This is a genomic window from Photorhabdus heterorhabditis (genome assembly GCF_018448905.1).
Classification (GTDB): Bacteria; Pseudomonadota; Gammaproteobacteria; order Enterobacterales; family Enterobacteriaceae; genus Photorhabdus; species Photorhabdus heterorhabditis.
The window spans coordinates 173,015-230,685 of record NZ_RCWA01000002.1 but is presented as its reverse complement, the minus strand read 5'-3'; the positions used below and the strand labels follow the sequence as shown (position 1 = coordinate 230,685).

The 57,671-nt window shown below is 40.1% G+C and carries 49 protein-coding genes, 1 pseudogene and 1 other annotated feature (2 of these 51 running past the window's edge); of the genes and pseudogenes, 32 read left to right on the top strand and 18 right to left on the bottom strand.

Translation table 11 applies throughout. From position 1 onward, the window contains the following. Together EAE89_RS02220 and EAE89_RS23430 are read right to left on the bottom strand one after the other, a co-directional pair. Nucleotides 1-216 carry the 5' portion of a type III secretion system chaperone family protein gene (locus tag EAE89_RS02220; RefSeq protein ID WP_054480139.1) on the bottom strand. 297 nt of this gene lie to the left of the window's left edge, so only the first 216 of its 513 coding nucleotides appear in the window; its start codon is at nt 214-216; the stop codon falls past the left edge of the window. A gap of 125 nt (nt 217-341) precedes the next feature. Beyond that, nucleotides 342-540: pseudogene (locus tag EAE89_RS23430) on the bottom strand (DUF1418 family protein). A 263-nt stretch (nt 541-803) separates the two neighbouring features. Here EAE89_RS23430 and EAE89_RS02210 point away from each other — a divergent pair. The 5 genes from EAE89_RS02210 (at nt 804) to EAE89_RS02190 (ending at nt 7,279) form a co-directional block, all read left to right on the top strand. Continuing rightward, nucleotides 804-1,061 carry a GrxA family glutaredoxin gene (locus EAE89_RS02210; RefSeq protein ID WP_054480140.1) on the top strand — a complete coding sequence of 86 codons (258 nt, stop codon included), beginning with the start codon at nt 804-806 and terminating at the stop codon, nt 1,059-1,061. A gap of 539 nt (nt 1,062-1,600) precedes the next feature. Beyond that, nucleotides 1,601-2,209 (top strand): undecaprenyl-diphosphate phosphatase, encoded by a 609-nt coding sequence (ybjG, locus tag EAE89_RS02205; protein ID WP_054480141.1) that lies wholly within the window; start codon nt 1,601-1,603, stop codon nt 2,207-2,209. A 938-nt stretch (nt 2,210-3,147) separates the two neighbouring features. Next, entirely contained in the window at nt 3,148-4,446 is a 1,299-nt protein-coding gene (locus tag EAE89_RS02200) for an HAAAP family serine/threonine permease (RefSeq protein ID WP_054480142.1), read from the top strand. Nucleotides 4,447-5,268: 822 nt separating this feature from the next. Beyond that, nucleotides 5,269-5,586, top strand: coding sequence for a Cro/Cl family transcriptional regulator (locus tag EAE89_RS02195; protein WP_235525489.1), 318 nt, complete (start codon nt 5,269-5,271; stop codon nt 5,584-5,586). Between the two features lie 1,354 nt (nt 5,587-6,940). Beyond that, nucleotides 6,941-7,279, top strand: coding sequence for a hypothetical protein (locus EAE89_RS02190; RefSeq protein WP_054480144.1), 339 nt, complete (start codon nt 6,941-6,943; stop codon nt 7,277-7,279). A 712-nt stretch (nt 7,280-7,991) separates the two neighbouring features. Here the strand turns inward: EAE89_RS02190 and EAE89_RS02185 are convergent. After that, entirely contained in the window at nt 7,992-9,194 is a 1,203-nt protein-coding gene (locus tag EAE89_RS02185; RefSeq protein ID WP_054474978.1) for a serine hydrolase, read from the bottom strand. A 190-nt stretch (nt 9,195-9,384) separates the two neighbouring features. On the opposite strand from EAE89_RS02185, the gene EAE89_RS02180 reads away from it, so the two are divergent. After that, on the top strand, nt 9,385-10,005 hold the full coding sequence (locus EAE89_RS02180; RefSeq protein WP_054474980.1) for a glutathione S-transferase family protein: 621 nt from the start codon (nt 9,385-9,387) through the stop codon (nt 10,003-10,005). A 6-nt stretch (nt 10,006-10,011) separates the two neighbouring features. On the opposite strand, the gene EAE89_RS02175 is transcribed toward EAE89_RS02180, so the two are convergent. Continuing rightward, complete coding sequence (locus EAE89_RS02175; protein ID WP_214085300.1) at nt 10,012-10,839, bottom strand: SDR family oxidoreductase; 828 nt, start codon at nt 10,837-10,839, stop codon at nt 10,012-10,014. 426 nt (nt 10,840-11,265) lie between these two features. Beyond that, nucleotides 11,266-11,390, top strand: a sequence feature (His leader region). A 26-nt stretch (nt 11,391-11,416) separates the two neighbouring features. Here EAE89_RS02175 and hisG point away from each other — a divergent pair. Genes hisG through hisIE form a run of 8 tightly spaced genes read left to right on the top strand, consistent with a single transcriptional unit; the run spans nt 11,417 to nt 18,502 of the window. Next, nucleotides 11,417-12,316 carry an ATP phosphoribosyltransferase gene (hisG, locus tag EAE89_RS02170; RefSeq protein WP_054474984.1) on the top strand — a complete coding sequence of 300 codons (900 nt, stop codon included), beginning with the start codon at nt 11,417-11,419 and terminating at the stop codon, nt 12,314-12,316. 6 nt (nt 12,317-12,322) lie between these two features. Then, nucleotides 12,323-13,639, top strand: a complete 1,317-nt coding sequence (hisD, locus tag EAE89_RS02165; protein ID WP_214085299.1) for a histidinol dehydrogenase — start codon at nt 12,323-12,325, stop codon at nt 13,637-13,639. Nucleotides 13,640-13,641: 2 nt separating this feature from the next. Then, nucleotides 13,642-14,745, top strand: coding sequence for a histidinol-phosphate transaminase (hisC, locus tag EAE89_RS02160; RefSeq protein WP_149616521.1), 1,104 nt, complete (start codon nt 13,642-13,644; stop codon nt 14,743-14,745). Next, complete coding sequence (gene hisB / locus EAE89_RS02155; protein ID WP_054474990.1) at nt 14,745-15,812, top strand: bifunctional histidinol-phosphatase/imidazoleglycerol-phosphate dehydratase HisB; 1,068 nt, start codon at nt 14,745-14,747, stop codon at nt 15,810-15,812. The genes hisC and hisB overlap by 1 nt, the downstream gene beginning before the upstream one ends. Beyond that, nucleotides 15,812-16,402, top strand: coding sequence for an imidazole glycerol phosphate synthase subunit HisH (hisH, locus tag EAE89_RS02150; RefSeq protein ID WP_054474992.1), 591 nt, complete (start codon nt 15,812-15,814; stop codon nt 16,400-16,402). Before hisB ends, hisH begins: the two co-directional genes overlap by 1 nt. 5 nt (nt 16,403-16,407) lie before the next feature. Then, entirely contained in the window at nt 16,408-17,145 is a 738-nt protein-coding gene (gene hisA, locus EAE89_RS02145; RefSeq protein ID WP_054474994.1) for a 1-(5-phosphoribosyl)-5-[(5-phosphoribosylamino)methylideneamino]imidazole-4-carboxamide isomerase, read from the top strand. After that, the gene (gene hisF / locus EAE89_RS02140; RefSeq protein ID WP_054474995.1) at nt 17,127-17,903 is read left to right on the top strand and encodes an imidazole glycerol phosphate synthase subunit HisF; all 777 of its coding nucleotides are present in this window, start codon (nt 17,127-17,129) and stop codon (nt 17,901-17,903) included. Before hisA ends, hisF begins: the two co-directional genes overlap by 19 nt. Then, entirely contained in the window at nt 17,897-18,502 is a 606-nt protein-coding gene (hisIE, locus tag EAE89_RS02135; protein ID WP_054474997.1) for a bifunctional phosphoribosyl-AMP cyclohydrolase/phosphoribosyl-ATP diphosphatase HisIE, read from the top strand. Before hisF ends, hisIE begins: the two co-directional genes overlap by 7 nt. A 324-nt stretch (nt 18,503-18,826) precedes the next feature. On the opposite strand, the gene yiaY is transcribed toward hisIE, so the two are convergent. Next, the gene (yiaY, locus tag EAE89_RS02130; protein WP_214085298.1) at nt 18,827-19,978 is read right to left on the bottom strand and encodes an L-threonine dehydrogenase; all 1,152 of its coding nucleotides are present in this window, start codon (nt 19,976-19,978) and stop codon (nt 18,827-18,829) included. 286 nt (nt 19,979-20,264) lie between these two features. Between yiaY and EAE89_RS02125 the strand changes: the two genes are divergently transcribed. The 3 genes from EAE89_RS02125 (at nt 20,265) to EAE89_RS02115 (ending at nt 23,667) form a co-directional block, all read left to right on the top strand. After that, a complete protein-coding gene (locus tag EAE89_RS02125) occupies nt 20,265-20,756 on the top strand; it encodes a YbaK/prolyl-tRNA synthetase associated domain-containing protein (RefSeq protein ID WP_214085297.1) in 492 nt (163 codons plus the stop codon). Between the two features lie 586 nt (nt 20,757-21,342). Next, entirely contained in the window at nt 21,343-21,963 is a 621-nt protein-coding gene (locus EAE89_RS02120) for a beta/gamma crystallin domain-containing protein (protein WP_054475003.1), read from the top strand. A gap of 1,074 nt (nt 21,964-23,037) precedes the next feature. Next, nucleotides 23,038-23,667: a beta/gamma crystallin domain-containing protein gene (locus tag EAE89_RS02115; protein WP_149616519.1), complete on the top strand. Its 630-nt coding sequence runs from the start codon at nt 23,038-23,040 to the stop codon at nt 23,665-23,667. Between the two features lie 193 nt (nt 23,668-23,860). Here the strand turns inward: EAE89_RS02115 and gndA are convergent, their stop codons facing one another. Further along, nucleotides 23,861-25,267: an NADP-dependent phosphogluconate dehydrogenase gene (gene gndA, locus EAE89_RS02110; RefSeq protein WP_054475007.1), complete on the bottom strand. Its 1,407-nt coding sequence runs from the start codon at nt 25,265-25,267 to the stop codon at nt 23,861-23,863. Between the two features lie 249 nt (nt 25,268-25,516). Between gndA and EAE89_RS02105 the strand changes: the two genes are divergently transcribed. Together EAE89_RS02105 and EAE89_RS02100 are read left to right on the top strand one after the other, a co-directional pair. Beyond that, nucleotides 25,517-27,088, top strand: coding sequence for a TerC family protein (locus EAE89_RS02105; RefSeq protein ID WP_054475010.1), 1,572 nt, complete (start codon nt 25,517-25,519; stop codon nt 27,086-27,088). A 327-nt stretch (nt 27,089-27,415) separates the two neighbouring features. Beyond that, nucleotides 27,416-27,853 carry a GNAT family N-acetyltransferase gene (locus tag EAE89_RS02100; RefSeq protein ID WP_149616517.1) on the top strand — a complete coding sequence of 146 codons (438 nt, stop codon included), beginning with the start codon at nt 27,416-27,418 and terminating at the stop codon, nt 27,851-27,853. A gap of 273 nt (nt 27,854-28,126) precedes the next feature. On the opposite strand, the gene asmA is transcribed toward EAE89_RS02100, so the two are convergent. The 4 genes from asmA to apbC form a co-directional block, all read right to left on the bottom strand. Continuing rightward, nucleotides 28,127-29,959, bottom strand: coding sequence for an outer membrane assembly protein AsmA (gene asmA, locus EAE89_RS02095; protein ID WP_214085296.1), 1,833 nt, complete (start codon nt 29,957-29,959; stop codon nt 28,127-28,129). 54 nt (nt 29,960-30,013) lie between these two features. Next, the gene (dcd, locus tag EAE89_RS02090) at nt 30,014-30,595 is read right to left on the bottom strand and encodes a dCTP deaminase (RefSeq protein ID WP_054475017.1); all 582 of its coding nucleotides are present in this window, start codon (nt 30,593-30,595) and stop codon (nt 30,014-30,016) included. A 55-nt stretch (nt 30,596-30,650) separates the two neighbouring features. Further along, on the bottom strand, nt 30,651-31,292 hold the full coding sequence (gene udk / locus EAE89_RS02085) for a uridine kinase (RefSeq protein ID WP_054475018.1): 642 nt from the start codon (nt 31,290-31,292) through the stop codon (nt 30,651-30,653). 243 nt (nt 31,293-31,535) lie between these two features. Continuing rightward, nucleotides 31,536-32,648: an iron-sulfur cluster carrier protein ApbC gene (apbC, locus tag EAE89_RS02080; RefSeq protein ID WP_054475019.1), complete on the bottom strand. Its 1,113-nt coding sequence runs from the start codon at nt 32,646-32,648 to the stop codon at nt 31,536-31,538. Nucleotides 32,649-32,868: 220 nt separating this feature from the next. On the opposite strand from apbC, the gene metG reads away from it, so the two are divergent. The 6 genes from metG (at nt 32,869) to sanA (ending at nt 40,108) form a co-directional block, all read left to right on the top strand. Beyond that, nucleotides 32,869-34,896 (top strand): methionine--tRNA ligase, encoded by a 2,028-nt coding sequence (gene metG / locus EAE89_RS02075; RefSeq protein ID WP_214085295.1) that lies wholly within the window; start codon nt 32,869-32,871, stop codon nt 34,894-34,896. A 130-nt stretch (nt 34,897-35,026) separates the two neighbouring features. Further along, entirely contained in the window at nt 35,027-35,455 is a 429-nt protein-coding gene (locus EAE89_RS02070) for a CidA/LrgA family protein (protein WP_149616514.1), read from the top strand. A 2-nt stretch (nt 35,456-35,457) separates the two neighbouring features. Beyond that, nucleotides 35,458-36,153, top strand: coding sequence for a CidB/LrgB family autolysis modulator (locus tag EAE89_RS02065; protein ID WP_054475024.1), 696 nt, complete (start codon nt 35,458-35,460; stop codon nt 36,151-36,153). Nucleotides 36,154-36,432: 279 nt separating this feature from the next. Continuing rightward, complete coding sequence (gene cdd / locus EAE89_RS02060; RefSeq protein ID WP_214085294.1) at nt 36,433-37,317, top strand: cytidine deaminase; 885 nt, start codon at nt 36,433-36,435, stop codon at nt 37,315-37,317. A gap of 214 nt (nt 37,318-37,531) precedes the next feature. Then, nucleotides 37,532-39,229, top strand: coding sequence for an NAD-dependent malic enzyme (locus tag EAE89_RS02055; RefSeq protein WP_054475028.1), 1,698 nt, complete (start codon nt 37,532-37,534; stop codon nt 39,227-39,229). 138 nt (nt 39,230-39,367) lie between these two features. Continuing rightward, nucleotides 39,368-40,108, top strand: a complete 741-nt coding sequence (gene sanA / locus EAE89_RS02050; RefSeq protein WP_054475029.1) for an outer membrane permeability protein SanA — start codon at nt 39,368-39,370, stop codon at nt 40,106-40,108. On the opposite strand, the gene yeiB is transcribed toward sanA, so the two are convergent. The 3 genes from yeiB to EAE89_RS02035 form a co-directional block, all read right to left on the bottom strand. Beyond that, a complete protein-coding gene (gene yeiB / locus EAE89_RS02045) occupies nt 40,080-41,225 on the bottom strand; it encodes a DUF418 domain-containing protein YeiB (protein ID WP_188093336.1) in 1,146 nt (381 codons plus the stop codon). The two genes, sanA and yeiB, sit on opposite strands and share 29 nt — an antisense overlap. 27 nt (nt 41,226-41,252) lie before the next feature. Then, on the bottom strand, nt 41,253-41,909 hold the full coding sequence (gene folE, locus EAE89_RS02040; protein WP_054475031.1) for a GTP cyclohydrolase I FolE: 657 nt from the start codon (nt 41,907-41,909) through the stop codon (nt 41,253-41,255). A gap of 169 nt (nt 41,910-42,078) precedes the next feature. Continuing rightward, on the bottom strand, nt 42,079-43,266 hold the full coding sequence (locus tag EAE89_RS02035) for a YbfB/YjiJ family MFS transporter (RefSeq protein WP_054475033.1): 1,188 nt from the start codon (nt 43,264-43,266) through the stop codon (nt 42,079-42,081). 478 nt (nt 43,267-43,744) lie between these two features. Between EAE89_RS02035 and EAE89_RS02030 the strand changes: the two genes are divergently transcribed. The 3 genes from EAE89_RS02030 to moeB all read left to right on the top strand — a co-directional run bounded on the left by EAE89_RS02030 (nt 43,745) and on the right by moeB (nt 46,716). Next, entirely contained in the window at nt 43,745-44,491 is a 747-nt protein-coding gene (locus EAE89_RS02030; RefSeq protein WP_054475035.1) for an SDR family NAD(P)-dependent oxidoreductase, read from the top strand. A 231-nt stretch (nt 44,492-44,722) separates the two neighbouring features. Further along, a complete protein-coding gene (moeA, locus tag EAE89_RS02025; protein WP_214085293.1) occupies nt 44,723-45,964 on the top strand; it encodes a molybdopterin molybdotransferase MoeA in 1,242 nt (413 codons plus the stop codon). Beyond that, on the top strand, nt 45,964-46,716 hold the full coding sequence (moeB, locus tag EAE89_RS02020) for a molybdopterin-synthase adenylyltransferase MoeB (RefSeq protein ID WP_054475039.1): 753 nt from the start codon (nt 45,964-45,966) through the stop codon (nt 46,714-46,716). Before moeA ends, moeB begins: the two co-directional genes overlap by 1 nt. 66 nt (nt 46,717-46,782) lie before the next feature. On the opposite strand, the gene EAE89_RS02015 is transcribed toward moeB, so the two are convergent. The 3 genes from EAE89_RS02015 to EAE89_RS02005 form a co-directional block, all read right to left on the bottom strand. Beyond that, nucleotides 46,783-48,378 (bottom strand): ABC-F family ATPase, encoded by a 1,596-nt coding sequence (locus EAE89_RS02015; protein ID WP_054475041.1) that lies wholly within the window; start codon nt 48,376-48,378, stop codon nt 46,783-46,785. 223 nt (nt 48,379-48,601) lie between these two features. Continuing rightward, complete coding sequence (aac(6'), locus tag EAE89_RS02010) at nt 48,602-49,096, bottom strand: aminoglycoside 6'-N-acetyltransferase (RefSeq protein WP_054475284.1); 495 nt, start codon at nt 49,094-49,096, stop codon at nt 48,602-48,604. A 406-nt stretch (nt 49,097-49,502) separates the two neighbouring features. Next, nucleotides 49,503-50,540, bottom strand: coding sequence for an NADP-dependent oxidoreductase (locus EAE89_RS02005; RefSeq protein ID WP_054475044.1), 1,038 nt, complete (start codon nt 50,538-50,540; stop codon nt 49,503-49,505). A 1,884-nt stretch (nt 50,541-52,424) separates the two neighbouring features. Here EAE89_RS02005 and EAE89_RS02000 point away from each other — a divergent pair. Further along, nucleotides 52,425-52,835 carry a hypothetical protein gene (locus EAE89_RS02000; RefSeq protein WP_054475048.1) on the top strand — a complete coding sequence of 137 codons (411 nt, stop codon included), beginning with the start codon at nt 52,425-52,427 and terminating at the stop codon, nt 52,833-52,835. Between the two features lie 296 nt (nt 52,836-53,131). Here the strand turns inward: EAE89_RS02000 and EAE89_RS01995 are convergent, their stop codons facing one another. Continuing rightward, nucleotides 53,132-53,695: an LOG family protein gene (locus EAE89_RS01995; protein ID WP_054475049.1), complete on the bottom strand. Its 564-nt coding sequence runs from the start codon at nt 53,693-53,695 to the stop codon at nt 53,132-53,134. A gap of 368 nt (nt 53,696-54,063) precedes the next feature. Here EAE89_RS01995 and rhtA point away from each other — a divergent pair, with 368 nt between their 5' ends. From rhtA to EAE89_RS01980, 3 genes are all read left to right on the top strand, one after another. Next, on the top strand, nt 54,064-54,954 hold the full coding sequence (rhtA, locus tag EAE89_RS01990) for a threonine/homoserine exporter RhtA (RefSeq protein ID WP_054475051.1): 891 nt from the start codon (nt 54,064-54,066) through the stop codon (nt 54,952-54,954). Nucleotides 54,955-55,538: 584 nt separating this feature from the next. Beyond that, entirely contained in the window at nt 55,539-56,045 is a 507-nt protein-coding gene (gene dps / locus EAE89_RS01985; protein WP_214085292.1) for a DNA starvation/stationary phase protection protein Dps, read from the top strand. Between the two features lie 207 nt (nt 56,046-56,252). Next, a complete protein-coding gene (locus EAE89_RS01980) occupies nt 56,253-56,474 on the top strand; it encodes an alkylphosphonate utilization protein (protein WP_054475056.1) in 222 nt (73 codons plus the stop codon). Nucleotides 56,475-56,534: 60 nt separating this feature from the next. Here EAE89_RS01980 and dinG read toward each other — a convergent pair whose 3' ends face one another. Beyond that, nucleotides 56,535-57,671, bottom strand: the 3' portion of a protein-coding gene (dinG, locus tag EAE89_RS01975) for an ATP-dependent DNA helicase DinG (RefSeq protein ID WP_214085291.1). It continues 984 nt past the right edge of the window; only the last 1,137 of its 2,121 coding nucleotides appear in the window; its start codon lies off the right edge, out of view — the gene reads right to left on this strand; it ends in the stop codon at nt 56,535-56,537.

Sequence of the window (57,671 nt, the reverse complement as noted above, 5' to 3'; positions counted from 1 at the left end):
CATCAGAGGAATAATTGCTGTTGGCTTAACCTCAGCCAAAGCAGAGAACAAGATGACGTTATCGAGCAAATCAATTTTAGCATCGAATAAACCATCAATATTCTGCATATGAGGTAGATGCAATGCCTGGCACGAATCACACTCAAAGTAGGAAATTTTGAGCTGATCCAACCACTCACGTAACACTGGTAAGTCAGGAATGACAAGTGAACCCATCTAACAACCCCATACAACGGAAAATGAAAAAGCGCTATAGCTTACGAAATAATTCTTTATCGCGCTATCACCAATAACTGATAAATTATTTTTCTTTACCGTTATCGATACCTTTCGACTTATTTTTACCCTCTTTTTTTAAGATCGACTCCCAGAAAAAAGAGGCCATACACTGCGCACCAGATGATATTGACCGCAGCAGGAATCAGACAACCAATACCTGCAAAAATCATAACAATATGCGCTTCTGGAGTCATTAGTAGATCTGTTAAGGACAATATCATTAATAGTCAAATATGCCAGGAGCAACCCGCCAATGCCCATGATTTCCAGCAGGATAACCTGTTTTGACATATCTGCCAACGAACTCATACTACCCTGTCGCTCACTCTTCATTGCATCCTCACTGACAATTTTAGTGCGGTATTATACTACCGTAAATCTATTGCTAAAATCGGTATGATTAATTAAAACAAAAGGCAATTCCTGCTTTTTTTTACAGATCTATGCAGGCATAGTAGCTATCAATGAACATGAGCAACACACCAATTTAAGATTATTTTTATATAACCACTAGAGGAGTTTATATGTTTACTGTGATTTTTGGCCGTCCTGGTTGCCCGTATTGTGTCCGCGCGCAAGAGCTAGCTGAAAGACTGAAAGAACAACGTGATGATTTTGATTTCAATTATGTTGACATTCACGCAGAAGGTATCACTAAAGCTGATCTAGAAAAAACTGTTGGTAAACCGGTCGAAACTGTTCCACAAATTTTCGTTGATGAGAAACACATTGGTGGCTGCACAGATTTCGAAGCATACGTAAAAGAGCACCATTTGTTATAACAATCGACCTTCACACTTTACTTTTTCGCTGTAAAAGTAACCATTGATTAACGACAGCTTACTCCGTTGATTTGTGCAAAAAATGTTATTTTCATCAAACCGAAAAAAATCTGTATTTTTTTCTTATCACGAAGAACTTTCTTGCCAAATCGTAGTCTGAGTTAATGCCACTGCTTTTCTTTGATATCCCCATATTGAGGAACCCGATAGTTGATCCATTTTGGTTTAAGGCTATCGGGTTTTTTTATTGCCTGAAGAATCTGACTTTCGCAAACGCATAACCCATTTCTCAGATGATCTAAACTCTTAAGTATCGGTAATATTATGCAGTCTAATTATAGATATATTATATATATCAATATATTGGCCGATTTTTTTACTATCACCACCCAACTTTTTTCTGGTGTAAATATAAACAAAAAATAAATAACACCAAATAATTATGACAATTATTCTTTACTCATACTTCTTCCAACTTTAACCTTCTACGCCCAATTGTCGTTATGTACACAAGTGACTGACTGTATGTGAGGCCCGATTTGTTAGAGCAAACAAACCATAATCTATTTACTTTTTTCAATGCCACGCCTGAATCATCACCTTTGATGATTGCAATGGCGATTTTCATTGCGAAATATCTGGTTCTAATTTTTCCTCTGATATTGGCAGGTTTTTGGTTTTGGGGTTCAGAACGTGCCCTTCCCCATCACCGGGTTATCGTCAGTAAAACCACCATTGCTTTTTGTTTTGCTATGCTAACCTCATTCTGCATTGGTTTACTTTGCCCTCACGACCGCCCTTTCGCAGAAGGCTTTGGTTATAACTTTCTTCTTCACGCGCCAACAACCTCATTCCCAAGTAATCACGGCACAGCTGTCTTCACGTTCGCTCTATCTTTTCTACTCTGGTATAGGGTTTGGCCCGGCTTGTGTATGATGGCAATCGCGTTGGTTGTCGCATGGTCCAGAGTCTATTTAGGTGTCCACTGGCCGATGGATATGGTTGGAGCATTTCTCGTCAGTCTGATGGCATGCGCTTTCACACAAATGATATGGTTCTTATTTGGTGAAAATTTACAAAAAATACTGAATAATCTGTATCAACGCTGCTGCGCTTTTCCTATCCGTAAAGGCTGGATAAAAAATTAATGCATACTACCAACTTGAGTTCACTGACATGCTAATATTGTACTTTTAATCAGCAATATAGATGCAAACTCATTATTCCAGACAAGTAAACGCGACTTCAATCAAGATCTTTTTATCAGAAGTCATTGGTTAATTTCACCCCCAAAAATGAACATTAGTTAAACAACAGAATAATATTTTGGACCATATTTAACATTTATCTATTCTTTAAATTCAATTCAAAACTTTTCATCAATCAAGAAACCTACACTAAACCACTATGTAAATAGATATACAACGGCAGGAATTATTAATATTTGATCGAAGAATACATAGCTCATATTTCACTCATATCATTGACGCTACCAATCTGTTATTCTGGCTTTATATATATTTTTCACAAAGATACAAATACAACATAAGATGTAAATATTTTTAAATCCAGTAACAAATTGATATTTGTCAACTTATTTATTCTTACTTCTCTTTTTCATTTCCATTCATTAATATGTAAACAAAAGACAATGAAATAGCAAAAACATAAGATAATAATGAGAGTTGAGTAATGATTCGATTCAGGTTATAATTTGACCTTATTAAAATTGCAATATTTAGACAACAATTACACTAAATTTCGTAACATGATGACTTTACGGGATTTATTTGGCATTTGAGACTATGATCACTGTACTATTCACTAAAAATCGCTATCTTGCCGCTATCAAAAGTCTGAAATTAAAATTTTCTGATTTTCTTTCAAAAAAGAAAGTAAAGCGAAATTTTTGGCTTGCTAATTTAAAGTCTAATTTTCGACCATATGTTAATGTGGTAATAAAAACCAGAGATATTTAAAGAATTTGTTATTTATAAAGAAAGAGTTAAACCACATGCATTTACTGAATGCTTGCGGTACTGTAATTTTATTTTTTTAATTTACCGCGTTATTCTCGGAGATAATTATGGATATGACTCAAACAGGTACGATCGCATCCAAGGGCGCCAACCCAAGCGATTATAAAACCTGGCGTAAATCAGATACAGTATGGATGCTTGGTTTATATGGTACTGCGATTGGTGCCGGTGTACTGTTCTTACCAATCAACGCAGGTATTGGTGGCTTGCTACCTCTGCTGGTGATGGCACTACTGGCTTTCCCAATGACATTCTTTGCTCACCGCGGGATGTGCCGTTTCGTTCTGTCTGGTAAAAATCCTGGTGAAGATATTACTGAAGTCGTGGAAGAGCATTTTGGCAGCCTGGCAGGTAAACTCATCACCTTGCTCTACTTCTTTGCTATCTACCCGATATTACTGGTTTACAGTGTTGCCATTACCAACACCGTAGATAGCTTCATTGTTCACCAATTACATTTGCCATCTCCGCCTCGTGCCCTATTGGCTCTGATCCTAATTGTTGGTGTAATGGCCATCGTTCGTTTCGGCGAACAAGCTATCGTTAAAGCAATGAGCGTACTGGTATTCCCATTTGTTGCAGTTCTGATGTTACTGGCGTTTTATCTGATCCCTAACTGGAACACCTCAATCTTCGAAAACATCACTATTTCTGCAACAGGTGCAGGCCATGGGCTATTGATTACTCTGTGGCTGGCGATCCCAGTAATGGTATTCTCCTTTAACCACTCACCAATCATCTCTGCATTTGCTGTAGCAAAACGTGAAGAGTACGGCGAAAATGCGGAGAAAAAATGTTCCCGCATTCTATCGTATGCTCACATCATGATGGTTGTGACCGTCATGTTCTTCGTATTCAGTTGCGTACTGAGTCTGTCTCCAGAAAACCTGGCAGAAGCTAAAGCACAAAACATCTCTATTCTGTCTTATTTGGCTAATCACTTTAATACACCAGTGGTTGCCTACATTGCTCCGTTCATTGCATTCATAGCGATTACCAAATCTTTCCTTGGGCATTATCTGGGTGCTCGTGAAGGCTTTAACGGTATGGTGGTTAAGACACTACGTGACCAAGGTAAAACCATTGAACCGAATAAACTGAATCGCATCACATCCATTTTCATGTTAGTCACTACTTGGATAGTTGCTACTCTGAACCCAAGTATCTTGGAAATGATCGAAAGATTGGGCGGTCCAATTATCGCAATGCTGCTGTTCATCATGCCAATGTATGCGATCCGCAAAGTTCCTGCTATGCGCAAATATAGCGGCAAACTAAGCAATACTTTTGTTGCCTTCATGGGCTTAGTGGCTATCTCTGCTGTTCTGTATTCACTATTTGCATAATCAATTCCTGGTTGCTGCTCTCTTCAGCGGGCAGCAACCGCATACTTACACGGAACTGCTTCACAACTTCCAACAGTGTACCCCCGCATGATCCCACAAAGTATTTACACTTCCTGATTAATATTATTCTTAGATATATATTCCTGATGTGTTAAATGAACATTTCTATTATTAACAGCATTAATTAATATGCATATTTCTCCGACATAGTTGATGCTTATATTGAAATAACCACTAACAATTCTATTTATATTCTAATAAGTTATTTAAAGAATATAAGAATATAAGAATAATTATCATAGAAAAGTATTTCTTGTAAGAAAAGACACATAACAACTCTTTCATATTGATATTTATAGAAATTTCAAGAAAATAAAAAACAATATTATTTTCCATGATTAAAAATGCAATTATATTTTAATTATCACACTAATCATCCCAATATAAATATATTATCAACAATATCTTAATTCCATCCAATTATACAAAATGTAAGAAATTACAACTATTTCATATTTACCATTTATTTTCTTCCTTTGGCAATATAATTATATTTATCAATCAATTAAATTATTTTCTTAAATTTAATTGACAACCTCCAAATGGCACCTATAGTTATATGTGTCAGACAAAATGTTATATGCCAATTAAAAACGTTAACTGTCCTATATTTTTAGTGCAAAAATATTTCTTATGTAGATTGCTTTTTTATAGTAGAAGTACCAACCAACTTATATTTCTCAATCTAGCGGTTTTCCGTTCTTTTCTTGAGAGAATATAAGTTTATTTATCAAAAAATTACAATATATTATGGAGTTTATTATGATGATTAACGATATGCACCCTTCTTTAGTAAAAGATAAAGATATGATGAATGATATGATCTTACGTAGCTGTAAAGTCATTAGCATGAAAGTTATGCCTGATAATGTCATGCAAGTCATGGTGACCATATTACTACTTGATGGCGGCTCTGAAGAGATGCTTTTAAAATGGAATCTTATGGACAATAGAGGCATGGCTATTTATAAGGTTCTGATGGAAGCTCTTTGTGCTAAGAAAGATATAAAAATAGGAACCGTAGGAAAAATAGGACCTCTCGATCGTGATTATATCAATCACGTAGAATTATCTATGTAAAATAATCATCCGTTGTTAAATGTCTGTGCTAACTAATAGATTCCTAATAAAAACTTAATCTGATTTTAAGCGATTTGATTGGTCGTAAAATACAGTACAGTTGTAAACAGGAATTAGGCGCAACATTTTTCTGGTAGAATAACGCTGATTTTCATAAAGATGTATCCTACCAGATTTAGGGCAGAACATAATCTCAACGTTCTGCCCGTCAATATTCTACTCAATGTTATTTAAAAATAGGAACCTATAAAATAACAAAAATAAATTTATAAATTAATTCACCTAACTATATAAATAGCTTTCTAAAATAGTGCTACACCTTACACACGCTACATAAAATATAACTCTATACCCGTCATCTTTCAAGTTGCTTCTTTGTTGGCTGCACTCACTCACCCCGGTCACATAGTTATCTATGCTCCCGGGGATTCGCTCCCTTGCCGCCGCGATGCATCTTGAAATCTATTGGGTATATGTATAACAATTGGTTGAAGAAAGCCACGTGTAGCAGAATTATGAAACCTTATTTATTTCGTCAATATCAACCCTAATATATCACCTGCGAATTAATTTTTACCAAAAAGTAATTATTTATTCAGAATTGTCTATGAAATAACACATACTATCAATTCAACTTCTAAAAACAAGATGGAATAATATTCCTCTTTTATACATCGTTAATATTTCATAATGAAAGAATAACTTTAGTAACTTATTAACAAATCAAGTTATTTTATTTGATATTATTAACCATGCAAGGTAAATAGCTTTCCAAAATAGTGCTACACCTTACACACGCTACATAACATATAACTCTATGTATAACAATTGGTTGAAGAAAGCTACGTGTAGCAGAATTATGAAACCTTATTTACCACAACTATTAATCCCCAAATTTATAATTATATAATTACCTAAATTCATAATATTTGAAAAAAATATCCTCTAAGAAATAGAAATGAAGAAAAAAAAAGAAAATAATTTCTCACGTACCACGAGTGCACTCCAACTCCTATACGATATTCAAATCTCCAATTTATTAACAATAATACCTTGAAATAATAACACCCATGGAGGTAAATCATTAACCCCCCATTCAGATAATCAGCAAAAAATATCAATATTATTTTTAATAATCGCTATGCATTTTATTATCATACATCTAACTATTTAGAGGAAAAATATCACCGTCAACATTTTAACAGCATCAATAATTATATAACACAGATAAACTTTTAATATAGATTACAATTACCAATTATCTTATATTTCTTCGGCGGGTAACTTATTGCTTCGCATCTTTAAGTAATAAAAATTTATTTTTTCAACTACATTAAATTATAGGATTAATACAATGAACCATGCACATCCTTCTTCAAACAGTGAAGTGGCAACAGAAAATAAAACTGAGACTACTCAGGCTCCTAATTACTATTTCGCAGTCGGTACAGTAAGTTCAATTCAAGCTGCACCTGATCAAAATCAATTGCAGATTACTGTTACTATGCAACTCCCTAACGGCAGATTTAACTACCTCTTATGGTGGAATGCTCAGGACTACAGAGGCGCAGCGCTGTATCATCTTCTTCTGAACGCTTGTGGTAATAACAAACGTGTAAATATCACTTCTTCATCAGTTGTTTCTCCTGGTGGATACAATTATATCTACAACGCAACACTGTTAGCTTCTTAAGATAAATCTATAAACTGCTAAATATCTACACCGAATACAGTATTGCCACAATGTAAATTTGGCGTAGTATTTCCTTGGCAGAATGAGGCTGACGTTTTTTCAAAGCTAAAAAACAACCTCTATCAGACATCACTCTTTCCAGGCAGAGCTGCAATATCAGGGTTCTGCCTGTTTCAACAGAATTTTTTCGAATTCAATATCATAAATAAAAAAACAAAAATCAATCCAAACATATTCATTTATTACACATTTAATAACTTAACAACAATATACCCGTCATCTTTCAAGTTGCTTCTTTGTTGGCTGCACTCACTCACCCCGGTCACAGAGTTATCTATGCTCCCGGGGATTCGCTCCCTTGCCGCCGCGATGCATCTTGAAATCCATAGGGTATATATTGTAATAATTAAATCAATTCCATTTGCAACTATAGAATTCTAATTTATCAAAAATAAATTCCTAATTAAACATTACCTATAAAATATTAAATTAAACTCATTTCTTTGACAGATATCAATAACGTTTACTACTATTTTTAATGTTCAAAAAAATATCTACTTTCTCCCACTCATCACTCTTTATACCCTTCATCCTTCAAGTTGCTGCTTGTTGGCTGTGTTCACTTACCCCAGTCACAGAGTTATCTATGCTCCTGGGGATGCGTTCTCTTGCCACCGCGCTGCAAATTGAAATCTATTGGGTATACATTAAATCAACCAAAAATTGCATTAAACCAGCTGCCAACTTTCATGACGATAAAATCCCAGATACGACTGAAAAAACCGCCTTCTTCAACCGTTTCTTTAACAACCAATGGGCGCTGTTCAATAACTTTATCCCCTAATTGAAAATTAATCACACCCACAACCTGATTTTTAGCCAAAGGTGCTTCTAATAGCGTCTGATTCAACGTGTAACTGGCCTTCAAGTTTTTCAGTTGACCGCGGGGAATAGTGATTGCCGCATCTTTTTCCACCCCAAGAGCAACATCTGAACGATCACCATACCAGACCTTTTCTGAAACAAATGGCTCACTGACTTTAATTGGTGTCACTGTTTCATAAAAACGGAATCCCCATGAAAGTAACTTTTCGCTCTCTGCAAAACGAACCCGATCACTTGGTGCCCCCAGTACAACAGAAATCAGCCTCATTGGTCCCTCCGTCGCTGAAGCAACCAGATTATGACCCGCACCACGGGTATATCCTGTTTTCACACCATCCACATTCATATTTTTATTCCATAGCAATCGATTACGATTAGGCTGTTGGATGTTATTAAAAGTGAACGCTTTCTCTTTATGAAGGACATACTCGTCAGGAACATCACGGATCATTGCCTGGCTTAATACCGCCATATCACGAGCAGTACTGAATTGCCCTTCAGCATCCAATCCATGAACGGTTTGAAAATGGGTATTAGTCAATCCAAGTGCTTTTGCATAATTATTCATCAGACTGACAAACACATCCTGACTACCTGCCACATAATCAGCTAAAGCAATACTGGCGTCATTACCCGACTGAATAACAATGCCACGATTCAGGTCAATCACTTTTACCCGATCACCAGGCTTGAGAAACATCAGAGAAGAACCTTTCAATACCGGATTACCCGTTGCCCAAGCATCCTTTCCCACAATAACCACGTCTTCTAGCGTGATTTTTCCTGCTTTTATCGCCTGACCAACCACATAACTGGTCATAATTTTTGTCAGACTCGCTGGATCAAGCCGTTCATCAGGATGATGAGAAGCCAGGATTTTACCGCTGTCATAATCCATCAGCACATAAGCTTTAGCATCCACCGAAGGAACAACCGGTTCATCCGACGCATAAGCGTGAGTATTTGTTACTAATATTACTGTCAGCACAGCAGTAACACATTTCATCGTCATAGCCAGATTTCTCTTCATTAAATGTTCCCCCTCTTACTTGCAAGAAAAATATCAAATTTCTACTAATATATGATGTTGTACGATAAGAAACCAATGTAACGATGTAAAGATTGTGCTAATCATTAGTTTTAATTTAAGCTGATTGATAAGAAAGGAATGACAGATAGCAATAAATGATTTCCTAATATTCCAATTCAAGGAGAAACCAATGCTAACCGTTTGGGGCCGTAAAAACTCTTCTAATGTAAAAAAAGTACTTTGGTGCCTGAAAGAACTTAATGTGCCGTATAACCAGATAGATATTGGCGGTAAATTTGGCAAACTGGATGATCCGCAATATCTGAAAATGAACCCGAATAAACAGATTCCCTGTTTACAAGAAGGTGATTTTATCTTGTGGGAATCTAACGCGATTGTCCGTTATCTTGCAGCAAAATTCGGTGAAAATGTTCTCTATCCGCAAAACTTACAAGAGAGAGCAAATGCGGAAAAATGGATGGATTGGTGCGGTTCACATTTATTTCCTCACATCAGACAGCTAATGATAGGTATTATTCGCACACCTGAAGCAGAACGGGATCAAAAGCAAATAGAACAAACAATGACTGAAATTGAAAAACTGATGGAAATAGCAGATAACGCCTTAACAGAACAAGAATACTTTTCCGGCGATAAATTTGGTATGGCAGATATTGCATTAGGACCCATGATCTACCCTTGGCTTAATGTCCATATCAAACGTCCATCTTTGCCAAATATTGAACGCTGGTATCATCTGATGACAGAAAGACCAGCGTTCAGAGAAATTGTCATGATTGAATTAACTTAATAAAAATCAACTCATTGGCATCCATCCAGGGTCTGGATATTGATATTTAAATCCTAACTCCTTACAAATACGACTACCATCAACAATCTTACTCTCCACCTGAGTTTTTTCTCTGACAAATTCAGGTGGAATTAAATCAAGCTGACCACTGACTTTAGGATAAAATTCCGCTTTGGTTGGATGAACAGGCGCACATAAATTATAAATATGACCACCTTTGGACCTTTGAAGTAACAAATTAATGGCTGAAATAACATCATCCTGATGAACCAGATTTACCAGCTGAGCACCACCTTTTACTTCTTTCTTCCCCGCCAAAAAACGCCCGGCATGACGGCCACTGCCCACCAGCCCCGCCAAACGCAGAATATCAACGGAAATATTTGGTAATTTATGCAACCAGTTTTCCAATTCAACCAATGCCTGAGCTGATGGTGTTTCAGGGCGAAAAGGAGCATCTTCATTGAGTTTACCGGCCATAACCCCATAAACAGAAGTGGAACTGGTGAAAATAATCCTCGGCACCGAGTATGACAGGGCAGTATCAACCACTAACTGAACCGCCTTGACATAGTTATAACTGCCACCTGCGGTACGACTTGCCGGTAAAGTAATAATCAACACATCGGCTGTCATCAGTTGTTCCAAGTCATCAGAAGCACAGTTAATCTGAGGTTCCAGTTGTAACAGATAACATTCAATGCCGCACATACGTGCTGCTTCTACGCCATCTGGCGTTGTTTTACTACCAACAACCTGCATACCGCTATAGCTCAATGATTTGGCTAATGGCATCCCCAACCAACCCAGACCGATAATGGAAACTTTTTTCATCACCACGCCTTCTATGTCTGATATTGCGTTGATTATGCAAACAATCTGAACATTAAGCTACTGTTATTATTGACCCTGTATTTTTCCTATGGAAAACGATATCTCAAGTAAAAACAAGATATTATTAAAATATAAATTTCTTTTTAAAAATAGGTTGCTTTTAACCTGCCAAATCGTATAGGTTGAATAGCAAGCAAAAAATTGAACCACTGCTGGTCAACCACAAAACAATCGGCAGCAAGCAGTCACTAATAGAAATATACCCAATAGATTTCAATTTGCAGCGCGGCGGCAAGAGAACGCATCCCCAAGAGCATAGATAACGATGTGACTGGGGTAAGTGAACGCAGCCAACAAAGCAACAGCTTGAAAGATGAAGGGTATATATAGAAAAAGAGAAGCCATTATGATCCGTATTCAGTTCAACCATCATCACCATCATCCTGATTAGTCTTTCAGGCTGTTGTGTACTGGAAGACGTTTAGCGGGTCTTCCGGTGGCATGAATGCGATACAAAACCCTCGGAAGAATTCTTCCGAGGTTTTTTTTATGTTTCCAATTTTCAATGGGGATAAAAATGTTAGATAAATCACGTTTACGTATAGCAATGCAAAAATCTGGCCGGTTGAGTGAAGATTCCCGCGAGTTGTTATCTCGCTGTGGTATTAAAATCAATCTGCAACAACAACGCCTGATTGCATTCTCAGAAAATATGCCTATCGATATCCTACGGGTACGTGATGACGACATTCCGGGGCTGGTTATGGATGGCGTCGTTGATCTGGGCATTATTGGTGAAAACGTACTGGAAGAAGAGTTATTAAATCGTCGTGCCCAGGGAGAAGATCCACAATATTTCACTTTACGCCGTCTCGATTTCGGCACTTGTCGTCTTTCACTGGCGACTCCACTGGGTTACAACTATACCGATGTCGAATGCCTACAAGACACCCGTATCGCCACCTCTTATCCTCACCTGCTAAAACGTTACCTCGACCAGAAAAAAATCCGCTTTAAATCCTGTCTGCTAAATGGCTCAGTCGAAGTTGCACCTCGTGCCGGATTAGCAGATGCCATCTGTGATCTCGTTTCAACGGGTGCAACACTGGAAGCAAATGGTCTGAGGGAAGTGGAAGTTATCTACCGTTCAAAAGCCTGTCTTATTCAACGTGACGGTGAAATGCCAGCCGAGAAACAGCAATTGATCGATAAACTGATGACTCGCATTCAAGGGGTAATTCAGGCCCGTGAATCTAAATACATTATGTTGCACGCCCCCAGTGAGAAACTCGAAGAAATCATTTCTCTGCTACCCGGGGCAGAGCATCCAACTATTCTTCCTCTGGCTGGTGATCAAAACCGTATTGCCATGCACATGGTGAGCAGTGAAACGCTATTTTGGGAAACCATGGAGAAACTTAAATCTCTTGGCGCAAGTTCTATTTTGGTTTTGCCAATTGAAAAAATGATGGAGTAAACAAAGATGATGACATGCTTCAAGCCCCTAGTTCGTTGGCAAGAATATAATGGTAAACAGCAACAAGCTTTACTGACACGTCCTGCTGTTGGCGCTTGCGAAGAAATTTCCCACACAGTGGAACAGATTCTGGATGCGGTCAAAGAACGGGGCGATCACACCCTGCGCGAACTTAGTCTACGTTTCGACAAAACCGTCATTGAAAATATCCGTATTTCGCCGGAAGAAATAACTGCCGCAGATAACCGCCTCAATAAAAATATTAAACAGGCAATGCAGCAAGCAATGAATAATATCCGCATCTTCCACGAAGCTCAAAAACCTGTAAAGATTGAAGTAGAAACTCAACCAGGGGTCCGTTGCCAGCAAGTAACACGGCCTATCGATTCTGTCGGGTTGTATATCCCTGGCGGTTCAGCGCCATTACCCTCTACAGTTTTGATGCTTGGAACACCTGCCAAAATAGCAGGCTGCCGTAAAGTTGTGCTTTGTTCTCCACCTCCTATTGCAGATGAAATTCTCTATGCTGCCAAATTATGTGGGATTACAGAAATATTCCAGATTGGCGGTGCTCAAGCCATTGCAGCTATGGCGTTCGGAACAGAATCCGTCCCTAAAATAGACAAAATTTTTGGCCCAGGTAATGCTTATGTCACTGAAGCTAAGAGGCAAATTAGCCAACGAATAGATGGCGCCGCCATTGATATGCCCGCAGGCCCGTCGGAAGTGCTTATTATTGCTGATAAGGATGCAAACCCAGTATTTACTGCCGCCGATTTACTTTCACAAGCAGAACATGGCCCAGATTCACAAGTCATATTGGTAACTCCTGACGAAAAGCTAGCCAAAGAAGTTGTAAAGGAAATCGAGAAACAACTGTCCCAACTTTCCCGCAATCTGATAGCGACTAAGGCGCTAGAACATAGCCGCATTATCGTGACAGAAAGCCTGCAACAGTGTGTAGAAATCAGCAACTGCTATGGCCCTGAGCACCTGATTATCCAAACTCGTCAGCCAGAACAATGGGTTGAAAAAATCACCAATGCGGGGTCTATTTTCCTCGGTGACTGGTCGCCGGAATCTGCGGGAGATTACGCTTCAGGAACCAACCACGTCCTGCCAACCTATGGCTACACCGCAACTTATTCCAGCCTTGGTCTGGCTGATTTCCTGAAACGTATGACTATTCAGCAACTGACTCCGCAAGGATTATTAAACCTATCTCAGACCATTGAAACACTGGCGCAGGCAGAACAACTAACCGCTCACAAAAACGCAGTAACTTTACGCGTAGCAGCACTAAATATTGCAGATAAGGAGTAAACATGGATAACATTTTTGATGTCAATCTGTTAGCACGGGAAAATGTGCGCAAATTAATACCTTATATGTCCGCCCGTCGCCTCGGAGGCAACGGGGATGTCTGGTTGAATGCCAATGAATACCCACTGGCACCTGATTTCCAGTTCACTGAGCAGACACTAAACCGCTATCCTGACTGTCAGCCGGTATCCGTCATTCGCCGTTATGCTGCCTATGCTGGTTTACAACCTGAGCAAGTACTTGCCTGTCGTGGTGCCGATGAATCCATTGAACTCCTGATCCGCGTATTTTGTGAACCTGGGCAAGATGCTGTTCTGTTCTGCCCTCCGACTTATGGCATGTACAGTGTCAGCGCTGAAGCTTTTGGTGTCGAACAAAAGAAAATTGCCACTCAGGAAAATTGGCAACTGGATATCAAAGAAATTGAAAATAACCTCGACCAAGTAAAACTGCTCTACATTTGTAGCCCTAATAACCCAACAGGGAATCCCATTAATCCTACTTCACTGCGCAAAATTCTGGAACTGACCACCAACCGCGCAATCGTCGCGATTGATGAAGCATATATTGAATTCTGCCCGGAAAATAGTATCGCAGGCTGGCTAAAAAACTATCCGAATTTAGTTATTTTGCGAACCCTCTCGAAAGCTTTTGCTTTAGCTGGTTTGCGCTGTGGATTTACTCTCGCCTCTGTGGATATTATCGCCCTGTTATTGAAAGTCATTGCGCCTTACCCGCTTTCTACTCCCGTTGCGAATATTGCAGCACAAGCACTGACAGCAGAAGGTATCGCCGTTATGCAAAAACGGGTTGTTGAAATAAAGGAGAACCGCGACTATTTGCAGTATGCCCTGAATAAATTAGCAATCGTTGAAAAGGTATTTTCCAGTGAAACCAACTACATACTAGTGAAATTCTATGATGCTGAAATAGTTTTCAGAACCTTATGGCATCAGGGGATTATCCTGCGCGACCAGCGCAAACAGTCCGGTTTGGATGGTTGCCTGCGGATCACTATAGGCACTCGTGAAGAGTGTGAACAGGTGGTTGAAGCCATTAGCGCCCTTTCCACTAAAAACAAACAACCAAAGGAAATAGAAAGCTGATGAACCAGAAACTACTTTTTATTGACCGAGATGGCACGCTGATTACTGAACCACCAGCAGACTTTCAAGTTGATCGCTTGGACAAACTAGCACTGGAAACTAACGTTATTCCCGCATTGCTTGCCCTGCAAAAATCAGGTTTCAAACTGATTATGATCACCAATCAGGATGGGCTGGGTACAGAAAATTTTCCATTAGCGGAGTTTGAACCGCCACACAACCTGATGATGCAAATTTTTCACTCTCAGGGGATCAATTTCGATGAAGTTTTAATCTGTCCTCACAAACCCGCAGACAACTGCAATTGTCGTAAGCCAAAAACAAAACTGGTGGAAAAATATCTGGCAGAGGGTTTAATGGATACAGCTAACAGTTATGTTATTGGTGATCGGGAAACCGATCTGCAACTGGCTAAAAATATGGGTATTCAGGGATTGCGCTATCATCCTGAAAGTCTTAGCTGGTCAACCATAAGTGAACAATTGACTCGTCAAAATCGTTACGCTTACATTCAACGTGTCACTAAAGAAACATCCATCGACATTGAAGTTTGGCTCGATCGTGAAGGTGGCAGCAAAATCAATACTGGCGTCGGATTTTTTGATCATATGCTGGATCAAATTGCAACCCATGGTGGTTTCCGCATGAATATTCAGGTTAAAGGCGATCTCTGTATTGATGATCACCACACCGTTGAGGACACCGGACTAGCACTCGGAGAAGCATTAAAACTGGCTCTGGGCGATAAACGAGGCATCTCTCGTTTTGGTTTTGTATTACCCATGGATGAATGCCTTGCTCGCTGTGCTCTCGATATCTCCGGTCGCCCGCATCTTGGATATAACGCTGAATTCAAATATCAGCGAGTAGGTGATCTGAGCACCGAAATGATCGAGCACTTCTTCCGCTCACTCTCTTATACAATGGCCTGCACACTGCACCTGAAGACAAAAGGCAATAATGATCACCACAGAGCGGAAAGCCTATTTAAAGTCTTTGGCCGGACACTACGTCAGGCGATTCGGATAGAAGGCGATACACTGCCAAGTTCCAAAGGGGTTTTGTGATGAAAGTCGTCATTCTTGATACTGGCTGCGCCAACTTATCATCTGTGGCTTATGCCATCCGCAGATTAGGTTATGAACCAGAAATCAGCCGAGAAACAGCAACGATCCTGGCAGCAGATAAATTACTTTTACCCGGCGTTGGTACTGCCAGTGCAGCAATGGATCAATTGAAACAACGGGAACTTATACCGTTGATTAAAGTACTGAACCAGCCTGTATTAGGTATTTGCCTTGGAATGCAGTTATTCGCGACTACTAGCGAAGAAAGCAATAATGTAACGATGCTTGGACTTATTGATTCACCCGTCAAAAAAATGGCTACCAATCAGCTTCCGTTACCACATATGGGCTGGAATCAGGTACTGCCAAAAGCGGGACATCCGCTATTTCGGGGCATTGGAGACTATGCCTACTTTTACTTTGTCCATAGTTACGCAATGCCAATCAATGCACACACAATTGCTCAAACTAAATATGGCAATACTTTCAGCGGCGCAATCGCTAAAGACAACTTCTTTGGGGTGCAATTCCACCCTGAACGTTCCGGCGCTGCTGGAGCCAAGCTACTAAAAAACTTTTTGGAGATGTAAGTGCAATGATTATACCGGCATTAGATTTGATTGATGGTAAAGTAGTACGGTTACATCAGGGAAATTATTGTCAACAGCGAGACTATGGACATGATCCTCTGTCCTATTTTCAACAATATGAACAACAGGGAGCAAAATTGCTCCATCTGGTCGATCTGACAGGTGCTAAAGAACCGTCAGCTCGTCAAATCCCTTTACTCAGTAAGTTACTTTCAGCTGTTTCCATCCCTGTTCAGGTCGGTGGCGGCATCCGCACAGAAGAAGATATAAAAGTACTACTTGATGCCGGAGCTAAACGAGTTGTTATCGGTTCTACCGCCATAAAACAATCCACATTAGTTACTCAATGGTTTAAACATTATGGTCCAGAAGCTATTGTACTGGCGCTGGATGTTCGCATCGATGATGCAGGTGTAAAGCAAATCGCTATCAATGGCTGGCAAGAGAATTCAGCAGCCACTCTGGAACAAGTTATTGAACAATATCTACCGTTTGGATTGAAACATGTACTCTGTACCGATATTTCCCGTGATGGCACGCTGAACGGCTCAAACATTGAATTATATCGGGAAATTTGCCAATGCTATCCACAAATTGCACTTCAGGCTTCCGGGGGCATTGGAGCATTAAATGATATCGCATCCCTACCTGCCAGCGGTGTAGCTGGGGTTATTATTGGCCGTGCATTACTTGATGGGAAATTTACCCTGACGGAGGCAATTCAATGTTGGCAAAACGCATAATCCCTTGTCTTGACATCCATGATGGACAAGTAGTTAAAGGTGTTCAATTTCGTCATCACGAAATCATCGGCGATATTGTTCCACTCGCTCAGCGCTATGCGAAAGAAGGCGCAGATGAATTAGTTTTCTACGATATCACCGCTTCATCTGATGGACGAGTAGTAGATAAAAGTTGGGTATCCAGAGTCGCAGAAGTGATTGACATTCCTTTCTGCGTTGCTGGTGGTATTAAGACTGTCGAAGATGCAGGACAAATCCTCTCATTTGGTGCAGATAAAATCTCCATTAACTCCCCTGCACTTACTGACCCAACCTTGATTACCCGCCTGGCAGATCGCTACGGCGTTCAGTGCGTAGTCGTCGGGGTTGATACCTGGTTTGATGAAATTACTGGTGGCTATCGGGTTTATCAATTCACTGGTGATGAGAAACGTACAACAGCCACTCAATGGCAAACTCTTGATTGGGTAACAGAAGCACAACGCCGTGGCGCAGGTGAAATCGTGTTAAATATGATGAATCAAGATGGTGTACGCAATGGCTACGATCTGGTTCAGCTGAAACAGGTACGCGACATCTGTCATGTTCCTCTCATTGCCTCTGGCGGAGCAGGAGCACCAGAACACTTCCTTGACGCCTTTAAACAAGCAAATGTCGATGGTGCACTAGCCGCATCTGTATTCCATAAACACATTATTAATATTGGTGAATTAAAACAGTACCTTTCACAACAAGGCGTGGAGATAAGAACTTGCTGACCATACAACAAATCGAAAAATTGGATTGGGAAAAAGTCTCCTACATGATGCCAGTTATCGTGCAACATGCGGTATCCGGGGATGTCCTAATGATGGGATATATGAATAAAGAGGCGCTTAATATCACTATTAGCTCGGGCAAAATCACTTTCTTTTCCCGTCGCAAACAACGTTTGTGGACCAAAGGTGAAAGCTCTGGACATTTTCTTAACTTAGTTAAGATTTATCCAGATTGTGACAATGATACTCTACTGGCACTCGCTGATCCGATCGGCCCTACCTGCCATTCTGGTACAAACAGTTGCTTCGCTCCGGCACAAACTGAATCGGGCTTTCTCTTTCAACTTGAAAAATTGCTGGCTAGCCGTAAAACAGCCGACCCAAACAGCTCATACACAGCAAAGTTATATGCCAGCGGCACTAAACGAATCGCTCAAAAAGTCGGTGAAGAAGGCGTAGAAACTGCTCTGGCAGCTACAGTTAATAACAGAGAAGAACTTACAAATGAAGCGGCTGACCTGATGTATCACTTAATGGTTCTGCTGCAAGATCAAAATCTGGATCTCAGTTGTATTATTCGCCGGTTAAGGGAAAGATGAGCGAGAAATCAGGTAACTTGCTCCCACTACTAAATCACAAGTGATTAAATTCCCAGAAAGTTGCAGGGTACTAGTAATAATGCCCGCTTATCTCCATATGGTAATCAGCATGTACCTTGACTTTTTTTACCCATGTGTAGCTGCAATTATTGTTAAGAAAATATGCCACCAAGAATATGTTCTTACGGGAAGCAAGAGCAATTGTATAGCTCATTGATGAGCACAGTTGTAGGACAGCCGAGAAACTGACCCAATTAGCCACAAATATTTTGGGTCAGTTTAACAATGTGTAGATAATTATGCCCTATGAAATGAGGATTTACATCACATGGCAGCTTTGAAAATTGCAACGATTTCTTCGTGGGTAGCCTGAACTGGGGTAGTCAAACAACATATATCTTTCAAAGCATTAGTTGCCAACATTGGCAGATCTTCCAGTTTGACATTCAGTTCAGCCAAACCAGCTGGAATGCCAATATCTTTTGACAGTTTACGAATTTCATCAATACACGCTGCCGCCCCTTGCTGATCATCCATGGTTCTTACATCTACCCCCATTGCCGCAGCAATATCCTTCAAACGACCAGCAGATACTTTGGCATTAAATTCCTGAACATGCGGTAATAAAACCGCATTACATACACCATGTGGTAAATCATAGGAACCACCCAATTGGTGAGACATGGCATGAACATATCCCAGTAACGCACTATTAAATGCCATACCCGCCAGAAATTGTGCATAGGCCATGTTTTCACGGGCTTCTATGTTACTCCCATCTTCTACTGCTTGGCGTAAGGACTGACTAATCATAGTGATCGCTTTTAGTGCACAAGCATCCGTTATTGGATTGGATTCTTTAGAGAGATAAGCTTCAACCGCATGGGTCATTGCATCCATTCCCGTCGCCGCAGTTAAACTTTTCGGCATTCCTACCATCAATTCTGGATCATTCACCGACAAAATAGGGGTTATATTTTTATCAGCGATAACCATTTTAATATGGTGCTCAACATCAGTAATGACAGAGAAACGTGTCATTTCTGACGCAGTACCCGCAGTAGTATTAATGGCAATTAACGGCAAATGTGGTTTAGATGATCGATCAATACCTACATAATCCCGGATATCTCCGCCATTGGCTGCTAGTAACACAATAGCTTTTGCACAATCATGCGGTGAACCACCACCTAATGAAATAATGCAATCGCTATTATTCTGACGCAATATAGTCAGACCTTCAGAAACGTTAACCGTCGTCGGATTCGGGTTTGTACCATCGTAAATCGTACTTTCAATACCCACATCAGCCAGCAAAGATTGAACTTTTGCTACTATTCCAAGTTCATTTAAAATATGGTCAGTCACAATTAATGCTCGCTTGTAACCATAATCTTTCATCGAATTTACCGCTTCAACCAGACAGCCAACTCCAATCATATTGACTAATGGCATAAAAAATTTAGTCGTCATCATTGACAATACCTTAATATTAAATAGTTATAATATGGAAATATATAAAAAAACCCCAAGACTTAAAAATCACCTCATAGAACTATAAATAATAGCTCCATTTAAACCATACATCTCAAAAAACCATATACCCAATGAATTTCAGTAAGATCAGATGATATCCATTCGGATACATATCTTATAATGTTTTTATTTGGTAATATGTTTTGGTGAAAATATAATTAATAAAATAATTATGAAAACTCATAGATCAATTCATTACATTATTACTATTACTTAGGAGTTTATTTTGTCCTCTAACGAAATATTTAGCAATCTAACTACATTACTGGATGAAAATCATGCCTGTTATCGAGTCATTGAACATCCAACCGCAGAGCGCTCTGAAGAAGTTGCAAAAATCCGTGGCACACAGCTTGGACAAGGAGCAAAAGGACTGGTTTGTCATGTCAAAGGAGAAGGATTTCGTCAATATGTGCTTGCTGCTCTTCCTGCGGATCAACAAGCTGACCTCTCTTTACTAGCAAAACAGATTGGGGGTTCTCGCGCATCACTGGCAAGCCCTAAAGAAGTTTCTAAACTGACACAATGTGTATTCGGTGCTATTCCACCGTTTAGTTTCCATCCAGATCTGAAACTGGTTGCTGACCCTTTACTGTTTGAACGTTTTGATGAACTGGCATTCAATGCTGGAAGCCTTGAATGCTCAGTAATTCTCAACACCAAAGATTATCTCCGGATCGCACAACCTGAACTGGTTAATTTTCGTCGGGTAGAATAAACATCATTAAAGAAAATTAAAGTAGCCATAGACAGGGAGCAGAAACATCATAAGTTAATTCCACTTCTAACTTGAAGTAAATAGATGATCATCTAATTCAATTAATCAAAAACTAATTAAACAGCCTATAAAAATAGGCTATTTAAGATATTATCTTAAATATATTCATTCAAAATGTTAACTATCCTACTTCCCTGTAAATTTATATCATTAGGTAAAGACACCATTACAAACATGTTATATAAACGTAAAGTTCATAGATATAGTTATCAAATGCTACAAACATCTAATTATTCAATGTTTAGCCATATATTCAAAAGCATAAATTACATTTCGTAATAATTTTCCCATCCACAGAAAAGTGTTTTTTGATAATAATTCTCAATTACGTCAATCTCAGAGATTTTATTTTAAATATCGACCAGAAATGATTTATCAATTATATTAATGCTATATTGCCAATAATTTAATACATCTTCTCGTTATATTTTATTAATACAAAATTTCCATAATCATTGTATTCTAAAACCGCTTTAGGAAAGAAAGATTATACTCTTTTAAAATACATCTTAAGGAACAGACAAATATGACAAATAAGCTAATTACAGGTGCAACCTTTTTCGATAGAAAATACTTTCTGGGCGAATCACACCATTACCCAGAAAACGATAGTATTATTCCTCTTCCTTACGATCTTAATGATAGATTTCGTTCAGTAAGAATCGGAACGCTATCAAAAGTTTATGCATGGCGTCACCTTAGTGATTGTGAGCCAGGTCAGCGCTACCGTGAATGGGAATTTGATCACCCAGATATTGATAGAGAAATTAGAGGATTATCTAAGTTTAAAGTGACATCAAAAGATACATGCTTGGTTGCATTAAGAGTCATTGATGATACTAATTCAGGCATAAAATTTTCCATGTACACGAATACCCATTGCGTAGGTCCGGTTGAAACGACAACTGATGATGATTATGCGCTTGTTGGCATACTCCCATTTAATACAGAATTAGTCACCGCTATTGCAATAAGAAATACCCATACTGGAGAATATATTAATAACGGATCATTCTATTTTTATCGTGATTCAAATGGTGTTGTTACTATTGATGAGAAGGCTAATTTCCCTAAAAATCTTAGCATAGTCAATGCAGGTAATAATCGCTTTGACATTCATATCATTAGTACCGAGTTTTCTCACTAATCCTGGCGTAATATAACGATAATTAATTATCGTTTTCAGACAAGCTACGTTCTGAAAATTTAAGCTACACCGTTGCGGCATAGCATCAAGAACCGCAACGGTGTATTCTATTATTCTTGAAATTTTTCGTTGCTAAAAATAATTTTTTATTTATCTCAACGTAATGAAATAAGGGATTATGAATAATTTATATACCTGTTATCTTTCAAGTTGCCTCTGTTCACTTACCCCAGTCACAGAGTTATCTATGCTCCTGGGGATGTGTTCTCTTGCCGCCGCACTGCAACTTGAAATCTATTGGGTATAGGCTCCCAGGGATTCGCTCCCTTGCCGTCGCGATCCATCTTGAAATCTATTGGGTATAAAAGTGATGTTCTTTTACGGAAGACTAAGTTTTTAATAATAAGTCATTCTTTGCTATAAATGGCTTTCTTCATAAATTATCATATAAATTTTTAACACCTTAAAATAAGACATCAAATTAAGCCATACTAAAATAATTATCATGACCTGTATTTATTCAGATAGATATTTCTCTAATGATTAATTTCATAAATTATATATAAATCCAATTATTAAATTACTAAACATTTTTCAAATGGAATTTTCCCAACATTATCAACAAGTAATAATTTTATAATTCATTCTAAAAACACCAAACATGAAAAACATTCATAATAAAATGATAACACGAAAGATAAATTAAAAAAATCATCAAACATTCACATTCCAAACAGTGTATTACATTATATTAACATGATTAAAAAGACATTATTCATGTGTTTTTCTGACTGACTTTACTTTATACATTTTTGTGCTATTTTTAATATTACTTAGTCTAATATTATTATTTTTTAAATGGGAGTTTAACATCTAAAGATAAGGAATAAATGCATTACCAGTGACAAATATTACATCAAAAAGCACTCGCTAATTCGCATGAAAATTATAACCAAGTAAATACTATAACTCTAATATGATCAGGTATGCTTTCAAGAAAGTGTCACAAAGTAACTTAATAATTATTATATTGTTTTTTTGATAAATTAAATCAACTTTAAGGAGTAGAGAATAATGGTAAAAAAATCAATTACAGGTGTAACCTTCTTCGAAGGAAGAAACTATCAAGGTAAATCACACGATTACCAAGAGCTAGATAAAATTATATCGCTTCCTTCTCATCTTAACGATAAATTCCTTTCAGTAAAAATTGGAAAATTATCAAAAGTTCAGGCATGGCGTCACTATAACGATCCAGAGAATAGATATTATGAATGGGTAGTCGACAATCCAGATATTGATAAAGAAATTAGAGGGTTATCTAAATTTAGAGTCACTCAGAAAGATACCAGACTGATTGCTCTAAGAGTCATTGATGATACTCATTCAGATATAAAATTCTCCCTAACCACTAAAATATATAATGGAGAAGGACAAGATAAAATTGAAGTTAATACTGCGACAGGTGAAGATTATGTTGTCGTAGATGAACTCCTTATACAGGAAAAGTTAGTAACTTCAATTTACGTAAGAAATGTCAACACCGGAGAATATATTGGGAACGGATCATTCTATTTTTCTTATGATGTACATGGTATCGCAACTATTGATGAAGGTCTCAATTTCCCAAGAAATCTGAAATTGGTCCACGTAGGAAAGAATCGCTTTGATTTTCATATCATCAATACCAATCCCATTGCTTAATGTGATAAGACAATGATCTACTGTCTCTTTTAGGTTGGTCATATTCAAATTTAGGCCACACCGTTGCGGTAAATATTGATTATAACCGCAACAGTGTGTTTCTGGATTATCACAGAGGGCAATGCTATATCATCCCTGACGAACGCTTCACTCTCCTTGCTCATTACCTCACTTTAAATTGTGATAACCGAATTCACTCCATCCATTCAGTATGAAAGACACCTTCTTTATCAGTACGCTTGTAAGTATGAGCACCAAAGTAGTCACGCTGTGCCTGAATCAAGTTTGCGGGTAATACCGCTGAACGGTAGCTATCGTAGTAAGAAATAGCTGCGGAAAAAGTAGGAGTCGGGATACCATTCTGCACACCATAAGACACAACATCACGCAGTGCCTGCTGATACTCATCAGCAATTTTCTTGAAATAGGGTGCCAACAACAGGTTAGCAATATCAGCATTTTCAGTATATGCATCAGTAATTTTTTGCAAGAACTGAGCACGAATAATACAACCTGCCCGGAAAATCCCAGCGATCTCGCCATAGTTCAATGCCCACTGATATTCATCGGATGCAGTTTTCAACTGCTGGAAGCCTTGAGCATAAGAAACTATTTTACCCAGATAAAGCGCACGGCGTACTTTCTCAATAAATTCAGCTTTATCCCCCTTGAATGGTTGTATTACCGGCCCACTCAGAACTTTAGCAGCCGCGATACGCTGATCTTTCAGAGAAGAAATATAACGTGCAAATACAGATTCCGTGATCAAAGTAACTGGAATGCCTAGGTCAAGGGAACTCTGGCTGGTCCATTTACCCGTACCTTTATTTGCCGCTTCATCCAAGATCACATCAACCAGATATTGACCGTTTTCATCCTTCTTACGGAAAATGTCAGCTGTGATTTCAATCAAATAGCTACTCAATTCACCGTTATTCCAATCGGTGAAAATCTCAGATAGCTCTTCATTGCTCAAGTTCAGAGAATATTTCAATAAAGAATAGGCTTCAGCAATAAGCTGCATATCACCATATTCAATCCCATTGTGGACCATTTTCACATAATGACCGGCGCCATCCTGACCAATATACGCGACACAAGGCTCCCCTTCAGCCTTAGCCGCAATCTCTTGCAAAATTGGAGCAACTAACTCATACGCTGCTTTCTGACCACCAGGCATGATAGAAGGGCCTTTCAATGCCCCCTCTTCTCCCCCGGAAACCCCAGTACCGATAAAATTAAAGCCTTGAGCAGAAAGTTCCCGATTACGGCGGATAGTATCCTGAAAATAAGTATTACCACCATCAATCAAAATGTCACCTTTATCCAGATGTGGTGTCAGTGAGGCAATAGTTTTATCAGTTGCTTCACCAGCCTTAACCATTAGCAGAATACGACGCGGTTTTTCCAGTGAATCGACAAATTCTTCGATAGTGTAATTTGGAACTAATTTTTTCCCTGGATTCTCGGCAATGACTTCGTCAGTTTTATCACTGGAACGGTTAAATATAGATACGGAATAACCACGGCTCTCAATATTCAGTGCCAGGTTACGCCCCATCACTGCCATACCAACAACACCAATCTGCTGCTTGGACATGAATAACTCCTGTCTGATGATAATACTGCCCACCAATAATGATTATTGCTGGACAATTTGTTAATGTGATCACATGTTAACTCAGGATTAGGCTTAGTGGATAGTTCATTGGTGCAATCGATACTGCCATCCCTCATTTTTTTAAAAAAACTTCCTCATATGAAAAATCAACTATTGAAATTTTATGAGTCAATGCCCATTATTCATAGCTCGGCATAAGCCGTCATATTAAAAGGTAAAACAAACTGTATGGAATGGATCGCAGATCCAACGATATGGGCCGGACTGGCTACTCTTATCGTTCTAGAAATTGTCCTCGGAATCGACAACTTGGTTTTTATTGCCATTCTGGCAGATAAACTTCCTGAAAAACAAAGAGATAAAGCACGTATTACAGGGCTAACCTGTGCACTACTGATGCGTGTCGTACTACTTTTTAGTCTCTCTTGGCTGATAACGCTAACTAATCCATTAATTACGCTTTGGGAACATCCATTCAGTGCCCGTGACCTGATTATGTTAGTGGGCGGCCTCTTCCTGCTATTCAAAGCAACTATGGAGTTGAATGAACGGCTGGAAGGGAAAGATGCGCACTCAGGACAACAACACAAAACTTCTAAATTTTGGACGGTTGTCGTTCAAATAATTGTCCTTGATGCCGTATTTTCATTAGATTCAGTGATTACCGCTGTCGGTATGGTGGATAATATCGGTGTCATGATCGCGGCAGTAACCATTGCGATGTTCCTGATGATACTGGCAAGTAAGCCGCTAACAACCTTCGTCAATGCCCACCCGACAATCGTGATTCTCTGTCTAAGTTTCTTACTGATGATTGGCTTCAGTCTGGTAGCAGAAGGCTTTGGTTATCACATACCAAAAGGTTACTTGTATGCCGCTATCGGCTTCTCAATTATGATTGAATCCCTAAACCAATTCGCTCAGTTTAACCGCCGCAGATTTCTTACTGCTTCCCGCTCACTACGTGAAAGAACCGCAGAAGCCGTTTTACGTATCCTTAGCGGTAAACATGAAAATGCAGAATTGGATAATCACACATCCAATCTGATTTCTGACAATCAAGAAGTGTTTGATCCACAAGAGCGCCAGATGATTGCCCGAGTGCTGGGTATGGCTCAACGTAACGTCAACAGTATCATGACCTCCCGCCACGATGTGGAGTATCTTGATATTAATGCCCCAGCAGAAAACCTGACGCAAATACTGAGTAAAAGTCCTCATACACGCATTGTTGTAACAGATGAAAATACCAGTGATGAACCATTAGGTGTTGTCCATGTTATTGATCTGCTCAACCAACAACTTAATCAACAGCCTTTTGATTTACAGTCGCTGATAAAACAACCTCTGATTTTCCCAGAGCATCTTTCACTCCTTCAAGCGTTAGAACAGTTCCGTCGGGCACAAACTCATTTTGCGTTTGTGGTTGACGAATTTGGTTCCGTGGAAGGTGTGGTTACTCTGACAGATGTCATGGAAACTATCGCAGGTAATTTGCCAGTAGATGGTGAAGAAACTGATGCCCGACATGACATACAAGCAACTGAAAATGGTTGCTGGATTGCCAATGGTTATATGCCACTGGATGATTTGATCCTTTATGTTCCTTTGCAACTGGATGAAAAGCGTGAATATCAAACCTTGGCAGGTTTATTAATGGAACATTCACAACATATTCCACAACAAGGTGAACAATTTCAGATTGGTAATTACTTGTTTGAACCACTGGAAGTTACCAGTCACCGGATCAATAAGGTAAAAATTACACCGCTCGTTTCAGAGGAAGAAAATAAAGAATAATTCAGTGCTATTGTTCACTAAGAGTATTTCCCATCACTGAGTTTTTCCTCTGGGACAAAATAAAACCCGGTCAGTTTAAACTGTACCGGGTTATTTTTAGCTTTTGTTATCAATACCATATACAGATACGGTTAATAGTTCATCTCATAAAAACTTGCTCAAATACTCAATGTTAAGTGACCTAAAATTATAGGAATGGAAAACACAGTCCCATAGCTTTGCAATTCAATAAACTTCATATAAACTGCCAATCGGTAATACTATTAATCTATACCCAATAGATTTCAAGAGGCAACTTGAAAGATAACAGATATAAAAGGATATTACGTGAATATAGCCCTTACAGATGTGAATAAAGACAATTATGAAGATGTCTGTGACTTAACGGTAACCAAAGACCAATATGAATATGTTGCAGATAATACATGGTCACTGGTTGAATCAAAATTCAACCCATCATATCAAACACGCGCAATTTGCTTAGACGGCAAACCTGTTGGATTTTTTATGTGGGTACCAGAAACAAACAGAAGAATATCGATTTGGCGTTTTATGGTAGATAAACACCATCAAAACAAAGGTATTGGACGCAAAGCAATGCAGCTAGCCCTTCACGAAATTAAACAGACAGGTGGATTGGAAGAAATCGAAATCTGTTACAAGCCAAATAATCTTGTAGCGAAAGACTTTTATGCCAGTTTTGGTTTCGTTGAAGTCGGCATGGATGAAAACAATGAAGAAATGCTAGCAATTATTAAAATGTAAACTGGCAACTCCTCTTGATGTTCAAATTGGCTCTTCAGGTAACCATAAGAATATTATTTATGCATCCAACTAAGCTGAGTAGTTAATTGTCATATATGAATACCACTCAATGCTCAGCTTCTTAACGATACACTATACCCTTCATCTTTCAAGCTGCTGCTTTGTTGGCTGCGTTCACTTACCCCAGTCACATAGTTATCTATGCTCCTGGGGATGCGCTCCCTTGCCGCCGCGCTGCAATTTGAAATCTATTGGGTATAGATCAAACACGGGCTAACTGTTATTACGTTCAACCCAATCGGAAATTGCCTGTTTTGCTTTATTTTCCAACTCATTACGTAGTAATTGTTCTATATCAAGATGGTATTGCAGATTATCCCAATTACCGTAAATCCGTAATGGTACTTTCAGCTTTCTCAAACGGCGAACCAGCTCATTATCCGCACCCCACTCTTGAGTTATCTGTACTTTTAAGGCGACATCAACATTTTGTTTAAGTAAATTAGCTTTACCCTGACCGTTAATATTCAACAAATCAGATACAGCATAAAGCTGATTGATTTTTATATCACCCTGGTTAAGCACAGCTTTAACATTAAGCTTTTTAGCGCCAGTAAAGTTACCCACATTATCTGGAATATTCACTTTATTCGTTATACGGGCAACAGATTGCTGGATTAATTGTGGAATATTCAACCCATGCATTTTGGCATCAACTAAACTGAAATTAAGATCACCCTGCCAAGCATGCGAAATAGCATAATCGTCGTATCCTTTACCAGAAAGATCCCCGTTCAGATTGAATTTACCACTAAATACCAGTGGTAAAGAAAATGCTTTTAGTACGGGTTCCAATTCTATATTTTGCAGTAAAGGCTTTGTATGTAATCTAAGCTGATCACCTGTTGCATCCAGAATAGCTGGAATAGAGAAGTGACCACCAAACAATTCTCCACTCAGGGAAGAAATTTCAGCAAGCCCCCTATGACTGACCGCCTTAAATATCAGGTTATCGATCTCCATTCCCCGATAAATAAATTTGTCCGCATTAATGGTAACATTAGCATTAAAATCATTCAGAAATTTAGCACTATAATCAGGCTGCGCAGAGCTTGAAACTGCGATCACAGGTTTGGCTAAGCTATTTTCTACTCGATAATAGCGTTTAATTTCCGAATCATCTTTAGGAGGCAGATCCCATCCCACCAAATTATCTAAGTTCAGCTTTTTGGAAGATAAATTTATCTGATAATCAGGATATGCTGCTAATATTGCCTTTATACTGCCAGACAACTCACTCTCATTGGCAGTGAAATTAAGCGCCTGTAAAGAGATTGTTTGTGGCTCCCCAGTGGTTTCTTCCTGGTAAACTGCATTAACTTTCCCTGAACCACTGATGCCCCCCGTGGGGATACCAACCCCTTGAAGCTGATAATCAAAAGAATCAATATTACCGGCAACACGATAAGGATAATCAGCAATATCTACGTCTGCATTAAGATTAAAAGCAAGTTCTTGCTGATTTTTACTGACCTTACTGCTCAACTCCACGCTGATATGGTTTTGGTCGTCCCGCTCCATCAGCAGATTAATATCACGGATATTTAATTGAGAATGATCACTATCCTGCCAGATAAGCAAACTATCCGCGATCTTAATTTTGTCAATATCAAGCTTCCAGCGTTCACCTTTGCCTACAGGATTTACTATATTTCCTTTCGGTGCAACGGGTTCATTCTCTTTTTGCTGAGACTTGCTCTCAGGAGTGAATTGCAACACCGCCCCTTTCAGCATGACCTCTTTAACCGCAAGCCGATGCGAAAAAAGTGGCCACAACTCAACATCCAAACGCATATTTTCTGCCGTAACCGTTGGCTGTATCGCATTTGGTGCAGTCAATGACATACGTCCGGTAATGATGCTAAGTTTTGGCCAGACATGCCAGCGCATACTATCTTGCATGACGAGATGATAGCCACTCTTCTTTTGCACCTGTTTAATCATATAAGCACGAAAGTCATTCGGATTTACTAACATGACTAATGCTACCAAACCGGCAATAATCACGACCAGCAAAATAACCAGTGTCGTTAGTAATCTCTTCATGACTTCCTCAGCTAATGTCAAAGCGGTAAATGTAACTCAGTAACCATTGCCGTATTAATCTTCATCAATACGGCTACCTACCGCGCCTTGCTGGTTTTTATATTTCGCATCCTGACGACGGTTATATGGACGATCAGCCGAACCAGACAACGGTTCAAAACTCAAAGCCCCAATCACCATACCCGGACGTAATGCCAGAGGCAACTTACCAGAATTATAGAATTCGAGAACAATCTGACCATGCCAGCCCGGATCAATCCGATGTGCTGTCACATGTACCATTAATCCAAGACGGGCAAGAGAAGAACGCCCATCAAGCCACCCCACCAAATCATCAGGCAGCGTAACGGATTCCAAAGTGACAGCCAGTGCCAACTCTCCAGGATGAAGGAAAAAAACTTCATTATCAGACAGAATAATTTCATCACTCATCACGCGATCAAGAGCAGCACTAACTTCATCTTTTGGGCCACTCAAATCAATATATGCGGCAGTATGACCACGGAAAACACGAAACTGATTTCCAAGGCGAACATCAGCAGTTGCCCCATTAATTCGTTCAATCGGCGGACGTGGAGAAATGACCAGTTTACCTTCATCAAGCCATTTAATAATGTCGCGATCACAGAGTCGCATTATTTTCCCTCTCAAATACGATGATGCTCATCAACGCCTGATAAGCAAAGCTTTATTATTCGCAGAACTGACCAATTTTGGCTTTCAATACATCAATCGCTACCCGGTTTTTACCTCCGCGCGGCACAATAATATCTGCATATTGTTTTGATGGTTCAATAAATTGCAGAAACATTGGACGCACGGTTTTATGATATTGCTCAATAACAGAATCTAAAGAACGTCCCCGTTCATGAACATCCCGTTTAATCCGGCGCATAAGACAAATATCCAATGGCGTATCAATGAAAATAGAGAAGTCCATCTCCTGACGCAAGCGTTTATCTGTCAGTAACAAAATACCTTCCAGAATGATAACTCTTTTTGGTGCAAAATGAATCGCTTCTGGTTTGCGGGTATGAGCAACATAGTCGTACTGTGGTAATTCAATTGATTTACCGGCTTTCAAAGCTTGCAGGTGAGCAAAGAGCAGATTGTGATCCATTGAACTTGGATGGTCATAATTGGTCTTATAACGCTCCTCCATTGATAGATCGCTTTGGTCTTTATAGTAGCAATCTTCTGGTATAATACCGATATTGTGATCACCAACCTGAGCGCGTAATTCACGGTAAAGTGTATTAGCAATGAGACTTTTACCTGAGGCAGATGCACCGGAAATTCCTACAATTGTGCACTGGTGTGCTTCGTCAGCCATAATAGAGATAACCTGATTCTAGAAAAAATGGGGAACAAAGCACCGATGAGTGCTGAGTCGGGCGAGATTATAGGGAGTTAATTGTATCTGTTCCAGTGTAAACAAGATTAAGTCTCATTTTTTCGAAGCGTTTCGCATAAAAAGCATGCAACAAGTAAAATCTGAAAAGAATTTTTTCTTCATATACACAAAAAACGGGCAATGAAAAGCTCAATTACCCGTTCCATCAGTCAAATTAGATTCTTAAACCGCGCGGAATGAAATCTCCGTCGGAATCTTCTCACCCTGCCAGTACATTTGTGCAGAAATATTCGCTGCAATTTCACGGTAAATATCCGTGAATTCACTATCAGGATTACTGATAACGGTTGGTTCACCACGGTCTAGATCTTCACGTAAGGAAATATGCAGGGGGATTTGTCCCAGTAATTTGCAGTTATATTTAGCTGCCAATTTTTCCGCCCCTCCAGTACCGAAGATAGGCTCCAGATGACCGCAGTTGCTGCAAATATGCGCACTCATGTTTTCAATAATACCCAGTACAGGAACCTTAACTTTTTGGAACATCACGATGCCTTTCATCGCATCAATCAATGCAATATCCTGTGGCGTTGTTACCACCAGAGCGCCAGTTACCGGAATATTTTGTGACAAAGTAAGCTGAATATCACCGGTTCCTGGTGGCATATCAATAACCAGATAATCAAGATCCGGCCACAATGTATCTTGTAGCATCTGCATCAATGCTTTACTGGCCATCGGGCCGCGCCATACCATTGCATTGTCATCGGTCACCAGATAACCAATTGAGTTAGTGGCAAGGCCGTGAGTCATGATAGGCGCCATATGCTGCCCATCTGGAGAAGTTGGGCGCTCTTTAGTTGTTCCCAGCATATTCGGGACAGAAGGACCGTAGATATCTGCATCCAAAATACCCACTTTTGCACCTTCCTGAGCCAGCGCCAGTGCCAGATTTACGGCTGTACTGGATTTACCTACACCGCCTTTGCCTGAACTGACCGCTAAAATATTACGGACACCATTAATTCCCGGCAGATCGTTAGCACGACGTAATGTGCTGATATCATGGTTCAGTTTCCACGCAACAGATTTTGCACCCGTTATCGCCTGCAATTTTTGGGTTGTTGCCTGTTTCAACGCTTCAAAGCCACGCTGCCACACGAACGGCATTATCAATTCAATATGTAGAACACCATCAAGCATCGTGCAGTGATGCAGTGCTTTTAGAGTTGTCAGATCGTGTTCCAATGTCAGATGTGTAAAGGTAGCAAGTATTTTTGTTACCTGAGATTTCAGCAGGTCAGGATTGGTCTGCTCGGGGGATTGTGAGTTCATCCCGGCTCCTTTGATTATCGCTATTACCTAAAAACCATCTTTTCATCATAACAGAACCAAACGAGTTCGGATAAGATCAGGTATAAAAACTCATTTCCAGCTCACTGATTCGATTTTTATTCAATAAAACTCGCTAAGATTAAGTGTTACCCTAGCGACAATTTTTCTGATCAGGTAACATCGAATTCCCTTTTTCACTTATGGAAGTCAGATCCTTATTATGTCTCAAGTCGCAAAAAAATTATTGGTGACGTGTGCGTTACCATATGCTAACGGTCCAATCCATCTCGGTCACATGCTGGAACATATCCAGGCAGATATTTGGGTCCGTTTTCAGCGAATGCGCGGCAAAGAGGTTCACTTTATCTGCGCCGACGATGCTCATGGAACACCAGTCATGCTGAAAGCTCAGCAAATGGGTATTGCTCCTGAAGAGATGATCGCAGCCGTGAACCAAGAACATCATCAGGATTTTACTGGCTTTTCAGTTAGCTATGATAACTATCACTCCACGCACAGCAAAGAGAACCAAGAGTTATCAACTAAAATTTATCTGGAGCTGAAAAAGAACGGTCATATTAAGAATCGTACTATTTCTCAGTTATATGATCCTGAGAAAGGTATGTTCCTGCCGGATCGCTTTGTAAAAGGCAATTGCCCGAAATGCAAAGCAGAAGATCAATACGGCGATAACTGTGAAGTTTGCGGTTCTACTTACAGTCCTACTGAGCTGATCAACCCACGTTCGGCTGTCTCTGGTGCGACACCAGAAATGCGTGAAACAGAACACTTTTTCTTCGATTTACCTGCATTCAGTAACATGCTACAAGCATGGACCCGCTCCGGTGCATTACAGGAACAAGTTGCTAACAAAATGCAAGAATGGTTTGAGTCCGGTTTACAACAGTGGGATATCACCCGTGATGCCCCTTATTTTGGTTTTGAAGTTCCTGATGCGCCCGGCAAATATTTCTATGTTTGGCTGGATGCTCCTATTGGCTATATGGGTTCCTTCCAAAATTTATGTGACAAACGCGGAAATCTGAGCTTTGATGATTTCTGGGCAAAAGATTCCACCGCTGATCTTTATCACTTTATCGGTAAAGATATTGTCTATTTCCACAGTCTGTTCTGGCCTGCCATGCTGGAAGGCAGCGGTTATCGTAAGCCAACAAATATATTTGTTCACGGCTATGTGACCGTAAACGGTGCAAAAATGTCCAAATCCCGGGGTACTTTTATTAAGGCCAGCACTTACTTGGATCATCTGGATGCAGACTGCCTGCGCTATTACTATGCAGCTAAACTCTCTTCCCGTATTGACGATATCGATTTGAATCTGGAAGATTTTGTTCAGCGTGTTAACAGCGATATCGTTAACAAAGTTGTTAACTTGGCATCCCGTAATGCAGGTTTCATTAATAAACGGTTTAGTGGCAAGCTGGCGGATAAACTGGCTGATCCAGCGCTTTACCAGAAGTTTATTGATGGGGCGAAAGTGATCGAAGAAGAGTTCAATAACCGCGAATTCAGTAAAGCAATCCGTGAAATCATGACTCTGGCTGATTTAGCAAACCGTTATGTGGATGAACAAGCGCCATGGGTTGTGGCAAAAGAAGAAGGCCGTGATGCAGATCTTCAAGCTATCTGTTCAATGGGAATCAACCTGTTCCGTGTTCTAATGACTTTCCTTAAACCGGTTTTGCCAAGTCTGGCAGAACGTGCCGAAGCGTTCCTGAACACAGAATTAACTTGGAATGACATTGAACAACCTCTACTGGATCATCAGGTTTCCGCCTTTAAGGCTCTGTTCAGCCGTATGGATATGGACAAAGTGAATGTTATGGTTGCTGCATCTAAGGAAAACATTAACACACCACAGAAAGTCAGTGGCCCATTGGCAGATGATCCCATTCAAGACACGATCACCTTTGATGATTTCGCTAAAGTTGATATGCGAATCGCCCTTATTAAACAAGCTGATTTCGTAGAAGGTTCAGATAAGTTACTGAAACTGAATCTGGATCTGGGTGGCGAAACTCGTCAGGTGTTTTCCGGTATCCGCTCCAGTTATCCTGATCCAAAAGCGCTGGAAGGCCGTTTGACCGTGATGGTGGCTAACCTAGCGCCGCGTAAAATGCGCTTTGGTGTTTCTGAAGGTATGATAATGGCTGCTGGCCCTGGCGGAAAAGATATTTTCCTACTCAGCCCTGACAGCGGTGCACAACCCGGTATGCAAGTGAAATAGCAATAAATTCATCTTATGAATATATCTTAGCGGGGATCAGCCATGATCCCCGCTTTTTTAAATGTGATTTATGGCACATTTTCAGCGTTAATTGTATGATGAATGCCTCACTGGAATTAGGAATTTTGTTATGTCGTTTCGTGAAGTACTGATTATAGGTTGGCAGTACCTGCGAGCATTTGTACTGATTTATCTGTGTCTACTGGCAGGTAATGCCGTCTCTGCCCTGCTACCCATCGCTATCCCTGGCAGTATTATCGGTATGTTGATATTGTTCGTTTTACTCGCTTTCCAGCTTATCCCTGCTCACTGGGCAAAACCCGGTTGTAGCCTGTTACTGAAAAATATGACCCTGCTGTTTCTGCCTATCGGTGTAGGCATTATGAATTATTACGATCAGATCAGCCAACAGATGCTACCGATTGTCCTTTCATGCTTGATCAGCACCGCCGTTGTTATGATTATCGTTGCTTACAGTTCCCATTATATTCACCGTGAACGTCCGGTTATTGGCTCCGTATCAGAAGTGAAGATTGAACAACAGAAACAAGAGAAATAAAAATGTTAAGTCATATTTGGTGGTCACTACCACTGACATTGATTGTATTCTACATTGCAAGAAAACTTTCACTACAGCTCAAAGTTCCCATTCTTAATCCTTTATTGGTTTCTATCGCAGTGCTTATTCCGATATTGATAATAACCAATACCCCCTATGATCACTATTTCGCAGGCAGCCGGATTTTAAATGATCTGCTCCAGCCCGCCGTGGTTGCGTTGGCATTTCCTTTATATGAACAGCTGCACCAGATCCGGGCCCAATGGAAATCCATCATCAGTATCTGTTTTATCGGCAGTATCGTTGCTATGGTGACAGGTACTGCTATTGCACTGTGGACAGGCGCCACACCTGAAATGGCAGCCTCTATACTTCCTAAATCAGTCACTACGCCTATCGCAATGGCAGTCGCCGATGCTATCGGCGGTATTCCTGCAATTAGCGCCGCTTGTGTCATTTTTGTCGGTATTCTTGGCGCCGTATTTGGTCATAACCTATTCGATATTTTGCAGGTAAAAACTAAAGCATCCCGCGGCTTAGCAATGGGAACCGCATCACATGCTTTAGGTACCGCCCGTTGCGCGGAAGTTAATTTTATTGAAGGCGCATATAGCTCATTAGCACTGATGACCTGCGGTATCATTACTTCACTGACGGCCCCTTTTGTGTTCCCAGTGCTACTATACTTATTTGGCTAGTTATAGTTAAAAAATTTGATGCAGATCTCTAAATTACTGGCTTTAATTACAAAAATTTCACCATCTATACCCAATAGATTTCAAGATGGATCGCGACGGCAAAGGAGCGAATCCCCGGGAGCATAGATAACTATGTCATAGATAACACTGTGACCGGGGTGAGTGAGTGCAGCCAACAAAGAGACAACTTGAAAGATAACAGGTATATATGATGTTAATCACATTAAAAACCTGACCAAACAGCCTAAAATTATCTTAACTTAATTTGGAGATCGTTCTATGCAAGCTCGTTTTCACTCTATCTGGGCACAGTTGCCATCTAAACTACAGGATGCACTTTTGCCCTATGCAGGAAACGACAACTTTCCTGCTATGCTTACCGCTGAACAAGCGAAATCCATCAAGAAAGCCTGTGGCTTTGACGATAACACATTGGCGATTGCTCTGCTGCCATTAGCAGCAGCATGTTCCCTCACGCCGATATCGCATTTTAATGTCGGTGCAATTGCCCGTGGAGAAAGCGGAAACCTCTACTTTGGTGCCAATATGGAATTTACCGGCGTGCCGTTACAGCAAACAATTCATGCTGAACAATGTGCTATCACCCACGCTTGGTTGCGGGGCGAGAAAAAATTGACATCCATTACCGTGAATTACTCTCCATGCGGTCACTGCCGTCAGTTTATGAACGAACTTAATAGTGGCACACAACTAGAGGTCCATCTACCAAAGCAAACACCTTCAACATTAGGTGACTATTTACCCGATTCATTTGGTCCAAACGATCTGGGGATTACCACTCTGTTAATGGACCCGATTAATCATGGCTATAAATTAGAAACCACCGATAAACTGGTACTAACTGCACTAGATGCAGCAAACCAGAGCCATGCCCCATACAGCAATTCATACAGTGGTATCGCACTTTTGGGAAAAAACGGAAAAATCTATTCTGGCCGTTACGCAGAAAATGCTGCATTTAACCCAAGCTTACCCCCACTACAAGCAGCACTGATTTTGATGAATATGTCTGGTGGTGATTATTTGGCTATCGAAAGAGCGGTACTCATTGAGGGAAAACACAGCCACTTATCCCAACGAAGCGCAACTCAATCCATACTCGCTACTTTGGGTTGTAGTAAATTTGAGCACTACACCCTCTAAGTTCGATGAAAAATTCAATTTTCCCTCTATATCAGATAGAGGGTTTTCCTCAATGAAAACAGTGAACGTAACATTTTATTAGCCAAATCTGGATGTTATCTCTCATTTTCACCCATAATACCTCTAATTAAGTAACATTTACTGTACATATTTTTCCTATCTCTTAGGATCTATAATTGACCTTGTTATCCATTTAGTTCAAAGAGTAAGATTCATGGAACTGGAACACGAAAGTAAACGTCCATTATATATTCCCTATGCAGGCCCAATCCTGTTGGAATTCCCCCTGCTGAATAAAGGCAGTGCCTTTACTGAAGAAGAGCGTAGCAACTTTAACCTGCATGGTTTATTACCTGAAGCCGTCGAAACCATCGAAGAGCAAGCTGAACGAGCCTATCGACAGTACCTTGATTTCGAAAATGATGCAGACAAACACATTTATCTGCGAAATATTCAGGACACTAACGAAACCCTGTTCTACCGCCTGCTGGATGCACATTTGAACGAAATGATGCCAATCATCTACACCCCAACTGTAGGTGAGGCTTGTGAACACTTTTCCGATATTTATCGCCGCGCCCGAGGCTTGTTCATCTCATACCCAAACAAAGCCCATATTGATGACATGCTGCAAAACGCGACCAAACAAAATGTAAAAGTTATCGTTGTTACCGATGGCGAACGCATTCTTGGCCTGGGTGACCAAGGTATTGGCGGGATGGGTATTCCTATCGGTAAGCTTTCCCTGTATACCGCCTGTGGTGGCATTAGCCCAGCCTATACGCTGCCAGTGGTACTGGATGTGGGAACTAATAACCCACAGCGCCTGAATGACCCACTATATATGGGCTGGCGTCATCCACGTATTACTGGTCAAGAATATGATGAATTCGTTGATGAATTTATTCAGGCCGTTAAACGCCGCTGGCCAAACGTATTGTTGCAATTTGAGGATTTTGCGCAAAAAAATGCCATGCCGCTACTCAACCGCTATCGCCATGAGATTTGCTGCTTTAATGATGATATTCAGGGAACGGCTGCTGTTACTCTGGGTAGCTTGATTGCAGCCAGCCGCGCTGCGGGTCGTCAATTGAAAGATCAAACTGTTACTTTCTTGGGAGCAGGTTCCGCCGGTTGTGGTATCGCAGAACAGATCGTTGCTCAGATGAAATCTGAAGGTTTAAGTGAAGAACAAGCTCGCGCTCGTATTTTCATGGTTGACCGTTTTGGTTTACTGACAGATAAGCTGCCAAATCTGTTGGATTTTCAGAACAAACTGGTACAAAAAAGCGACTCACTGATTGCATGGGATGTGAATAGCGATACAATCTCTCTACTCGATGTTGTTCGTAACGCCAAACCGACTGTCTTGATTGGTGTTTCAGGTCAAGCTGGCCTGTTTACAGAAGAGATCATCCGTGAGATGCACAAACACTGCGAACGTCCAATCGTAATGCCATTATCCAACCCGACCTCCCGTGTTGAAGCCCGCCCCGAAGATATTGTCAACTGGACCGATGGTGCCGCCTTGGTTGCAACAGGAAGCCCATTCCATCCGGTAAAATACAAAGGTCAGGAGTATCCAATCGCTCAGTGTAACAACTCCTACATCTTCCCTGGGATTGGCCTAGGTGCCATTGCATCAGGAGCCAAACTCGTCACTGATGGTATGTTGATGGCGGCAAGTCGGACACTGGCTGATTGTTCACCGTTGGCTCAAGAGGGTAAAGGCCCATTACTACCACTCATTGATGATATTCAGGCAGTTTCACGCAAAATTGCTAAACAAGTTGCAAAAGAAGCACAAATACAAGGTGTTGCAACTGTCACGTCAGATGGTGCACTGGATGAAGCTATTGAGCGAAACTTCTGGAAACCTGAATATCGCGTGTATAAACGCACTTCATTCTGATTTTTAGCCTTAAAAAGACCTAAAAAAGCCTGTCAGTCTTGCTGTCAGGCTTTTTTCTTACAGAGAAAACTTGCTTAGGCATTTCAGGTAAAGTAGCCTTTATTGAATTCAGTCATTGATGTATATAAAGGCAAAAGCATGTGGAAGCGCCTGATAATTGGTCTGTTATTCTTCTCAGGGGTGCTGATACTGACAGCCATTGCACTTGACCGCTGGATTAGTTGGAAAACGGCTCCCTATATCTTTGATGACCTCAAACAACTTCCTCAACGTGAAGTAGGTATGGTGCTTGGTACTTCTAAATATTACCTCTCTGGCGCACCCAATCAGTATTATATGTACCGTATTCAGGGAGCAGTGAATGCTTATAACAGTGACAAAATCAAATATCTGTTGCTAAGTGGTGACAATGCTCAGCAAAGCTATAACGAACCAGTAACCATGCGTAGGGATTTGGTAAGAGCGGGTATTCCTGCTGCAAATATCGTTTTGGATTTTGCTGGTTTCAGAACACTTGATTCAATCGTCAGAACCCGTAAAGTTTTTGATACCAATGATTTTACTATTATCACTCAACGATTCCATTGCGAACGGGCTATGTTTATCGCTATACATATGGGAATTGCCGCTCAGTGTTATGCGGTTTCTACACCCAAAAATATGATCACCGTTCGGTTACGCGAAATAATTGCTCGTCTTGGTGCCTTGACTGATCTTTATATTCTGAAACGTGAGCCTCGCTTCCTTGGCCCTTTGATCCCAATCCCTGCTCCGCACAAAGTACCGGAAGGCATAACGGGTTACCCGGCAGTAGCACCAGAAGAGTTACGCGAAATGGATCAAGCCCAGCCTAAGAGCGCCGGGCCAATGCAGCCGTAACATCACGCCAGCACCGTTCTAACGGTCCTTGTTGGTGACGGCGTAGCCACCAGCATGAAAAAAGAATATTCACCGCCCAGATGAGAGGAATAAATGCAAGTAACTCCAAGCGGCTAAATTGGCCAAACAACCCAAAGTGATAAAACAGCGTTGTGCAGACTAAGGTTTGCAGTAAATAATTACTCATAGCCATTCGTCCAACCTGGCTGAGCCAATAATTAATTCGCCAACCTGAAATCACCGGCCAAAAGCCATATATTAGCGCCATATAACCCAATGCCTGGAAAGGTATTACCAACTCGGAAAGAATATAGCCGACAATACCTGACCAAAAGTAATCCCAGCCATAAGCACATTGGATGACTACAGAAAGTATCTGAATGGCAGCACTAAGTGGTATCAGCAATAACGCTACGTTTCGATAATGGCTCACTGAAAACTCACCTTTTAGCCAGCCATTACGCACTAATCCAGCCCCACATAACATAATGCCAATAAGCTGCCAGCCATACTGAGCAAACATCATGACCATCATCGATATGACTTGATTGAAACGCTCTTCTATTGCCAGCCAGCCACCACTTGTTTTCCAGAATGTTTCGTATAGCACATGGAATTCCGTCGGTTGCCAGCCATTATTATTAGATTCACCTCTTGATAAAAGCCCAAGAATAAATAACAGCGCTAATCCAACCAAATAAAAAATAGCGCCTTTCATAAACAACCTGTTGCTGGCGTTATTTTGACTAATCAGATAAAAACTAAAAAAACCCGCTAAACTGTAAGAGAGCAAGATATCACCATCCCACAGCAAAATGCCATGTATCCCCCCTATCAGGGCGAGTATGAGCAATCGCGGATAATTCCAGATTTTGCCCCTTGGCAGTAGTAACTCCAGTGTTGCACCAAATAAAAAGGCAAAAATACACAGGAATTTTCCCTGAGCAAAAACGCTGAGTACAGACCAAATAAGCAAATCAGATGAGGAAGCCGAGCCATTATATTCCGGGTTCAGATAAGCAGCAGATGGCAAAGCAAAACCAGAGATATTGAGTAGCAATATTCCCAGAATCGCCAGACCACGAATACTATCCAGTGTATCAATTCTCTGGCGAATCATGTTTATATCCCGATGTAAAAATTATCAATGGCGAGTCGTGCGTAAAAACTCCTGACGGGTATTCTGACTGGATTTAAACAGACCACCCAGAGACGTTGTTGTCGTGGTACTGGTTGCATCACGGATGCCTCGTGCCTTCACACAGTAATGGACCGCATCAATAGATACTGCGACATTATTGGTGCCAAGCAGTGTTTGTAATGCAATCAAAATCTGTTGTGTCAGGCGTTCTTGTACCTGCGGGCGCTGTGAGAAAAACTGCACAATGCGGTTAATTTTAGACAATCCAATCACTTTATCCTTTGGAATATAAGCAACGGTAGCTTTACCATCAATAGTCACAAAATGGTGTTCGCAAGTACTGGTCAACGTGATATCACGCACGGTCACCATTTCATCCACTTTCATTTTGTTTTCTATCAGTGTAATTTTCGGGAAATTACTGTAATCCAGCCCTGAAAAAATTTCGTCAACATACATTTTTGCAATACGGCTAGGAGTTTCCGCCAAACTGTCATCACTTAGATCAAGATTCAACAGTTTCATAATTTCCGTCATATGCTCCTCAATCCGCACCTTACGTACTTCCGGTGCCAACGCCTGACCACGCAAAGGAGTTTCAAGACCACGAGCTTCCAGCGCCGAATGCACAAGCTCAGCTTCTTTACTTAGGGATGACATTATTTTCTCCAAAGATATTACTTTCCATCATCTGGCGGGTAGTAAAATTGATGTTTGAATCATGGGTACCACAACAAGGTAATCACAACGCATTGGTAACTATTTCATACACTGTAAATGAGCACGTGGTGATTATCCAGTGATTGCTTTTCATTATCGTATGAATTTTTTACACACAAACTTCGCTGTTTGGTTTCTTCCTATTGCAAACTAACAACCCAGCAATCACCAGTGTAATAAATGCAACATACAGAGCGGGTTCCAATTTCCCAGTTACCGCAGTAGAAACCGCAGATAACATTGGCCCAACCAACTGCCCGATAGCATATACTGTAGTTAACAACCCAGCCATGTAGCGACTATGTTCTGGGGCTAATTCACGTCCATACTGAAACGCCATTTGCACCACGCACATAAAACCACCACCAACCAGCAAAGATCCTAACGCCAGACCACTTATTCCCGGCATAATCTCAGGCATAAGCACACCTACCGCCTGAATCCATAAAGTGATCGCCAGCCGGATTTGGGTTGTCAGTATACCACGGGTTAGAATAGCGAAACCAATGCCGATTACCGCAGCGGCACCAAATATAGGCCAGACAAACTGAGCAAACAAACTGCCAGGAAAACGCTCACTTGCCATTTGTGAAAGAAAAGTGGCAGGTAAAATATAACCAAACCCCGCCAAACTATAGCTCCATACCAATCGCTTAATTGCAGGTGTCAAAATCAGTTTTTTCACCTCTGTCTGCGAACGGTGTAGCTCACCACTACGAGGCAAATGCCGACTAACATAAACACTAAGTATCAGAGCCAAAATGCCATACAGTATCCATGCTTCGGCAGCATTCAGTTGCCATGCTTGAATACCTACCGCAAGGATGCCACTGATAAATATCCCCACGCCAGGTCCCGCAAACACAGCAGCACCCAACGCAGGACGGTTTAATCTGGCTAACTGTTCATTGACCCATGCCGCCGCCAACACTAATGTCCAGCCACTTGCCCAACCGATAAAAAAACGAGCGATACCGTGTAATACCGGTCCATTTAATAGCGCAGAAAGCAACGTAATGGTCACCGCTCCCCATAATCCTGTCCAGAGTCGATATTCAATAAATCTGCGCGCCCGCATCGCGTCATAGGAGCCAGCCAGGTAACCCAAATAGTTTAAAGCTGCGACGATACCCGCCCCGGTCAGGTTCAATTGGGATTCTGCAATCATTAAAGGAACTTGAGGCGTGAAGGTAAAACGCCCGATCCCCATAGCAACAACCAGAGCTAAAAACCCACTCATTGCGATATGGAAAGACTGATAGCTATGGCTCAGTTGGGAAGATTTTATATTGCTCATAGTGATGAAGACATTATTTTTAATTTATCATCATAAGCTATAACAAAAAATAAATATAATAGACACTTTTGACCAACAAAATTCTCCTCAAAGAACGTAAACTATTTCTGCCTATAATTAAAGAACAAGTAAGCTATGAATTACAGTACTGGAAATAGCAAAGTATATTATTTCTCATGTTCTGCATCATGAATTCACCTTGTTAAATTAAGTCCACACAAAATCACATCGAGCATTTACAACGTAATATTAACCAGACCTCTATCTAATAGTTCTATGCCCTTCATCTTTCAAGCAGCTGCTTTGTTGGCTGCGTTCACTCACCCCAGTCACAGAGTTATCTATGCTCACGGGGATTCACTCCCTTGCCGTCGCGATACATCTTGAAATCCATTGGGGATATAATGATACTGGCAAGCCTGTCTATAGGAGAGGTATGATTCGTCAAGCTACGTACTAAATTATTGAGGAGGTTTTTATGCATAAAGAATTCCAAGGTAAGACAGCCATTATTACTGGCGGTGCGACCGGTATCGGGCGAGCCATCAGTGTTATGTTGGCGAAACAAGGTGCAGCTGTAGCAGTGATCTATTCACAAAGTGAACTTGAGGCATTGGAAACAACCGAATCTATTATTAGAGATGGGGGACAAGCCATAGCAATAAAAGCGGATGTTGCCGACGAATCAGCAGTAAAAACCATGATAAACACCGTCGTGGAAAAATTTAACGGAATCGACTATCTAGTTAATAATGCAGGGACAACAAAGCAACTTCAATTTGAAGATCTTGAGGCTATATCTGATGATATTTGGGATACCATTATCGACGTTAATGTGAAAGGCACATTTCATTGCTGCCGATATGCTGCCCCCTATCTCAAAGCAAGAGCAGGAAGTGCTATTGTGAATGTTGGAAGTATCGCTGGCGAAACTGGCCTTGGTTCTTCTATTCCCTATGCAGTTTCCAAATCAGCGGTTCACGGACTAACAAGATCCCTAGCTCGGGCACTGGCTCCATCGATAAGGGTTAACTGCGTGGCACCTGGAGCGGTCGAAACAAGATGGTGGAAAGGAAGAGAGGAAAAAATGCAGATGCTCTGTACGCATTTGCCTTTAGGACGAATCGCAACACCAGAAGATATTGCAGAAGTCACCTTGATGTTATTAAAAGCAGAAGCAATGACAGGACAGATCATTAAGGTTGAATGTGGTCAAACTTTATAGACCCCACCGGCTTTTTAACCTGGCTATTACAACAGCAAACTTCAAGATACTAGGTTAATCGCAATATTCTATCTGTTTGTTACCTATTGTTTGCGGCGTTTTGGGCAACCAACACCCATATCGCCGCATTTATGCAATACATGAAACCTCGCCAAAGTTAAATATCGCTAACACATACGATGATCTCTGCCATAATAGCGCAATTACAAAATGCTATCTGGGAGTATCATTATGGATCACTGTCATACCTCTGAATTGATCTCTTTGGAACAAGCGCTGGAAAAAATTCTGACGCAAACGACACCACTGACTGACACAGAAACCGTCAGCCTTACCCAATCATCGGGGCGCATTACTGCTACAGATATTATTTCTCCTATTGATGTTCCACCTTTTGCTAACTCAGCAATGGATGGTTATGCAGTACGCTATGTCGATTTAAACAGCAATAAGCCACTACCTCTGGCAGGAAAAGCCCTAGCAGGTGTTCCTTTTCAAGGAGAATGGTCAGCGACAACCTGTATCCGAATTATGACTGGAGCGCCTATTCCTACTGGTGCTGATACTGTCATTATGCAAGAACACGCAGCAATTGCTGTTGATGGTATCGTTTTCACTCAACCAGCCAAACAAGGCCAGAATATCCGTTTGGCAGGCGAAGATATGACTAAAGGTGCAGTGGTACTACCGGCAGGCAGTAAATTATCCACTGCTCAATTGCCACTGATTGCATCTTTGGGAATCGCCAAAGTTGAAGTGGTCCGCAAATTGAAAGTTGCTATTTTTTCCACCGGTGATGAATTGCAAGCTATCGGTCAACCGCTTAAAGAAGGCCAAATTTATGATACCAATCGTTTTGCCATTCGCTTAATGCTGGAAAAACTGGGTTGCGACATAATTGATTTAGGTGTTATTGCAGATACCCCCGAAGCACTGCGCAATACTTTTGAAATAGCGGATCAAGGAGCTGATTTAGTTATCAGCAGTGGTGGCGTTTCTGTAGGTGAAGCAGACTACACCAAACAAATTCTGGATGCACTGGGAGAAATCAGCTTCTGGAAACTGGCAATAAAACCCGGCAAACCTTTTGCTTTTGGCAAACTAAAAAATTCCTGGTTCTGTGGTTTGCCCGGCAATCCGGTTTCAGCCGCCCTCACCTTCTACCAATTGGTTCAACCTTTAATCGCCCGCCTGTCTGGTTTTACTGCATGGCAACCACCAATGCGTATCCGTGCTAAGGTTACGACCCCCTTAAAAAAGACACCGGGAAGAACGGATTTCCAACGCGGGGTTGCTTCTGTGAATGAACAAGGGGAATTGGAAGTTCTTACTACAGGGCATCAAGGCTCTCATATATTCAGCTCATTTAGCTTGGGTAACTGCTTTATCGTTCTGGAACGCGAACGTGGACGGGTAGAAGCTGGCGAAAATGTCGAAATCGAATTGTTCAATCACTTACTAAAAAACGAATAATGACCATTGAACTGACAGACGAAGAAACCCTACGCTATAACCGTCAAATTGTCCTACGCGGATTTGATTTTGATGGTCAGGAAAAGCTGAAATCATCGAAAATACTGATAGTCGGTGCGGGTGGGTTAGGTTGTGCAGCATCCCAGTATTTGACAGCAGCAGGCGTAGGAACAATAACACTACTGGATTTTGATACTGTTTCTCTCTCAAACTTACAACGGCAGATCCTGCATCGAGACGAACGCATTGGGATGGCTAAAGTACAATCGGCACAAATAACTCTTCAAGCAATAAACCCACACGTCACAATCAAAACTGTTAATGCATTACTGGAAGATCAAGCGCTGGAGGAACTTATCGGTCAGAATGATGTGATATTGGATTGCTCTGATAATGTGGCGATTCGTGAACAACTAAACTGCCTGTGTCTCGCAAAGAAAATGCCTCTGATTTCTGGGGCAGCAATTCGTATGGAAGGACAACTGACAACATTTACTTATCAGCCGGATTCCCCTTGCTACCATTGCCTGAGTAGGCTGTTTGGTGAAAACAATTTAACTTGTGTAGAAATGGGTGTTATGGCACCACTGGTAGGAACCATCGGTACATTGCAGGCCATGGAAGCCATCAAACTACTTACCGGATACGGTAAGATAAACAGCGGAAAAGTTTTACTGTTTGATGCCATGACGATGCAATTTCGCAATATTACATTACTTAAAGATCCAAACTGCGAAGTGTGTAGTTGTTAATCCACTCATAGATGGAAATAACATACCCCGATTATCTGAACCGGGGTACGTTATTCTGCCAGGATATTACCCAATAATTCCCTGACTTCTCAAATACTCATCATAAGTCCCTTTAAAATCAACAACTTTATCAGATTTGATTTCCAGAATACGGCTTGCTAATGAGCTGACAAACTCCCGATCATGAGAAACAAATATCAAAGTACCTTTATACAATTCAAGAGCAAGGTTCAGGGATTCAATGGATTCCATATCCAGGTGGTTTGTTGGTTCATCCATTATCAGAATATTTGGCTGTTGCATCATCAGCTTGCCAAATAGCATCCGGCCCTTTTCACCACCAGATAATACTTTAACTTTCTTCTTAATATCATCCTGACCGAACAATAAACGCCCCAGTACACTGCGAACGGATTGTTCATCATCACCTTCTTTCTTCCACTGGCCCATCCAGTCAAAAACCGTCAGGTCGCAATCAAAATCGCCGGCATGATCCTGAGCATAGTAACCAATACTGCTATTTTCAGACCATTTAACCGTGCCACTGTTTAGTTCTGTTTCACCAACCAAGCTTTTCAGGAAAGTCGTTTTACCTATGCCGTTAGCACCGATAACTGCCATTTTCTCGCCAACTTCTGACAAAAGGCTGAGATTTTTAAACAAAGGACCATTGTCATAACCTTTAGTCAAACCTTCCAGTTCCAGAGCATTACGGAATAATTTTTTATCCTGTTCAAAACGGATATACGGATTTTGACGGCTGGATGCTTTAACTTCTTCCAATTGGATCTTATCAATCTGACGGGCACGGGAAGTCGCTTGTTTTGATTTAGAAGCATTAGCACTGAAGCGGCTGACGAAAGACTGCAACTCCGCAATTTGTGCTTTCTTCTTCGCATTATCAGCCACCAAACGTTCACGAGCCTGAGTTGCGGCAACCATATATTCATCATAATTACCGGGGAATAGACGTAATTCACCATAATCAAGATCTGCCATGTGAGTACAGACCGTATTCAGGAAGTGACGATCATGGGAAATAATGATCATGGTGCTGTCTCGATCATTCAGCACCTGTTCCAACCAACGAATAGTATCAATATCCAGGTTGTTAGTTGGCTCATCTAATAACAGAACATCAGGATTAGAAAACAGTGCCTGAGCCAGCAATACACGCAATTTCCAGCCTGGAGCCACTTCGCTCATCAAGCCATAATGCTGCTCTACCGGGATACCAACACCCAGCAGCAGCTCCCCGGCACGCGCTTCGGCACTATAACCATCCATCTCACCATAGGCTACTTCCAAATCCGCAACACGATAGCCATCTTCTTCACTCATTTCTGCCAGCGCATAGATACGGTCACGTTCCTGTTTCACCTGCCACAATTCCGTGTGCCCCATAATCACGGTATCCAGTACAGTGAACTCTTCAAAGGCAAATTGATCCTGACGTAGTTTACCAATACGCTCATTGGGGTCCATGCTGACATTGCCAGCAGTTGGTGCCAGATCGCCACCAAGAATTTTCATAAAAGTGGATTTACCAGAACCATTAGCGCCAATCAGACCATAACGGTTACCGTTACCAAATTTGACAGAAATGTTTTCAAACAGGGGCTTACTGCCAAATTGCATGGTGATGTTGTTTGTACTTAACACAGCATTCGCTCTTAAATTAGAAACAAAAGGGAAATCGGAAAAATCGATAGCGGCGCATTATGCCACAACAAGAGTAAGAGGTCGCGGGAAGTTTTGAGCATTCTTTGAGCTAACAAAGGCGCAATATAGAGTTATGTTGTAACTGTAAGAAAACAATGCACATGTTCCCGGGGATTCACTCCCTTGCCGTCGCGATCCATCTTGAAATCCATTAGGTATAGATCTATTTAATTGATTTTCTGAAAAAAACCACCCGCTCTGTTTCCATAAATCCAAGTGATAAATGAAGATTCTGTGATTGTTGATTATTTATATCGGTATCAGATGCCATTTCAGTACATCCATGAGCATTAGCCCAACGATTAATATGTGTAACAAGTTGAGTCGCCAAACCTTTCCTTCTGAATTCCGGGGTAATATAGATCCCTTCAAGATAAGCTACAGGTGAAGAATTACACCCATTTACATATTCAAAGCGCAGTGAAGCCTCTGCAAAACCACAAAAATCACCGGTACCAGATTGGATCATAAAAGCGACTTGATTATCAGAATCTAAAATCGAGTTCATCTCTTCGCTATGCTCTTCTTCTGATGCCGCAGGCCATAATGCACTACGCAGATATAACCAATCATTAAAATTATAACTATTACTTATCACAATCTGGTAGAGATCATTTTTAGACTGAATATATGGTGGTTGCTGATGTTTTCTATTCATTCTTGGCTCAGACATTCTTTCTTAGTCAATAAAGTTGTTAATTCGTTGGTGAAAATAATTTCTATATCTTATATACCTGTTATCTTTCAAGTTGCTTCTTTGTTGGCTGCACTCACTCACCCCGGTCACAAAGTTATCTATGCTCCCGGGGATTCGCTCCCTTGCCGTCGCGATCCATCTTGAAATCTATTGGGTATAGACACTTTATCAAGATTATCTTCGATATCTATTCATTTATAAATCTTTAGGGACAACACAACAAGTTATTACTCGGAGAATTCAATTTCTTATTTTATTGTAGAGAAGCCCCGGGCAACCCGAGGCATTCTTCCAGCTCAAAGACTTGCTTGCAAGATACGATAGCTAATATCTAGCGTGATATCCCCTTTAATTCTCCTCGCAGGATTTAATTATCAGGGCCAACACGGACAACTAATTTGCCGAAATTATGACCTTGTAACAGACCAATAAACGCCTCTGGAGCATTTTCCAAACCTGTCACTATCTCTTCACGGTATTTGATCTGCCCTTCAGCGAGCCAAGTGGACATATCACGCCAGAATTCATCAAAACGCCGAGCATAATGATCAGAAATAATGAACCCCTCCATTCGAATTCGCTTCTGTAACAATTGCCCCATTAACAAAGGCGAACGATCTGGCCCTTTCGGAACACGGGTCGCGTTGTAGAGAGACACCATCCCACAAATCGGAATGCGAGCAAAAGTATTGAGCAATGGCAAAACTGCGTTAAACACTTTGCCCCCCACGTTTTCAAAATAAATATCGATACCTTTAGGACAAGCACTATTCAATTGGTCAGCAAAGTCTGGATCATGGTGGTCAAGGCAAGCATCAAATCCTAACACATCAACAGCATAGCGGCATTTTTCTGTACCACCTGCGACACCAACGACGTAACAGCCTTTAAGCTTACCAATTTGACCAACTGTTGCCCCTACCGGACCCGTTGCAGCCGCAACAACTAATGTTTCACCCGCTTTAGGTTGACCAATATCTAATAGCCCCGTATAAGCAGTAAAGCCAGGCATACCCAGCACGCCTAATGTATAAGACGGATGAGAAGGCGATTGCCCTAAATTGGTAAGATTACTACCATCGGAAATGGCATAATCCTGCCAACCGCCATCCGCCAATACCCAATCACCAATCTGATATCCCGGATGATTTGAAGACACTACCCGGCTTATCGTTGAACCAACCATGACATCATCAAGTTCTACCGATGGAGTATAAGAGGCTTCATCATTCATACGCCCGCGCATGTAAGGGTCCAGCGAAAGAAAAACACTACGTAACAAAAGTTCCCCCTCCTTAATCTCAGGAATAGGTTGCTGTTCCTGACGAAAATTAGAGGATGTAGGAGCACCATGCGGACGTGAAGCTAGTACGATACGGCGATTTATTTGTTGCGTTTGAAACATTCATATTCTCCTTCAACATAACGTCAATATCATCGAAATATCCTAAAAGTAGACTAGTCGTCTAACGCTTAGGTATAAAAAAACACAGGTGAATAGTGATATCTCCAACAGTGTTTTTGCCTTTTATGCCTCCAGCAATCGTTTCGTAGTCACCAAAGCATTCTATAACGGTGCGCTACTCTCCGTGATCTTAGCCATCTAAACTGGTGCTCAACCCAATCTGGAATAAGGTTTCAGTCAATGGAAAGATTTCTTCAGCAGTACAATTCAACCCACCTTCTTGACATCCTCTACTCCCACCTTCTCACTTCGTGACTCAGGCGGGTGGGGAGCGCTATCACCTGACCGCCTCGCCAGCGCTGCTTGTACTTTAGATTTTCCTTAGCAGTCCGCTATGATGTTATTCATCTTTTCTAGATAATGCGTCAAGCAATCTTCAAGCATAGTAGCGTCAAATACCTCTTTTAACGCCAAATAATAGCAAAACGCGCCTTTTAACAATCTTGACACTTTCAAAATTTTATTGAGTCTAACCGCTACAAAACCTTTACACCCAATAATTTGTTGAGCGATTTCTAGAATGTGCTGACATATATCTTGGGAGTTTCTGTTCGTTTGCATGGACATAGCGTACACATTATTAAAACAGTCGTCTATAATTAAACCGAAATTTCCCTGTCGACAAAAAAAGGTATGAAATTACATTTTAATACAACTTACTATCCTCTTCCCGCTGACCTATAACTTAATTCTGAAACATAATTACTGCTCCAAAATTTCATCAATAGAATAATCCAGTAATGATGGAAACCTTTAATTTTCACTTTTAACAGAATAGCGAGAAGTTCCTTGCTTATTGATATTGTAAATTATAAAACAATACCGTAATGTGATTTCAATTTAACGTAAAACGCAATCCTTAATTAAAACAATAAGTAAAATATACCCAATAGATTTCAAGATGCATCGCGACAGCAAGGGAGCGAATCCCCGGGAGCATAGATAACTATGTCATAGATAACACTGTGACCGGGGTGAGTAAGTGCAGCCAACAAAGAGGCAACTTGAAAGATAACAGGTATAAATAGCTAAATATCATTCACTCTCCCAATATTAAGCATTGATGATATCGCGTTTACAATAATTCCCTTTTTCTGATATTTTTATCAAACATGTAATAATACCCTCAGTGAATATAATCTTGGATCATTATATAATTTTCTCTTAATCAATAAGTAAATAAACCTATAATCAATAATCGGGAATTATCAAATTAGTGTATATGATTATCGTTGTGTCAAATAAATACAGCTTGTTACCAAATTATACTCATTCAATATCACAACGCATTAACATTTCATCAATAAAATTGCAAATTCATGCTCGATAAATAATAAAATAATCATTAATTAACCATAAACCTGGCAACCAAATTTTGTTTTTCATTACAATCACTTTGTATATAAATTATTAAAAACATAGATATATTTTATCATCTACATTTATGTTTTTAAGTATAAAAATATAATTAATCTCTTATTATTTTATAATAAAACTCAAAGGGTAAAAAAATTGCATTCATCTCAAATAAAAGGTATCTTTAAAAAACACCGAAATTAAGAAAAGTTTTTATTTGTATAGTTAATAGATAGTTTGTCTTTTTAGTATTTAAAATAGATAAGAATTATCACTAACTATAATGTAGATGGTTACAGTAGTGAATAAGAAGTTCTAAATACAAATAAATTAACTTTAAGGAAAAATTATGAAACGGAATTCTAATGAGTCGGTTCCACTCAAGATATTTATCTAATCAAATAGGTTAAATTTAAATCTTGGTATTTTTTAAACATATTTTTAGAATTAATCACAAGAGGTAATACCATGTCAGAGATCGAAGCAATTTCATTAAAAGCACCAATCAGTGTTATTGCAAAAGTAACGAATAAATCAGAATATAAACTCAAACTTATCCAAGATTCTATTCGCTTAGATCAAGGTGAGTGGACAACTCTTCCTCCCCAAGTAATTAATAGAAACAATGATAGCACTCCTGGAAAAGCGATTTGGAGAAGTGACTCAAATAGTATCATTAGTGGTGTTTCAGGACGCTGTACTTATGTATTTGTAGATAGCAAAGGCGAAATCTATAGCATTTATATTACATGGAATAATCCTCTGATTGGAAGCAGCAGCTATTCAATATCAACAGATTATGAAGGTGATGATTTACATCTGTCCTATACAGCAGACATTGGTAATAACCCAATAGTAGAATATACTATTGTAAGCTAATATTTAATAATCTATATTAACAACCATTCCTGTGAAAAATATTTCAATCAATATTTCCTCAACAGGAATGGTTTATTTAAATATGTAACATCTCCCATTTCAATCAAAGATTAATTTCCGTTATGCTGCCACCTTCTAAATAACGCCCTTTTTCATAAAAGTTTGTATTATTTTCCTATAATCCCATTGATACTTCTTTTTATTATATACCCTTCATCCTTCAAGTTGCTGCTTTGTTGGCTGCGTTCACTTGCCACCTCGCTGCAAATTGAAATCTATTGGGTACAAAATGGTCATTAATAAGTTTTTACAGATGGTGCCTGGTAGGTGTTAAAACGATCAAGTAAGATGATAGGATCTTGTTCGATTATTGCCATATGACGATATTTTTCATGCAAAAATTGTTCATCGGCCATTCTATTAATCATAGAAACCAACGGATCATAAAAATTATTAATATTCAGAATACCACAGGGCTTAGTGTGCAACCCAATCTGGTTCCAAGTAAATACTTCGCTGAACTCTTCTAACGTACCAAAGCCACCAGGTAAAGCAACAAAAGCATCAGCTAATTCAATCATCTTACTTTTACGCTGATGCATAGTTTCGACAATGTATAATTCTGTTAAGTTCTTATGTGATATTTCACGCTTTTCCAACAATGTTGGTATAACACCAATAACTTTACCGCCCTCTTTCAGAACAGTATCAGCAACAGTTCCCATAATGCCTACACTGGCCCCACCATAAATTAAAGTAATCTCACGCTTAACTAATTCTTTCGCAAAAAGAATAGCATTTTCTTTATAGATTTCAGATATACCGAGGCTTGAACCACAATAAACGGCAATACTTTTCATTATCTAAGTCCCTGTTACTTTATATTCACTGTAATAAATATAATTATACATTGATATAACTATTACACAACTCATTTATGTATAGAGATAATATAAATTAGAAAATTAATTCCAGTAAAATCAGAATAATAAAGAAATTATCAATCATCGATGAATTAACCACATTTCATAATGCTATTTGATTTTTTAGAGAATAATCACCCAATACTGAAAAACAATTTTACTATTTTATATAATCTAATCTAATCTAATCTAATGAATGGATAATATTTACTTAAAATTATATTTCTCAAACCTATTGAGTTATCTGCCTTTCACTGAGAAAATTGCCAACCAGATCACTTAATTTTCATTGAGGTTTTGTCCGGATGTCTTCTTCCAAGCTCCAAAAGAGTGCTTTTCCGTTAATACCGATAATACTGTTATTACTTGCCATGACGTCAATTCAGAGCGGTGCTTCTCTTGCTAAAATGTTGTTTCCGGTCATCGGCGCACCTGGCGTTACTGCTTTACGACTGGGTCTTGGAACTATCATTCTATTTCTTATTTTTAAACCCTGGCGCCTGCGTTTTCGCCGAGATTCAATTATGCCACTACTTACCTATGGCATTGCGCTCGGGGCAATGAACTATTCGTTTTATATGGCATTAACCACGATTCCTTTAGGTATTGCCGTTGCTCTTGAGTTTACCGGCCCACTAGCCGTAGCTATGTTCTCATCACGCCGGCCAATAGATTTTCTCTGGGTTGCGCTGGTTATCGCAGGTCTGGCTTTCCTGTTACCGATTGGCAATAATATTAATGGCTTAGACCCTGTGGGGATTATTTATGCACTCAGTGCTGGTGTTTGCTGGGCACTATATATTATTTTCGGCCAACGCGCGGGAGCAGGTTACGGAGCAGCAACAGTCTCTATCGGTTCACTTATCGCTGCCTTAATATTTTTCCCTGTTGGGCTGATACAAACGGGTCCAGAACTGTTATTTGATATGTCAATTATGCCTCTGGCTCTGGCAATCGCTATTCTGTCTACTGCATTCCCATATACATTAGAAATGATTGCTCTAACCCGTTTACCCGCACAAACATTTGGTACCTTGATGAGTCTTGAACCCGCCCTCGGCGCTTTATCTGGTATTGCGTTCCTCAATGAACATCTAACGACAACTCAATGGCTGGCCCTATTTTGCATTATTTTCTCCTCTATCGGTTCTACATCAACCATTAAAAGGAAGTCTAAAATAGTAGAAGTCGATTAATAATTTTATTTAATTGAAATAAAATGGCGACCGGAGTAATTAATAGGATAATTCTCCGGTTATTTATCAAAAAAATCGCTATTATTCACCACTTAATGAGTCCTGCATATTTTTCTAAATAATCATCCTGTTTTTTGAATTATTATATTGATATATACCCAATAGATTTCAATTTGCAGCGCGGCGGCAAGTGAACGCATCCCTAGGAGCATAGATAACTATGTGACTAGGGTAAGTGAACGCAGCCAACAAAGCAGCAACTTGAAGGATGAAGGGTATATAATTACATGACTTCATTGTTAATGTATTAATTCTAATTTTACCTAAAATCTTTTATAAGAATAGACTATTGATTTAATAGGAATAAGCTATATGATTCAAGCTCAATGTCGAGTTATACTCGTTATCTTTCAAGTTGCCTCTTTGTTGGCTGCACTCACCCGGTCACAGAGTTCTCTATGACATAGTTATCTATGCTCCCGGGGATTCGCTCCCTTGCCGTCGCGATGCATCTTGAAATCCATAGGGTATATATTAATTTCAATAAATGAGAAATTCATTATTAATACTAAGGGAAAACTATTATGGATACGGCCAGATTAATTAAAACACAACCATCCACACTACTTTATACTCGTAATGATGTTGACGATGATATTAAGCAGGAAACAATTGAAATTCTGAATCATATGGTGATCCATTTTATTGATCTTTCCCTGCTCACCAAACAAGCACATTGGAATATGCGTGGCAGAAACTTCATTTCTATCCACGAAATGCTAGATAATTTCCATGTAACTATTACTGAACACATGGATACTTTCGCAGAAAGAGTTGTGCAACTGGGTGGAATCACGCTTGGAACTGTACAAGCCGTGAATAAACATACTTTACTGAGAAGCTACCCGATAGATATCCATAACGTGCAAGATCATCTGAAAGCACTGGCTGACCGTTACGCCGTTGTTGCTAATGATATACGCACAACTATTGATGAAATTGAAGACGAAAATACGGCAGATATAATTACCGCAGCCTCCCGTGACCTCGACAAATTCTTATGGTTTATTGAAGCAAACATTGAGCAATAAAACATCATAACAGCTCTGCGTTACTTACAGGACTATGCTAACACCGTGGTCCTGTTTATATCAGCCTTGCACCACCGAAGGCTCCGGCATTGAAAAACATCATAAAATTCCCGTCATGCAGACAAATTTCGTCATATCCTTTAAAAATAAGCATAAATTGTCTATAATCTACGCTTTATTTCATAAATAACTTGAGGAAATAATAAAATGGATACCGAAGTAAAAGACAGTAATGGTACTGTGCTTAATGATGGTGATTCTGTTCAAGTCATCAAAGACCTGAAAGTCAAAGGCACATCTGCAACTTTAAAACGCGGTACTGTGATTAAAAATATCCGCTTAAACCATCGTGAAGATGAAATCGAATGTAACGCAGACAAAATCAAAGGTTTAGTGTTGAAAACCTGCTTTCTAAAAAAAGTAGGATAAACAACACGTTCTGCCGATTTTATTCATAAAGGATAAATAAATTACAAATTTTCGTGTAAGTTATTTATCCTTTTCATTTTCTGAAAGAATTTCCGGTTGCTCAATCGGGAAAACCGGCAGAGCATTTAATAACCTCAATCCATATTTTTTGCTTAGCAAACGCCGGTCATAAATAACCACATCACCATAACATTCATGGCTACGAATAAGCCTTCCTACCTGCTGAATAAGGCTGAAAGAAGCACTTGGCAAACTTTGAACCTCAAAGGGGTAACGTTTAAGCGATTTCAACCATTCACCTTCAGTAATAATTACCGGATTGTTAACTGGAGGAAATGCGATTTTATGAATGTGAACCTGAGACAGATAATCACCCTTTAAATCCAGACCTTCAGCAAAAGATTGCAACCCAACCAACACACTACATTGCCCTTCATTTATACGCTGACAATGCGTTTCAACTAACCGATAACGCGGCTGATCCCCCTGAACAAGTAACATCAAACGTAAATCCGTCACATAAGTGAGAAAAATATCCATAGCTCTCTGACTGCTGAACAAAATCAGCATCCCTTTATGTTTCCGACTCAACAATTGGGCCCTGAAATAACGCGCCATTTCTTCCAAATGAGCAGTTTCATTGTCAATTGTCGGCTCCAGCGACATTTTGGGAATAACCAGCTTTCCCTGCCGTACATGATCAAAAGGTGATGATAACGTGACAAAACGGTCACCCGCTTTTTCAGTTAACCCAGTCAATTCCTGAATACGGGAAAAACTGTTCAGGGAACGAAGTGTTGCTGATGTCACAACCACATGAGGAATATTACGCCAAAGCAACTGATGGAGCTGTTCACTAACTCTGATACCTGCGCAATAGAAATAAAGGTGTGACTGATTCTTTTCATAGCGGCGTCTCAACCATTTTGATACCGGTGCACTAGATGACTCTTCCAATGAAGCCAACCGCCATAATTTGGTCATATTTTCAAAATATCCAAGCGTGCGACTAGTATGCAAAATAGCCCGATGCAATCTGCCAATATCCTGTTTAGCTGTCTGTTCAGTCAAATCATTCAGTATCGCTTCTGCCAACCCACGTAAACCATCGGTCAATTTGAACAATTGCTGACAGCAAAGTAGCAAGTTATCCGGTAACTTCCCCATCTCAAATAAATACTCATCTATCTTACTTTT

Bases quoted from the DNA above. Each gene is read 5' to 3' on its own strand.
- dps (WP_214085292.1), top strand. From the start codon at position 55,539: ATGGATACGGCCAGATTAATTAAAACACAACCATCCACACTACTTTAT.
- hisF (WP_054474995.1), top strand. From the start codon at position 17,127: ATGTTGGCAAAACGCATAATCCCTTGTCTTGACATCCATGATGGACAA.
- EAE89_RS02055 (WP_054475028.1), top strand. From the start codon at position 37,532: ATGGAACTGGAACACGAAAGTAAACGTCCATTATATATTCCCTATGCA.
- EAE89_RS02035 (WP_054475033.1), bottom strand. From the start codon at position 43,266: ATGAGCAATATAAAATCTTCCCAACTGAGCCATAGCTATCAGTCTTTC.
- EAE89_RS02115 (WP_149616519.1), top strand. From the start codon at position 23,038: ATGGTAAAAAAATCAATTACAGGTGTAACCTTCTTCGAAGGAAGAAAC.
- hisG (WP_054474984.1), top strand. From the start codon at position 11,417: ATGTTAGATAAATCACGTTTACGTATAGCAATGCAAAAATCTGGCCGG.
- gndA (WP_054475007.1), bottom strand. From the start codon at position 25,267: ATGTCCAAGCAGCAGATTGGTGTTGTTGGTATGGCAGTGATGGGGCGT.
- EAE89_RS02120 (WP_054475003.1), top strand. From the start codon at position 21,343: ATGACAAATAAGCTAATTACAGGTGCAACCTTTTTCGATAGAAAATAC.
- EAE89_RS02175 (WP_214085300.1), bottom strand. From the start codon at position 10,839: ATGAAAAAAGTTTCCATTATCGGTCTGGGTTGGTTGGGGATGCCATTA.
- rhtA (WP_054475051.1), top strand. From the start codon at position 54,064: ATGTCTTCTTCCAAGCTCCAAAAGAGTGCTTTTCCGTTAATACCGATA.
- EAE89_RS01995 (WP_054475049.1), bottom strand. From the start codon at position 53,695: ATGAAAAGTATTGCCGTTTATTGTGGTTCAAGCCTCGGTATATCTGAA.
- EAE89_RS02195 (WP_235525489.1), top strand. From the start codon at position 5,269: ATGATGATTAACGATATGCACCCTTCTTTAGTAAAAGATAAAGATATG.
- asmA (WP_214085296.1), bottom strand. From the start codon at position 29,959: ATGAAGAGATTACTAACGACACTGGTTATTTTGCTGGTCGTGATTATT.
- EAE89_RS02180 (WP_054474980.1), top strand. From the start codon at position 9,385: ATGCTAACCGTTTGGGGCCGTAAAAACTCTTCTAATGTAAAAAAAGTA.
- EAE89_RS02185 (WP_054474978.1), bottom strand. From the start codon at position 9,194: ATGAAGAGAAATCTGGCTATGACGATGAAATGTGTTACTGCTGTGCTG.
- EAE89_RS01980 (WP_054475056.1), top strand. From the start codon at position 56,253: ATGGATACCGAAGTAAAAGACAGTAATGGTACTGTGCTTAATGATGGT.
- dcd (WP_054475017.1), bottom strand. From the start codon at position 30,595: ATGCGACTCTGTGATCGCGACATTATTAAATGGCTTGATGAAGGTAAA.
- udk (WP_054475018.1), bottom strand. From the start codon at position 31,292: ATGGCTGACGAAGCACACCAGTGCACAATTGTAGGAATTTCCGGTGCA.
- EAE89_RS02000 (WP_054475048.1), top strand. From the start codon at position 52,425: ATGTCAGAGATCGAAGCAATTTCATTAAAAGCACCAATCAGTGTTATT.
- EAE89_RS02070 (WP_149616514.1), top strand. From the start codon at position 35,027: ATGTCGTTTCGTGAAGTACTGATTATAGGTTGGCAGTACCTGCGAGCA.
- EAE89_RS02200 (WP_054480142.1), top strand. From the start codon at position 3,148: ATGGATATGACTCAAACAGGTACGATCGCATCCAAGGGCGCCAACCCA.
- sanA (WP_054475029.1), top strand. From the start codon at position 39,368: ATGTGGAAGCGCCTGATAATTGGTCTGTTATTCTTCTCAGGGGTGCTG.
- EAE89_RS02030 (WP_054475035.1), top strand. From the start codon at position 43,745: ATGCATAAAGAATTCCAAGGTAAGACAGCCATTATTACTGGCGGTGCG.
- hisD (WP_214085299.1), top strand. From the start codon at position 12,323: ATGATGACATGCTTCAAGCCCCTAGTTCGTTGGCAAGAATATAATGGT.
- hisC (WP_149616521.1), top strand. From the start codon at position 13,642: ATGGATAACATTTTTGATGTCAATCTGTTAGCACGGGAAAATGTGCGC.
- EAE89_RS02065 (WP_054475024.1), top strand. From the start codon at position 35,458: ATGTTAAGTCATATTTGGTGGTCACTACCACTGACATTGATTGTATTC.
- moeA (WP_214085293.1), top strand. From the start codon at position 44,723: ATGGATCACTGTCATACCTCTGAATTGATCTCTTTGGAACAAGCGCTG.
- EAE89_RS02210 (WP_054480140.1), top strand. From the start codon at position 804: ATGTTTACTGTGATTTTTGGCCGTCCTGGTTGCCCGTATTGTGTCCGC.
- moeB (WP_054475039.1), top strand. From the start codon at position 45,964: ATGACCATTGAACTGACAGACGAAGAAACCCTACGCTATAACCGTCAA.
- hisA (WP_054474994.1), top strand. From the start codon at position 16,408: ATGATTATACCGGCATTAGATTTGATTGATGGTAAAGTAGTACGGTTA.
- hisB (WP_054474990.1), top strand. From the start codon at position 14,745: ATGAACCAGAAACTACTTTTTATTGACCGAGATGGCACGCTGATTACT.
- hisH (WP_054474992.1), top strand. From the start codon at position 15,812: ATGAAAGTCGTCATTCTTGATACTGGCTGCGCCAACTTATCATCTGTG.
- apbC (WP_054475019.1), bottom strand. From the start codon at position 32,648: ATGAACTCACAATCCCCCGAGCAGACCAATCCTGACCTGCTGAAATCT.
- folE (WP_054475031.1), bottom strand. From the start codon at position 41,909: ATGTCATCCCTAAGTAAAGAAGCTGAGCTTGTGCATTCGGCGCTGGAA.
- cdd (WP_214085294.1), top strand. From the start codon at position 36,433: ATGCAAGCTCGTTTTCACTCTATCTGGGCACAGTTGCCATCTAAACTA.
- EAE89_RS02105 (WP_054475010.1), top strand. From the start codon at position 25,517: ATGGAATGGATCGCAGATCCAACGATATGGGCCGGACTGGCTACTCTT.
- metG (WP_214085295.1), top strand. From the start codon at position 32,869: ATGTCTCAAGTCGCAAAAAAATTATTGGTGACGTGTGCGTTACCATAT.
- yiaY (WP_214085298.1), bottom strand. From the start codon at position 19,978: ATGATGACGACTAAATTTTTTATGCCATTAGTCAATATGATTGGAGTT.
- EAE89_RS02190 (WP_054480144.1), top strand. From the start codon at position 6,941: ATGAACCATGCACATCCTTCTTCAAACAGTGAAGTGGCAACAGAAAAT.
- EAE89_RS02005 (WP_054475044.1), bottom strand. From the start codon at position 50,540: ATGTTTCAAACGCAACAAATAAATCGCCGTATCGTACTAGCTTCACGT.